At 63.3% G+C, this 54,210-nt stretch carries 59 protein-coding genes and 2 tRNA genes (2 of these 61 running past the window's edge); 26 read left to right on the top strand and 35 right to left on the bottom strand.

The genetic code is table 11. The features are described 5' to 3' along the window. Positions 1–297, top strand: partial view of a hydantoinase/oxoprolinase N-terminal domain-containing protein gene (locus ACGYKA_RS06020; protein WP_394438214.1) — the 3' end only. The gene continues 1,710 nt to the left of window position 1, outside the view; the window shows 297 of its 2,007 coding nt (coding positions 1,711–2,007); its start codon lies off the left edge, out of view; the stop codon is at positions 295–297. Between the two features lie 29 nt (positions 298–326). Here the strand turns inward: ACGYKA_RS06020 and msrA are convergent, their stop codons facing one another. The 6 genes from msrA to ade form a co-directional block, all read right to left on the bottom strand. After that, complete coding sequence (gene msrA, locus ACGYKA_RS06015; protein ID WP_067942613.1) at positions 327–836, bottom strand: peptide-methionine (S)-S-oxide reductase MsrA; 510 nt, start codon at positions 834–836, stop codon at positions 327–329. Further along, positions 833–1,282 (bottom strand): peptide-methionine (R)-S-oxide reductase MsrB, encoded by a 450-nt coding sequence (gene msrB / locus ACGYKA_RS06010; protein ID WP_394408347.1) that lies wholly within the window; start codon positions 1,280–1,282, stop codon positions 833–835. Before msrB ends, msrA begins: the two co-directional genes overlap by 4 nt. A 79-nt stretch (positions 1,283–1,361) precedes the next feature. Next, positions 1,362–2,231 (bottom strand): DMT family transporter, encoded by an 870-nt coding sequence (locus ACGYKA_RS06005; protein WP_300051113.1) that lies wholly within the window; start codon positions 2,229–2,231, stop codon positions 1,362–1,364. A gap of 354 nt (positions 2,232–2,585) precedes the next feature. Next, positions 2,586–2,873: an HU family DNA-binding protein gene (locus ACGYKA_RS06000; protein WP_007118569.1), complete on the bottom strand. Its 288-nt coding sequence runs from the start codon at positions 2,871–2,873 to the stop codon at positions 2,586–2,588. Positions 2,874–3,000: 127 nt separating this feature from the next. After that, positions 3,001–4,464 carry an AMP nucleosidase gene (locus ACGYKA_RS05995; RefSeq protein ID WP_067624625.1) on the bottom strand — a complete coding sequence of 488 codons (1,464 nt, stop codon included), beginning with the start codon at positions 4,462–4,464 and terminating at the stop codon, positions 3,001–3,003. Further along, on the bottom strand, positions 4,461–6,263 hold the full coding sequence (gene ade / locus ACGYKA_RS05990) for an adenine deaminase (protein WP_394408352.1): 1,803 nt from the start codon (positions 6,261–6,263) through the stop codon (positions 4,461–4,463). The genes ACGYKA_RS05995 and ade overlap by 4 nt, the downstream gene beginning before the upstream one ends. Before the next feature lie 123 nt (positions 6,264–6,386). On the opposite strand from ade, the gene ACGYKA_RS05985 reads away from it, so the two are divergent. Beyond that, positions 6,387–7,631 (top strand): glycosyltransferase family 4 protein, encoded by a 1,245-nt coding sequence (locus tag ACGYKA_RS05985; protein ID WP_394408355.1) that lies wholly within the window; start codon positions 6,387–6,389, stop codon positions 7,629–7,631. A gap of 2 nt (positions 7,632–7,633) precedes the next feature. On the opposite strand, the gene ACGYKA_RS05980 is transcribed toward ACGYKA_RS05985, so the two are convergent. Further along, positions 7,634–8,752 (bottom strand): polysaccharide biosynthesis/export family protein, encoded by a 1,119-nt coding sequence (locus tag ACGYKA_RS05980; RefSeq protein ID WP_394408357.1) that lies wholly within the window; start codon positions 8,750–8,752, stop codon positions 7,634–7,636. 129 nt (positions 8,753–8,881) lie between these two features. Between ACGYKA_RS05980 and ACGYKA_RS05975 the strand changes: the two genes are divergently transcribed. The 5 genes from ACGYKA_RS05975 (at position 8,882) to ACGYKA_RS05955 (ending at position 14,151) form a co-directional block, all read left to right on the top strand. Further along, a complete protein-coding gene (locus tag ACGYKA_RS05975) occupies positions 8,882–9,787 on the top strand; it encodes an NAD-dependent epimerase/dehydratase family protein (RefSeq protein WP_394408360.1) in 906 nt (301 codons plus the stop codon). 10 nt (positions 9,788–9,797) lie between these two features. Further along, positions 9,798–10,409: a sugar transferase gene (locus tag ACGYKA_RS05970; protein WP_271688745.1), complete on the top strand. Its 612-nt coding sequence runs from the start codon at positions 9,798–9,800 to the stop codon at positions 10,407–10,409. A gap of 240 nt (positions 10,410–10,649) precedes the next feature. Beyond that, a complete protein-coding gene (locus ACGYKA_RS05965; protein WP_394408363.1) occupies positions 10,650–12,533 on the top strand; it encodes a polysaccharide biosynthesis protein in 1,884 nt (627 codons plus the stop codon). A gap of 143 nt (positions 12,534–12,676) precedes the next feature. After that, positions 12,677–13,531, top strand: a complete 855-nt coding sequence (locus ACGYKA_RS05960) for an SDR family oxidoreductase (protein ID WP_394408795.1) — start codon at positions 12,677–12,679, stop codon at positions 13,529–13,531. 26 nt (positions 13,532–13,557) lie between these two features. Then, complete coding sequence (locus tag ACGYKA_RS05955) at positions 13,558–14,151, top strand: exopolysaccharide biosynthesis protein (RefSeq protein ID WP_394417518.1); 594 nt, start codon at positions 13,558–13,560, stop codon at positions 14,149–14,151. On the opposite strand, the gene dxs is transcribed toward ACGYKA_RS05955, so the two are convergent. The 5 genes from dxs to ACGYKA_RS05930 form a co-directional block, all read right to left on the bottom strand. Then, positions 14,148–16,076 (bottom strand): 1-deoxy-D-xylulose-5-phosphate synthase, encoded by a 1,929-nt coding sequence (gene dxs / locus ACGYKA_RS05950; protein ID WP_394408369.1) that lies wholly within the window; start codon positions 16,074–16,076, stop codon positions 14,148–14,150. The two genes, ACGYKA_RS05955 and dxs, sit on opposite strands and share 4 nt — an antisense overlap. A gap of 41 nt (positions 16,077–16,117) precedes the next feature. Beyond that, positions 16,118–16,999 carry a polyprenyl synthetase family protein gene (locus ACGYKA_RS05945; protein ID WP_394408372.1) on the bottom strand — a complete coding sequence of 294 codons (882 nt, stop codon included), beginning with the start codon at positions 16,997–16,999 and terminating at the stop codon, positions 16,118–16,120. A gap of 8 nt (positions 17,000–17,007) precedes the next feature. After that, positions 17,008–17,250 carry an exodeoxyribonuclease VII small subunit gene (locus ACGYKA_RS05940; protein ID WP_394408375.1) on the bottom strand — a complete coding sequence of 81 codons (243 nt, stop codon included), beginning with the start codon at positions 17,248–17,250 and terminating at the stop codon, positions 17,008–17,010. Between the two features lie 109 nt (positions 17,251–17,359). Next, the gene (locus tag ACGYKA_RS05935) at positions 17,360–18,061 is read right to left on the bottom strand and encodes a response regulator (RefSeq protein ID WP_067264987.1); all 702 of its coding nucleotides are present in this window, start codon (positions 18,059–18,061) and stop codon (positions 17,360–17,362) included. Next, positions 18,058–18,570, bottom strand: a complete 513-nt coding sequence (locus ACGYKA_RS05930) for a MarR family winged helix-turn-helix transcriptional regulator (RefSeq protein WP_067264985.1) — start codon at positions 18,568–18,570, stop codon at positions 18,058–18,060. Before ACGYKA_RS05930 ends, ACGYKA_RS05935 begins: the two co-directional genes overlap by 4 nt. A gap of 171 nt (positions 18,571–18,741) precedes the next feature. On the opposite strand from ACGYKA_RS05930, the gene ACGYKA_RS05925 reads away from it, so the two are divergent. After that, positions 18,742–19,611, top strand: coding sequence for a branched-chain amino acid aminotransferase (locus ACGYKA_RS05925; RefSeq protein WP_067264982.1), 870 nt, complete (start codon positions 18,742–18,744; stop codon positions 19,609–19,611). On the opposite strand, the gene ACGYKA_RS05920 is transcribed toward ACGYKA_RS05925, so the two are convergent. The 8 genes from ACGYKA_RS05920 to ACGYKA_RS05885 all read right to left on the bottom strand — a co-directional run bounded on the left by ACGYKA_RS05920 (position 19,608) and on the right by ACGYKA_RS05885 (position 27,254). Further along, a complete protein-coding gene (locus ACGYKA_RS05920; RefSeq protein ID WP_394408378.1) occupies positions 19,608–20,375 on the bottom strand; it encodes a LamB/YcsF family protein in 768 nt (255 codons plus the stop codon). The two genes, ACGYKA_RS05925 and ACGYKA_RS05920, sit on opposite strands and share 4 nt — an antisense overlap. Then, on the bottom strand, positions 20,372–21,403 hold the full coding sequence (locus ACGYKA_RS05915) for a biotin-dependent carboxyltransferase family protein (RefSeq protein WP_394408381.1): 1,032 nt from the start codon (positions 21,401–21,403) through the stop codon (positions 20,372–20,374). The genes ACGYKA_RS05920 and ACGYKA_RS05915 overlap by 4 nt, the downstream gene beginning before the upstream one ends. After that, on the bottom strand, positions 21,400–22,128 hold the full coding sequence (locus tag ACGYKA_RS05910) for an allophanate hydrolase subunit 1 (protein WP_394408384.1): 729 nt from the start codon (positions 22,126–22,128) through the stop codon (positions 21,400–21,402). The genes ACGYKA_RS05915 and ACGYKA_RS05910 overlap by 4 nt, the downstream gene beginning before the upstream one ends. Continuing rightward, on the bottom strand, positions 22,121–23,056 hold the full coding sequence (locus tag ACGYKA_RS05905; RefSeq protein WP_394408387.1) for a hypothetical protein: 936 nt from the start codon (positions 23,054–23,056) through the stop codon (positions 22,121–22,123). Before ACGYKA_RS05905 ends, ACGYKA_RS05910 begins: the two co-directional genes overlap by 8 nt. A gap of 12 nt (positions 23,057–23,068) precedes the next feature. Then, positions 23,069–24,379, bottom strand: a complete 1,311-nt coding sequence (locus tag ACGYKA_RS05900) for a TRAP transporter large permease (RefSeq protein WP_271688758.1) — start codon at positions 24,377–24,379, stop codon at positions 23,069–23,071. Positions 24,380–24,383: 4 nt separating this feature from the next. Next, entirely contained in the window at positions 24,384–24,908 is a 525-nt protein-coding gene (locus ACGYKA_RS05895; protein ID WP_276153815.1) for a TRAP transporter small permease, read from the bottom strand. Positions 24,909–24,984: 76 nt separating this feature from the next. After that, positions 24,985–25,974: a TRAP transporter substrate-binding protein gene (locus ACGYKA_RS05890; protein ID WP_394408390.1), complete on the bottom strand. Its 990-nt coding sequence runs from the start codon at positions 25,972–25,974 to the stop codon at positions 24,985–24,987. 38 nt (positions 25,975–26,012) lie between these two features. Further along, complete coding sequence (locus ACGYKA_RS05885; RefSeq protein ID WP_394408393.1) at positions 26,013–27,254, bottom strand: NAD(P)/FAD-dependent oxidoreductase; 1,242 nt, start codon at positions 27,252–27,254, stop codon at positions 26,013–26,015. Between the two features lie 164 nt (positions 27,255–27,418). On the opposite strand from ACGYKA_RS05885, the gene ACGYKA_RS05880 reads away from it, so the two are divergent. Further along, the gene (locus tag ACGYKA_RS05880) at positions 27,419–28,114 is read left to right on the top strand and encodes an aspartate/glutamate racemase family protein (RefSeq protein WP_394408396.1); all 696 of its coding nucleotides are present in this window, start codon (positions 27,419–27,421) and stop codon (positions 28,112–28,114) included. Here the strand turns inward: ACGYKA_RS05880 and ACGYKA_RS05875 are convergent. After that, entirely contained in the window at positions 28,111–29,325 is a 1,215-nt protein-coding gene (locus ACGYKA_RS05875; RefSeq protein WP_394408399.1) for a winged helix-turn-helix domain-containing protein, read from the bottom strand. The genes ACGYKA_RS05880 and ACGYKA_RS05875 overlap by 4 nt on opposite strands. Then, positions 29,322–30,359: a LacI family DNA-binding transcriptional regulator gene (locus ACGYKA_RS05870; RefSeq protein WP_394408402.1), complete on the bottom strand. Its 1,038-nt coding sequence runs from the start codon at positions 30,357–30,359 to the stop codon at positions 29,322–29,324. Before ACGYKA_RS05870 ends, ACGYKA_RS05875 begins: the two co-directional genes overlap by 4 nt. A 147-nt stretch (positions 30,360–30,506) precedes the next feature. Here ACGYKA_RS05870 and ACGYKA_RS05865 point away from each other — a divergent pair. Both ACGYKA_RS05865 and ACGYKA_RS05860 read left to right on the top strand, forming a co-directional pair. Beyond that, positions 30,507–30,583: transfer RNA gene (locus tag ACGYKA_RS05865), tRNA-Arg, on the top strand. Positions 30,584–30,688: 105 nt separating this feature from the next. After that, positions 30,689–30,961: a hypothetical protein gene (locus ACGYKA_RS05860; RefSeq protein ID WP_394438197.1), complete on the top strand. Its 273-nt coding sequence runs from the start codon at positions 30,689–30,691 to the stop codon at positions 30,959–30,961. A 45-nt stretch (positions 30,962–31,006) separates the two neighbouring features. On the opposite strand, the gene ACGYKA_RS05855 is transcribed toward ACGYKA_RS05860, so the two are convergent. The 5 genes from ACGYKA_RS05855 to queC all read right to left on the bottom strand — a co-directional run bounded on the left by ACGYKA_RS05855 (position 31,007) and on the right by queC (position 34,119). Continuing rightward, positions 31,007–31,672 (bottom strand): L,D-transpeptidase, encoded by a 666-nt coding sequence (locus ACGYKA_RS05855; protein WP_067268495.1) that lies wholly within the window; start codon positions 31,670–31,672, stop codon positions 31,007–31,009. 209 nt (positions 31,673–31,881) lie between these two features. After that, positions 31,882–32,346, bottom strand: coding sequence for a preQ(1) synthase (gene queF / locus ACGYKA_RS05850; RefSeq protein WP_067268534.1), 465 nt, complete (start codon positions 32,344–32,346; stop codon positions 31,882–31,884). Between the two features lie 14 nt (positions 32,347–32,360). Then, positions 32,361–33,068 carry a 7-carboxy-7-deazaguanine synthase QueE gene (gene queE, locus ACGYKA_RS05845; protein ID WP_394408408.1) on the bottom strand — a complete coding sequence of 236 codons (708 nt, stop codon included), beginning with the start codon at positions 33,066–33,068 and terminating at the stop codon, positions 32,361–32,363. Then, complete coding sequence (queD, locus tag ACGYKA_RS05840; RefSeq protein WP_322328526.1) at positions 33,065–33,418, bottom strand: 6-carboxytetrahydropterin synthase QueD; 354 nt, start codon at positions 33,416–33,418, stop codon at positions 33,065–33,067. Before queD ends, queE begins: the two co-directional genes overlap by 4 nt. Continuing rightward, positions 33,418–34,119 carry a 7-cyano-7-deazaguanine synthase QueC gene (queC, locus tag ACGYKA_RS05835; RefSeq protein ID WP_394408412.1) on the bottom strand — a complete coding sequence of 234 codons (702 nt, stop codon included), beginning with the start codon at positions 34,117–34,119 and terminating at the stop codon, positions 33,418–33,420. The genes queD and queC overlap by 1 nt, the downstream gene beginning before the upstream one ends. A 217-nt stretch (positions 34,120–34,336) precedes the next feature. Between queC and ACGYKA_RS05830 the strand changes: the two genes are divergently transcribed. Both ACGYKA_RS05830 and ACGYKA_RS05825 read left to right on the top strand, forming a co-directional pair. Further along, on the top strand, positions 34,337–35,734 hold the full coding sequence (locus ACGYKA_RS05830) for a sensor histidine kinase (RefSeq protein WP_271692819.1): 1,398 nt from the start codon (positions 34,337–34,339) through the stop codon (positions 35,732–35,734). A gap of 128 nt (positions 35,735–35,862) precedes the next feature. Next, complete coding sequence (locus tag ACGYKA_RS05825; RefSeq protein ID WP_394408415.1) at positions 35,863–36,621, top strand: MauE/DoxX family redox-associated membrane protein; 759 nt, start codon at positions 35,863–35,865, stop codon at positions 36,619–36,621. Positions 36,622–36,665: 44 nt separating this feature from the next. Here the strand turns inward: ACGYKA_RS05825 and ACGYKA_RS05820 are convergent. From ACGYKA_RS05820 to leuD, 5 genes are all read right to left on the bottom strand, one after another. Further along, positions 36,666–36,742: transfer RNA gene (locus tag ACGYKA_RS05820), tRNA-Pro, on the bottom strand. A gap of 190 nt (positions 36,743–36,932) precedes the next feature. Continuing rightward, positions 36,933–38,039, bottom strand: a complete 1,107-nt coding sequence (gene leuB, locus ACGYKA_RS05815; protein WP_394408417.1) for a 3-isopropylmalate dehydrogenase — start codon at positions 38,037–38,039, stop codon at positions 36,933–36,935. 69 nt (positions 38,040–38,108) lie between these two features. Next, positions 38,109–39,215, bottom strand: coding sequence for an endonuclease/exonuclease/phosphatase family protein (locus ACGYKA_RS05810; RefSeq protein WP_394408420.1), 1,107 nt, complete (start codon positions 39,213–39,215; stop codon positions 38,109–38,111). Beyond that, positions 39,098–39,928: a hypothetical protein gene (locus tag ACGYKA_RS05805; protein WP_394408423.1), complete on the bottom strand. Its 831-nt coding sequence runs from the start codon at positions 39,926–39,928 to the stop codon at positions 39,098–39,100. Before ACGYKA_RS05805 ends, ACGYKA_RS05810 begins: the two co-directional genes overlap by 118 nt. A gap of 277 nt (positions 39,929–40,205) precedes the next feature. After that, the gene (gene leuD / locus ACGYKA_RS05800; protein ID WP_067268508.1) at positions 40,206–40,811 is read right to left on the bottom strand and encodes a 3-isopropylmalate dehydratase small subunit; all 606 of its coding nucleotides are present in this window, start codon (positions 40,809–40,811) and stop codon (positions 40,206–40,208) included. An 80-nt stretch (positions 40,812–40,891) separates the two neighbouring features. On the opposite strand from leuD, the gene ACGYKA_RS05795 reads away from it, so the two are divergent. After that, the gene (locus ACGYKA_RS05795) at positions 40,892–41,107 is read left to right on the top strand and encodes a DUF2945 domain-containing protein (RefSeq protein WP_394408426.1); all 216 of its coding nucleotides are present in this window, start codon (positions 40,892–40,894) and stop codon (positions 41,105–41,107) included. Between the two features lie 38 nt (positions 41,108–41,145). Here the strand turns inward: ACGYKA_RS05795 and leuC are convergent, their stop codons facing one another. Next, entirely contained in the window at positions 41,146–42,552 is a 1,407-nt protein-coding gene (leuC, locus tag ACGYKA_RS05790) for a 3-isopropylmalate dehydratase large subunit (protein ID WP_067268511.1), read from the bottom strand. Between the two features lie 278 nt (positions 42,553–42,830). Between leuC and ACGYKA_RS05785 the strand changes: the two genes are divergently transcribed. From ACGYKA_RS05785 to rlmH, 3 genes are all read left to right on the top strand, one after another. Next, positions 42,831–44,186, top strand: a complete 1,356-nt coding sequence (locus ACGYKA_RS05785) for a mechanosensitive ion channel family protein (protein WP_394408429.1) — start codon at positions 42,831–42,833, stop codon at positions 44,184–44,186. 186 nt (positions 44,187–44,372) lie between these two features. After that, entirely contained in the window at positions 44,373–44,744 is a 372-nt protein-coding gene (rsfS, locus tag ACGYKA_RS05780) for a ribosome silencing factor (protein WP_067268516.1), read from the top strand. A gap of 22 nt (positions 44,745–44,766) precedes the next feature. Continuing rightward, positions 44,767–45,237 carry a 23S rRNA (pseudouridine(1915)-N(3))-methyltransferase RlmH gene (rlmH, locus tag ACGYKA_RS05775; protein WP_394408432.1) on the top strand — a complete coding sequence of 157 codons (471 nt, stop codon included), beginning with the start codon at positions 44,767–44,769 and terminating at the stop codon, positions 45,235–45,237. An 11-nt stretch (positions 45,238–45,248) separates the two neighbouring features. Here rlmH and ACGYKA_RS05770 read toward each other — a convergent pair whose 3' ends face one another. Continuing rightward, positions 45,249–45,605, bottom strand: coding sequence for a hypothetical protein (locus ACGYKA_RS05770; RefSeq protein WP_271692826.1), 357 nt, complete (start codon positions 45,603–45,605; stop codon positions 45,249–45,251). A 185-nt stretch (positions 45,606–45,790) separates the two neighbouring features. Here ACGYKA_RS05770 and ACGYKA_RS05765 point away from each other — a divergent pair, with 185 nt between their 5' ends. From ACGYKA_RS05765 to ACGYKA_RS05725, 9 genes are all read left to right on the top strand, one after another. Continuing rightward, positions 45,791–47,242, top strand: coding sequence for an FAD-linked oxidase C-terminal domain-containing protein (locus ACGYKA_RS05765; RefSeq protein ID WP_394408435.1), 1,452 nt, complete (start codon positions 45,791–45,793; stop codon positions 47,240–47,242). Further along, on the top strand, positions 47,239–48,351 hold the full coding sequence (locus ACGYKA_RS05760; RefSeq protein WP_394408438.1) for an FAD-binding protein: 1,113 nt from the start codon (positions 47,239–47,241) through the stop codon (positions 48,349–48,351). Before ACGYKA_RS05765 ends, ACGYKA_RS05760 begins: the two co-directional genes overlap by 4 nt. Next, positions 48,348–48,716, top strand: a complete 369-nt coding sequence (locus ACGYKA_RS05755; RefSeq protein ID WP_394408441.1) for a hypothetical protein — start codon at positions 48,348–48,350, stop codon at positions 48,714–48,716. Before ACGYKA_RS05760 ends, ACGYKA_RS05755 begins: the two co-directional genes overlap by 4 nt. A gap of 13 nt (positions 48,717–48,729) precedes the next feature. Next, the gene (gene glcF / locus ACGYKA_RS05750) at positions 48,730–50,058 is read left to right on the top strand and encodes a glycolate oxidase subunit GlcF (protein WP_394408444.1); all 1,329 of its coding nucleotides are present in this window, start codon (positions 48,730–48,732) and stop codon (positions 50,056–50,058) included. Between the two features lie 48 nt (positions 50,059–50,106). Further along, the gene (locus tag ACGYKA_RS05745; protein WP_394408447.1) at positions 50,107–50,937 is read left to right on the top strand and encodes a trypsin-like serine peptidase; all 831 of its coding nucleotides are present in this window, start codon (positions 50,107–50,109) and stop codon (positions 50,935–50,937) included. A gap of 149 nt (positions 50,938–51,086) precedes the next feature. Then, a complete protein-coding gene (locus ACGYKA_RS05740; RefSeq protein WP_067268529.1) occupies positions 51,087–51,557 on the top strand; it encodes an Hsp20 family protein in 471 nt (156 codons plus the stop codon). A gap of 246 nt (positions 51,558–51,803) precedes the next feature. After that, positions 51,804–52,310, top strand: coding sequence for a hypothetical protein (locus ACGYKA_RS05735; RefSeq protein WP_394408450.1), 507 nt, complete (start codon positions 51,804–51,806; stop codon positions 52,308–52,310). 182 nt (positions 52,311–52,492) lie between these two features. Then, positions 52,493–53,143 carry a ZinT family metal-binding protein gene (locus tag ACGYKA_RS05730; RefSeq protein WP_394408453.1) on the top strand — a complete coding sequence of 217 codons (651 nt, stop codon included), beginning with the start codon at positions 52,493–52,495 and terminating at the stop codon, positions 53,141–53,143. Positions 53,144–53,157: 14 nt separating this feature from the next. Then, on the top strand, positions 53,158–53,415 hold the full coding sequence (locus ACGYKA_RS05725; protein WP_394408456.1) for a DUF6525 family protein: 258 nt from the start codon (positions 53,158–53,160) through the stop codon (positions 53,413–53,415). A 58-nt stretch (positions 53,416–53,473) separates the two neighbouring features. On the opposite strand, the gene ACGYKA_RS05720 is transcribed toward ACGYKA_RS05725, so the two are convergent. After that, a protein-coding gene (locus tag ACGYKA_RS05720; RefSeq protein WP_067266799.1) for an NAD-dependent succinate-semialdehyde dehydrogenase crosses the window boundary here: on the bottom strand, positions 53,474–54,210 show its final stretch. 739 nt of this gene lie beyond the right edge of the window; only the last 737 of its 1,476 coding nucleotides appear in the window; its start codon lies beyond the right edge, outside the window; its stop codon occupies positions 53,474–53,476.

Raw genomic sequence — 54,210 nt, 5'->3', positions numbered from 1 at the left:
GTGGGCCGGGTGATCATGCGTGAAAGCGGCACTGTCACCGTCCCGCACGAAGGGGTGTTTCGCGTTCATCTGGCCAATGGCCCACAGGATTTCCCGGATGCCGAACGCGCTTTGGCCGAAGCAGAGACCGCTTTGACCGAAACCGCTAGCGCGCGGGCCCAATCAGCCGGGGCCGCACAGATCGAGTGCCACGTGACGCGCGATATTCGTATGGCGGAGATTGAGGGGCGGGAGGTGTTTGTAGAGGCCGCGCTTACCGTCGAAGCCTCGGGGCGGCCGCGCGTGGCGGCGGGCTGACCCCCGGCGCGGTGCCGGGGGCAGCATCGTTACTCAGCCGCTGCGCGTTTGGGCAGCACCCAATCGGCGCGCGGGAAATGGCAGGTGTAGCCATTGGGCAGACGTTCCAGATAGTCTTGATGCTCTGGCTCTGCTTCCCAGAAATCGCCAACGGGTTCGATCTCGGTCACGACTTTGCCCGGCCACAGGCCAGAAGCTTCGACATCGGCGATGGTATCTTCGGCGACCGCTTTTTGTTCATCGTCGACATAGTAGATCGCGGAACGGTAGCTCATCCCACGGTCATTGCCCTGACGGTTCATCGTGGTGGGGTCGTGGATCTGAAAGAAAAACTCCAGCAACTCGCGGTAGGAGGTCTTTTCGGGATCGAAGTTGATCTCGATCCCTTCGGCATGGGTGCCGTGGTTGCGGTAGGTCGCATTGGGCACGTCGCCGCCGGTATAGCCGACGCGGGTCGAGACCACACCGGGGCGGCGGCGGATCAGATCTTGCATCCCCCAGAAACAGCCTCCGGCCAATACTGCGCGTTCGGTTGTCATGTCACATTCTCCACTTGGTTGAGATACTCGCCATAGCCTTCGGCCTCCATGTCGTCACGGTGCACGAAGCGCAAAGAGGCGGAGTTGATGCAATAGCGCAGCCCGCCGCGATCCGGTGGGCCGTCGGGAAAGACGTGGCCAAGGTGGCTGTCGCCGTGTTTGCTGCGCACCTCGGTGCGGACCATGCCGAGCGAGGCGTCTTCCAACTCTTCGACATAGGCAGGCACAATCGGTTTGGTAAAGCTGGGCCAGCCACAGCCGCTTTCGTATTTGTCACCGCTGGCGAACAAAGGCTCGCCCGAGACGATGTCGACGTAGATGCCCGGCTCTTTATTGTTCAGGTACTTGCCGGTGCCGGGGCGTTCGGTGCCGCCGCGCTGCGTGACGTGGAATTCTTCGGGGCTCAGCGCATCAATCGCGGCGTTGGTTTTTTCGTATTGGGGCATGGCGTCCTCCATTCATGGGCTTGGCCTATTAGATGGGGTGTGGCGGTGAAATTCAAAGGGTTTGCGGCTCACACTGGCGTTACGCCTTGCGTTGCCGCGAGACCTGCACGGCAAGGATGCCGCCTGCGATGATGGCGACGCCAAGGATGTCGCGCGGACCCAGCGTTTCGCCCAGCAGCAGGGCCGCGATGGCCACGCCGAAGAACGGGTTGAGAAAGTGGAAGGTCGCCGCCCGCGTGGCGCCGATACGGTTGACCAGCCAGAACCAGACCACGGTGGCGGCAAGGCCGGGGACAAGGCAGGTATAGGCGAAGGCGAGCGTCAGGCGCAGGCTGGGGTCGATGCGGGGTGTCTCAAACAGCAGGGTGGCGATGGAGAGGGCCACGCAGCCGACAAGCATTTGCAAGCCGACGACCATGAGGAAGTTGCCACCCGATGTCGCGCCGCGCACCAATAGGGTGGCGGCGGTGAGAGCCACCACGCCGATGGCGCAGAGGATGAGGCCATAGAGGTCGACTTGCCCGCCGAGGCGCGCGCCCATGATGATGGCGACGCCAATGACACCGGCAAACAGTCCCGCGAGGCCTAGAGGGCGCAGTTTCTCGCCCAAGAACGCCCAAGCGGCGAAGCCCACGAGAAGCGGCATGGTAGAGGCGATGATCGCGGCGAGGGACGCCTCGATGGTCTGCATGGCGATGAAGTTAAGCCCAAGGTAAACCGCGTTTTGTAGCACGCCAAAGATGATCGTCGCCCGCCACTGCGCGGGGGTAAGCCGCCAGCTTTGCCCCAAGGCCAGCGCGATGCCGACGCCGATCAGGCCGGAAATCAAGTAGCGCAGAGAGAGAGCCAGCAGGGGCGAGGCATCCATCACGATGATGCGGGCAGAGGTGAAGGCCGAGGACCACATCACGGCAAAGGCCAGTCCCATGAGAATTGCGCGGATGTCCATGAAATGCCCCCTGTGCTGAACTTGCTAAGCAATGGCGGGTTTGAAGGGGGAGGGCAAGGTGCGGAAACGGGGGAGTTCGCCACCCCGCTCGGAATTAAGCCGCAGGCACCGGGCCATCGCCTGCCCGCCCGTCACGCCAGAGGCGTGCCGTCGTAGTTTGGGCGCACCGCTGGTGCGACCGGGTAGGCGTTTTGTTGAGGTTAGGCGCAACATTGAGAGCGCACATCACGGCTGAGCCATAAAGTGGCAACGTCAGAAGGTTGGATCGCCGACCCACGGGCAGGTGATGGCCCTCAAGGCCAACAAAAAAGGGCCGCCCGAAGACGACCCTTTCGCAAACATTCAGCCCAAGGCTTACTCGTTCACGCTGTCCTTCAGTGCCTTCGCGATGGTCATCTTGACCACTTTGTCGGCGTCTTTCTTGAACTGTTCGCCGGTGGCGGGGTTGCGGACCATCCGCTCGGGGCGCTCACGGCAATAGATTTTGCCAACGCCTGGCAGGGTCACGGCACCGCCGGCGGACACTTCACGGGTGATCAGGTTGCAAACGGCGTCGAGCGCTGCGCCTGCGGATTTCTTGTCGGTGTCCATCTCTTCTGCCAGAGCAGCGACGAGCTGGGTCTTGGTCATCGGTTTTGCCATTTTATTCTCCTTAGACTGCCCGCTTTTTAGGGCCTCATGGCCGGAATGTAACGGTATGTTGTGGGATAACACAACGAATTGTGGCGCTATAAACGCGAAAACATGCGAATTTCCGCTGTTTTCCGCCCTATAGGAACGCCGTTTCGTCGAAGGATCGAAGTTTCCGGCTGTGGATCCGCTCCAATGGCATGCGGCGCAGCAGTTCCATGGCGCGAATGCCGATCATCAGATGGCGCGCGACTTGAGTCTTGTAGAAGTCCGAGGCCATGCCGGGCAGTTTCAACTCCCCATGCAGCGGTTTGTCCGACACACACAGCAGCGTGCCATAGGGCACCCGGAAGCGGTAGCCGTTGGCGGCGATGGTGGCACTTTCCATATCCAGCGCCACGGCGCGGGATTGGCTTAGCCGCTGCACCGGGCCAGATTGGTCGCGCAATTCCCAGTTGCGGTTGTCGATGGTCGCGACGGTGCCGGTGCGCATGATGCGTTTAAGCTCATAGCCCTCCAACTGCGTGACCTGCGCCACCGACTGCTCCAACGCGATCTGGATCTCGGCCAGCGCCGGGATCGGCACCCAGACGGGCAGATCGTCGTCGAGCACGTGGTCTTCCCGCAGATAGCCATGCGCCAGTACGAAGTCGCCCAGAGCCTGCGTATTGCGCAGCCCCGCGCAGTGGCCGACCATCAGCCACGCATGAGGGCGCAGCACGGCAATATGGTCCGTAGCCGTTTTCGCGTTGGACGGGCCGACGCCGATATTGACCAGCGTGATGCCCGAACCGTCGGCGCGTTTCAGGTGATAGGTCGGCATTTGCGGGGTCTTCAGCGTCTCTGCCAAAGGCGCATCGGGATCGGTGATCTCTGCATTGCCGGTCGAGACAAAGGCGGTATAGCCGCTCTCGGGGTCGCGCAGCATCTCGCGGGCGTATTGCTCGAACTCGGTCACATAGAACTGGTAGTTCGTAAACAGCACATGGGTCTGGAAATGCTCAGGGTCCGTGGCGGTGTAATGCGCCAGCCGGGCGAGGGAGTAATCGACGCGCTGCGCGGTAAAGGGCGCGAGCGGGCGCACGTCGTCCTCGGGTACATAGGTGCCGTTGACGATATCATCATTGGTGGTCGACAGGTCCGGCACGTCAAAGACATCGCGCAGGGTGAAATCGGCAGCACCTTCCTGCGGTACATTCAGCGCGTTGTCGCCGGACATGGCAAAATGCACCGGGATCGGCGTGGTTGAGGGGCCGACGATCACCGGCTGATCGTGGTTTTCGATCAACAGGCCGATTTGCTGGATCAGGTAGTTTCGAAACAGATCGGGCCGGGTGATCGTCGCGGCGAAGGTGCCGGGAGAGGAGACATGGCCAAAGGATAGGCGCGTATCGACGTGGGCGTAAGACGAGGTGCGAAACCGCAGTTCGGGATAAAAGGCACGCACGCGGGCATCGGGGGCCGAAGTCTCCATCGCCTTGGCAAAGGCATCATGCAGGAAGGTCGTGGCCTGCTGATAAAGTTCGGTCAGGCGGTCCACGGCAGCGGTCGCATCGCGGAAGCTTTCCGGGTTCGGGGTGTCCGGGGTCAGGATCGTTGTCATGTTTGCGGCTCTAACAATGGGATGATTTCAAATTTCTGCACATCGACCAGCCCAAGGTCCGAGACCCGCAACTCCGGGATCACCACGAGGGCCAAGAGCGAATGCTGCATATAGGCGTTGTTCAGCTTACAGCCACAGTCGATCATCGCCTGCACAAGGGCTTCGGCATCGGCGGCGACTTCAGCGGCGGGGCGGTCAGACATCAACCCGGCGATGGGCAGGGCGACAAGCGCCAGTTCCTCGCCCTCGCGGAAGATCGTGATGCCCCCGCCGACTTCGCGCAGCCGGTTGGCGGCCAGCGCCATCTGCTCGGCATCGGTGCCCACGACAATCATGTGGTGGCTGTCATGCGCCACGGTCGAGGCCATGGCCATGCGCCCCTCATAGCCGAATCCCGAGACGAAAGCGTTGGTCACCGTCCCGGTGGCGCGGTGGCGTTCGACCAGTGCGATCTGGCAAACCTCGCCAGTGCCCTGCACGCGGCCTTCGGTCACGGGCAGTTCAAACTTCAGCGCGCGTGTGGGCGCTTGGTTTTCGACCACGCCGATGACATTGGCGGTGACGGCGTTCGCGCCTTCGGGTGCGGCGATGTCGAAGTCATCGGCGCTCAGGTTTCGGGCCATGTTTACGGTCTGGCGAGCATTGTTAGGCCAGTCGAAATGCGGGCAATCGACAAGGCATTTGCCATCTTCCGCGACCACCTCGCCACGCGCGATCACCGCCTCTACCGGGAAGCTCGCAAGGTCCGATGTCAGGATCACATCAGCTCGGCGGCCCGGCGTCAGTGAGCCGATCTCCCGCTCCAACCCGAAATGCGTCGCGGTGTTGATCGTCGCCATTTGCAAGGCAATCAACGGCTCGCAGCCGCAGTCGATGGCATGACGCACCACCCGGTTCATATGCCCTTCGTTGGTGATGGTGCCGGAGTGGCTGTCATCGGTGCACAGGATCATGTTGCGCGGATCGAGCCCTTTCTCGGTGATCGCGGTGATCTGCGTCTTCACGTCGTACCAAGCCGACCCCAGCCGGATCATCGACCGCATCCCCTGCCGCATCCGCGCCACGGCGTCGGCTTCACAGGTGCCCTCGTGATCGTCCGCCGGGCCACCGGCCACATAGGCGGCGAAGGCGGGGCCAAGGTCAGGGGAGGCGTAATGCCCGCCCACCGTCTTGTTCGCGCGTTGCGTGGCCGCGATCTCGGCCAGCATCTGCGGATCGGCGTTGCTGACGCCCGGAAAGTTCATCATCTCGCCCAGACCCACGATGCCGGGCCATGTCATCGCCTCGGCCACATCCTCGGCGGCGATCTCAAAACCCGTGGTCTCCAGCCCCGGGGCGGAAGGCGCGCAGGAGGGCATCTGCGTAAAGATGTTGATGGGCTGCATCAGCGCTTCGTCGTGCATCATCCGCACGCCGTCGAGACCCAGCACATTGGCGATCTCATGCGGGTCGGTGAAGGCCGAGGTGGTGCCATGCGGGATCACCGCGCGGGCGAACTCGGCGGGGGTGAGCATGGTGCTCTCGATATGCATATGCCCGTCGCAAAGGCCGGGCGCCATGTAGCGGCCCTTGGCCTCGATGATATGGGTATTATCGCCGCGGCAATGGCTGGCATCAGGCCCGACGAAGGCGATGCGCCCGGCGGCGATCGCGATGTCATGGTCGGGCAGGCATTCGCGGGTGTGCACATTGACCCAAATGCCGCCGGTGATGATCGTGTCGGCCGCGCGCCGTCCGGCGGCGACCTCGACCAATTGCGCGGCCACATCGGGCCAAGAGGGGAACGTTTTATCTGTCATGTCCAAAGGTGACATAGGGCCGGGGGAGGTTCAAGCGGGCCCGCGATATGAAAGGGCGCGGGATGTTGCCAGAACGCGCCGCTTGCGGCTAACTGGGGCCCAAGGCATTTACGGAACCATCTGATGAATTTTCTCTTTGTGCACCAGAATATGCCCGGCCAATACCGGGAGTTGGTGCAATGGCTGGCGCAGGCGGGCGGGCATCGGATTTATTTTCTGACCCAGCGTCAGAACGCCCCAAATCTGCCCGGCGTCGAAACCCGGGTCTACCGCCCCCATCATCGGGCCGACGACAAAGCCTATGGGCTCTCGCGCGTTTGGGAAGAAGCCTCGGGCAATGGTTTCGGGGCCGTCAGCGCGGCCCGGCAGATCGAAACGCAAGAGGGCTTTCGCCCCGACATCATCATCGGCCACGTCGGTTGGGGGGAGTTAAGCTTTTTCAAAGAGCTTTGGCCCGATGTGCCGATCATCGGCTATTTCGAGTATTACTATAACATGACCGGCGGCATGGTGGGCTTTGACCCAGCCGAGAAAATCTCGGCCCATGCGCCCTACCTCAACCATGCCCGCAACATCGTACCGCTGGCCAATATCGAGACCGTCGATCTGGGCCATTGCCCGACCTATTGGCAGCGCGACCGTTTTCCCGAGAGATTTCACCGCAAGCTCTATGTCTGTCACGATGGCATCCGCACCGATCAGCTTTTGCCCGACCCGGATGTGAGCCTGCGTCTGGGGCGTTTGGCGCGGCCCGTCACGCGCGAGGATGAGATCATCACCTATGTCGCGCGCAATCTGGAAAAGACCCGCGGCTTTCACACGATGATGCGCGCGCTGCCGCGTATCTTGGCCGAGCGGCCCCATGCGCGGGTGGTGATCGTCGGCGGCAATGAGGTCTCCTACGGCAAGCAGAGCGATCACCCCGGCGGTCTGCGCGGAGAGATGGCGGCAGAACTGCAGGGCAAGGTCGATTGGGAGCGGGTGCATTTCGTCGGCAAAGTGCCCTATCCCGACTTCAAGAAGCTGGTGCAGATCAGCCGCTGCCACATCTATCTGACGATGCCCTTCGTGCTGTCTTGGTCCCTGCTCGAGGCCATGTCGATGCAGGCCACGATCGTCGCCTCTGACGTGGCCCCGGTGCGCGAGGCCGTGACCCATGGTGAAACCGGCCTGCTGGTGGATTTCTTCGACCCCGATGCGCTGGCAGCGCAGGTGGTAGAGGTGCTCGCCCATCCGCAGGATCACGCCCATCTCGGCCCGGCGGCGCGGGCTCATGTGGTTGAGAATTACGATTTCCTGACCCGCTGCCTGCCCGAACACCTTGCGCAGATCAACGCATTGGTGCCCGAGGGCAAGCGGATCGGCTAGGGTCAGTTGCTGAGGTTTCCGGCGGTATTCACCAGCCCGAAGACCGAACCGACAAGGCCCAGAATGGTGCGGGTGTCCGACAGCGGGCTTTCCGTCGCGAGCACCAGATCGCCGGATTGAATGTGGAAATTCCGCGCCGAGAACAGCCCGTCGGATGTGGTCAGATCCAGCGTGAACACCACCCGCGTGCGGCGCGGGCCGCGCACGCCCGCACTCACCGCGCTGGCGGGGTATTCGCGCAGAATCAGGATGCCTTCGGGATCGGCGCGGGATTCGTTTACCCCGCCGATGATCGCCAATGCATCCAGCGCCGAGACTTCGTCGCGGTTGAAGGGAAACTGTGCCTCCCGCCCGGCGGCACCCAGCGACAGGAAGTAGCGGCGGTCATCTTCGATGATCAGCTTATCGCCCCCGATCAGCCGGGTGTCGAGGCTTGGGTTCTCGTAAAGCCGGTCGATCGAGGTGGTATAGATATTGGCGCCGCGCAGCAGTTTGACCTGCGGGTTTTCGATACTGGAGAGCACGCCGCCGCCAGCTGAGATTGCAGCGAGAACGGTGAAGTTGTTGTCTGGCATCAGGATGTTGCCGGGCTTGTTGACCCCGCCCACGAGGTCCACCGAATTGCCGCGTCCTTCGGTCATCGCCAGTTGCACCTGTGCGGAGGGCACGATCCCCTCAAGCTGCCGTTGAAGCAATTGACGGGCCGAATCCGGTGTGCGGCCAGAGACTTTGACCTTGCCGATATAGGGCATGAAGATGGTCCCGCTTTCCGAGACGCGAATGCCGGGGAGGGTGGCAACTTGTTGAGCCGGGGAGGTCAACAGGGAGTTATCGCCGCTGTCCCAGACCAAGAGGTCCAGCCGATCACCGGGGCGGATGACTTGGGCATTCGATCCCCGGCTGGCACCGATCCAACTATGGCGCTTACTATCGGTTCGGGGCCATTGGGCGACATGGGGCAGAAAGGCATGGGTCACCGGATAGACAGCGATATCCGCATCCGGAGTCTCCGCCGCCCGTGTCACCTCTTTCTGAATGGCGGCACCGCGCGGAAGGCTCGCGCAGGCGGCAAGAGAGGATGCCAGCAGGATCGAGAGGAACAGCTTGCTGAAGTGCTTCATAAGATGCGCATCGCTTCCGAATGTTTTACCGGCAAACCGGGGTATTTGATCAATGTCTAATGTAAAATAACGGGTCTCGCAGAATGCTGCCTGCGCGGCCTATGATTACAATTCTAATTCGACAGGATAATGACTGAACTTATGGCGTCAATGATTTCAATGGGCAATGGGGCTTCGGGCAGGGGGGTGGCATCTGGCGATGTGCTTTTGCTTGGCGCGACGGGGCGGCTGGGCGGCATGCTGCGCCGCCATTGGCCAGAGCCGGAGGCGCTGCGCAGCCAGTCGAGAGAGCCGCGGCCCGGCTTTTATGATCTCAAGCTGCCGAATGCGGAAGAGAGCCCAAGCGATGCAGCCCTCGCAGCCGCAAGTGGGGCAGGAGCGATCATCTCTTTGGCGGGTGTGACGCCAGCCCGGGCGGGGGCTGGGGGTGCTGCCTTGGGAGATAACGCGACCCTCGCCTTAGCTGCGCTGAAACTGGCAGAGACGGCGGGGGTCCCGCGGCTTATCGTCGCCTCATCGGCGGCGGTCTACGGTGCAGAGGACGGCCCGCTGCGAGAGGACCTGTCCTGCGCTCCGCTGTCGGACTACGGCCGACAGAAGCTTGCGATGGAAAAGGCGGTGCAAGAGGCGAGCGGCGAGACCGAAGTCACTGCGCTACGGATCGGCAACGTAGCGGGGGCGGATGCGATCCTCGGCGGCTGGCGGCCCGGCATGCAAATTGATCGCTTCCCCAATGGTCGCACGCCAAGCCGCAGTTACATCGGGCCGGTGACCTTGGCGCGGGTGCTTCACGCGCTTTGCCAAGCAGACAAACTGCCGCCCATTCTGAACATCGCGGCCCCCGGCGCGGTGGAAATGGGCGCGTTGCTGGATGCGGCGGGGCTGGCGTGGGAGCCCAAACCCGCCCCTGCCGCTGCCATTCCCGAGGTGCGGCTGGATACGAATGCACTTGAACGCCACGTCGATTTCACGCCAGAAACTCAAACGCCCGCCGGTTTGGTGCAGGAATGGCAGCAGGATATGAACAAACGATGAAGACCCATCAATGACTTGGCGCAAGCGCATTTTCGATCTGTTCTTCGCCAGCCTTCTCGTTGTCATCTTGGGGCCGATCCTGCTGGGCTTGCTGGTCTGGCTGCTGGTCAAAGAGGGGCGGCCACTTTTCCATGTGGCCGAACGGATGAAAACGCCGGAAGAGAGTTTCAAGCTCTGGAAACTGCGCACGATGACTGTGGCCGAAGAGGATCAGGGCGTATCGGGCGGCAACAAGGCCGCGCGGATCACCCCCACGGGCGCATGGCTCAGGGCGCGGCGCTTGGATGAGTTTCCCCAGCTGTGGAACATCCTGCGCGGTGATCTGAGCTTTGTCGGCCCCCGCCCGCCGCTGCGCGAATATGTTGAGCGTTTTCCCGAGGTCTATGCCGAAGTCCTGAAATCCCGGCCCGGCGTGACCGGATTGGCCACGATCCGCTACCACAAACATGAAGAACGGCTGCTGTCGCACTGCGAGACCGCAGCAGAGACCGATCGTGTCTATTGTCGCACCTGCGTCCCGCGCAAGGCGCAGCTTGATCTGATCTATCAGCGCCATCAAAGCATATGCTACGACTTTGATCTGGTGTTTCAAACCATTAGCAACCTCTTTCGCAGCAGTTAATGTTTGTGGTTGTCAGCAGAGTGTTGACGGGCAAATTAGTTAAGAATTGGTGTTCCTCACAAAATCATGGCATTATTTGCTGAAAATTTAAGCGAATGCAGATTCGAATGGTGATACATTAAGCGCTATTTACTGTTTTTGCGCTTCTTGGCGCTCTCGAAAAGCTCCATGGACAAAAGAGAGCTACTAATAGGTTTCGGCCGCGCTGCGGCTAATATACTCGTAAGCAGGAGACGGCGCATGCTGAGCATTATCAAGTCGCTGACCAAGCGGCAAAAGCGCGTGATCATGCTGACGCTTGACTCCTGCCTGATCCTGTTAGCTGCCATCATCGCTCTGGCGGTGCGCGGGCTACCTGAACCCTTCGTCGATGCCTTGTTGAATTATGCCCTCACGCTACCCATTACCCTGATCGTCGGCGTAATCGTTTCGATCCGCTTGGGGGTTTGCACAACACAACTCAACGCCTACGAGACCGCAGCGGTCGGAAGCACCGCAATACTCGGGACTATCCTTGCGGCCGTATCTCTGCTGGGCGCGACCCTTCTGGGACTGGATTTCCCAATCGGCGTACATGTGATGTTCGGGGCGATCTTTTTCTCTCTGGTGGTGCTGTCGCGGGTCATCTTGTTGCATATCGTGTTGCAAATCTACCGGACGGGCGACGCGCGGTGCCGCGTTTTGATCTACGGCGCGGGCACCACGGGGACGCAACTGGTTTCGGCCCTGCGCGGCCATGAAACGATCGAACCGATTGCTTTTGTTGATGACAATATCGCGCTTCAGGGGCTCAACGTCTCGAAGCTGCCGGTCTATTCCCCAGGGGGCATCGCTGAACTTACCGTCGAAAAGCAGATCGACCGCGTGTTGCTTGCCGTGCCTTCGCTCAGCACCCCCAAACAGGCCCAGATCGCCCGGCGGTTGGAGAAGCTAGGTCTTGAGGTGCAGACCCTCCCCTCCTTCGCGCAGCTGATCGGCGAAGAGGCTTTGGTCGACAAGCTCTCCCCCGTCTCTCCGAGCCGCTTTTTGAACCGGGATGAGGTCACCCCTTTGATCAACGAAGGGGGCGAGAGCTATGCGGGTAAAGTGGTTTTCGTCTCGGGTGCAGGGGGCTCCATCGGGTCGGAACTGTGCCGCCAAGTGTTGCTTTGTCGCCCCACCAAACTGGTGCTTTTCGAGTTGAGCGAACTGGCCCTCTATAACGCCGACATGGAGATCCGCCAGTTGGCCGAGGGCAGCGATATCGAGATCGTCTCGGTCTTGGGGACGGTGACGGATACCCGGCAGCTGCGCAAAGTGCTGTCGCAACACGGGGTCAATGTGGTCCTTCATGCCGCGGCCTATAAACATGTGCCCTTGGTCGAGGCGAACCCGCTGTCGGGGCTGGTGAACAATGTCCTCGGGACCCATGCTTTGGCCGAACAGGCTGCCCGGGCGGGGGTGGAGCGTTTCATCCTCGTATCCACTGACAAGGCCGTGCGCCCGACCAACATCATGGGCGGCTCCAAGCGGCTTGCCGAACTCGTCATTCAGGATATGGCGCGCAAATATGGCGGCCCGGGCGGGGTTATCTTCTCCATGGTCCGCTTTGGCAATGTTCTGGGGTCCTCCGGGTCGGTCGTGCCACTGTTCCAAGAGCAGGTCAGCCGCGGTGGCCCGTTGACGGTGACGGACCGCGGGGTGGCGCGCTACTTCATGACGGTCGAAGAGGCCGTGCGCTTGGTCCTACAGGCCGGATCGCTGGCCCAAGGGGGTGAGGTCTTTGTTCTGGATATGGGCAAACCCGTGCCGATCCTCAAACTGGCCCGGCAGGTGATCGAGACCGCCGGCTACGCCGTGCGGGACGAAGACAACCCCGATGGCGATATCGAGATTGAGATCACCGGTCTGCGCCCCGGCGAAAAGATGACCGAAGAGCTCACGTTGAGCGGTCTGCTGATCAATACGGCCCATCCCAAAATCTATTCCGCGCGGGAAAACGGGCTGCACGAACTCGAAATCGCCTCTGCCCTGCGAGATCTGCGCGAAGCGCTGGTGGCGAATGACGAAGCGCTGGCCCGTCAAGTGGTCTACCGCTGGGTCGAAGGGTTCGCCCCGCCTGAGGCGTTGCGAAGGTCCTCATAGCGAAGTGCATGGTAGGCTCGCTACCAACGGAGCGCCGGGGTTAATCTCGCAGGTTCTAGTGATCACAGCGGATCGACCTTCTGAAAGAGTAAATTCACCGCTTGCCGCTTGTGATCGCGGCCCAAGCGGGCCACTTTGGCGGTATGGATAAAACGCTTCTTTCCCTCGGCCATGGCTATAGCGCGCGGGCCTTGGCGGCTCGGTTGCTCCCGCAGGGCTGGCGCATCATCGGCACGACTCGCAGCCGCGAAAAACTGGATGAGATTGCCGCCACGGGGGTGGAGCCGATGCTCTGGCCCGGCAGCGATCTGTCTTCGCTTTTGCAAGAGGTGCCCAACCTATTGGTCTCTGCCGGGCCGGCGCCGGAGGGGGATCCGGTTCTGCTGGATTTACAGGATGAAATCACCGCAGCGGCCCCCCATTTGCGGTGGGTCGGCTATCTGTCAACCACCGGCGTCTACGGCGACCACGGGGGCGATTGGGTGGATGAAACGACACCGCTCACCCCCTCCACCCGGCGCGGCGCGGCACGGGTGCAGGCCGAGGCGGCATGGGGCGCGATCCCCGGCCTGCCGCTGCATATTTTCCGGCTCGCGGGCATTTACGGCCCCGGGCGCGGGCCATTCGCCAAGGTGCGCAAAGGCACGGCGCGGCGCATCATCAAGCCCGGGCAGGTCTTCTCGCGTATTCATGTGGAGGATATCGCCCAAGCCCTGGACCTGTCGCTGGCCAAACCGCAGCCGGGGGCGATCTATAACCTTTGTGACGATGATCCGGCCCCGCCGCAGGATGTGATCGGCCATGCCGCCGCGCTTTTGGGCCTGCCCTTGCCCCCGGCGGTGGACTTCGACAAGGCCGAGATGACCCCCATGGCCCGCAGCTTTTACGCGGAGAGCAAGAAGGTCCGGAACGATCACGCCAAGGCGGCGTTGGGCTGGCAACCGATCTATCCCGATTACCGCTCTGGTCTGGCCGCGCTGCTGGAGGCGGAAGACTGAATCCGAGGCACCGCCAGAGGCACTGAATGCGTCAAGACGAACACACGTTGGCCCATTTGCTGGATAGCATGGAGCGCGCGGCAGAGAAGGAGGCGGTGTCGATCAACGACGTGCTGCATGAGATCGGCGACCGTTCGATCACCCCTCTGATCCTGATCGTTGCCTTGCTGCTGGTCTCACCCCTGTCGGGCATTCCCGGCGTCTCGACCCTTGCGGCGGTGACGATCATCCTGCTGGCCGTGCAGGCGGTGACCGGGCGGCGCAGGCTATGGATGCCGCGATTTCTGTTGCGGCGCGAGGTGGCGGGCCATCGGTTGAGCGGCTGCGTGCGCTTTCTGCGCCGTCCTTGCGCTTTCGTCGACGGGCGTTGCAAGCCGCGCCTTCAGTTCCTCACCACCGGGCCGATGCGGTTCATCACGCTGGTGGTGGTCACGATCATCCCGCTCGGCTGGCCCTTTATGGAGGTGCTGCCGATGATGTCATCGCTGGGAGCGGGCACCGTTGCCCTCTTGGTGTTTGGGCTGTTCACCCGCGACGGGCTTTTCGTGCTTTTGGGCTATCTCTGCGTGGCGATTACGTTGGTCGCGGGCGGCCTGCTGGTGCTGACCGCCGCAAGTTAGGCGCGCTGCGCGTCCAAGTCGCCAATGCCCAACACCTCAAGCACCTTGGCGGTGATCTGTTCGGCGTTCATCCCCGCCACGGCATACATATCCGCCGGGCTGGCCTGATCGATGAAGGTATCGGGCAGCACCATGGAGCGGAACTTGAGCCCCTTGTCGAACACCGCCTCATCCGCCAGCAGCTGTGCGACATGGCTGCCGAAACCGCCGACTGCCCCCTCTTCGATGGTGATCAGCGCCTCGTGGTCATGGGCGAGCTTGAGGATCATCTCACGGTCCAGCGGCTTGGCGAAGCGGGCATCGGCGATGGTGGGGGTGATGCCCTTGGCTCGAAGCTGTTCGGCGGCCTTCTCGACCTCTTCCAAACGGGTGCCGAAGGACAAAAGCGCAACCTTGCTGCCTTCGCGGATCATCCGGCCCTTGCCGATTTCCAGCGGGGTGCCGCGCTCTGGCATCTCGACCCCGCGCCCTTCGCCGCGCGGATAGCGGAAGGCGATGGGGCCGTCGTCATGGGCGGCGGCTGTGGCGACCATATGGCGCAACTCGGCCTCATCGGCGGCGGCCATGACCACGAAACCGGGCAGATTGGCAAGGAAGGCCACATCGAAGGCGCCCGCGTGGGTTGGCCCGTCGGCGCCCACGAGCCCCGCGCGGTCGATGGCGAAACGCACCGGCAGGCGCTGGATTGCGACATCATGCACGACTTGGTCGTAGCCGCGCTGCAAGAAGGTGGAATACATCGCGCAGAAGGGTTTCATCCCCGCCGCGGCGAGGCCCGCGCAGAAGGTCACGCCATGCTGCTCGGCGATGCCCACGTCGAAGCAGCGGCTGGGGTAGCGTTCGGCGAAAAGGTCGAGGCCGGTGCCATCGGGCATGGCGGCGGTCACGGCGCAGATCTTGTCATCCTCCGCAGCCTCGGCCAGCAGGCTGTCGGCGAAAACGCGGGTGTAGCTCGGTGCGTTGGAGGGGGCTTTCTTTTGCTCGCCCGTCACCACGTTGAACTTGGCCGTGGCATGGCCGCGATCCCGCGCGGCTTCGGCGGGGCCATAGCCCTTGCCCTTTTGCGTCTGGATGTGGATCAGGATCGGCCCGGTCGCGCGTTGATGGACGGTGCGCAGCACGGGCAGCAACTGGTCCATGTCATGCCCGTTGATCGGCCCGAGGTAGGAAAACCCGAGGTTCTCGAAGAGCGTGCCGCCCACGGCCATGCCTTTGAGCATATCCTTGGCCCGTTTGGCCCCCTCGCGGAAGGGCTCGGGCAGCAGGCTCACCGCGCCCTTGGCGGCGGCTTTGAAATCCTGAAACGGCGCTTCGGCGTAGAGGCGGCTCAGGTAGCTCGACATCGCGCCGACGGGCGGGGCGATGGACATCTCGTTGTCGTTGAGGATGACGATCAGGCGTTTTTTCAGATCGCCCGCGTTGTTCAGCGCCTCATAGGCCATGCCCGCGCTCATCGCGCCATCGCCGATCACGGCAATCGCGTCGCCCAGTCCTTCGGGGATCACACCGCCCAGATCGCGGCCCACGGCAAAGCCGAGTGCTGCTGAGATCGAGGTCGAGCTATGCGCCGCGCCAAAGGGGTCGTAGGGGGATTCGCTGCGCTTGGTGAATCCCGATAGCCCGTCCTTCATGCGCAGGCTGCGGATCCGGTCGCGGCGTTCGGTCAGGATCTTATGCGGGTAGCATTGGTGACTGACGTCCCAGATGATCTTGTCGCGCGGCGTGTCGAAAACCGCGTGCAGCGCTACGGTCAGTTCCACCACGCCAAGCCCCGCGCCGAGATGCCCGCCGGTTTCCGAGACGGCCGAGATCGTCTCGGCCCGCAATTCGCGCGCGATTTGGGTCAGTTCGGCATCGGACAGGTGTTTCAGGTCCGCAGGGCGGGTGACCTGATCAAGCAGGGGTGTGGCGGGTTTGTCACTCATCGGGGCCTCTCTGGTGCCGCATTGGCGCATGTGCCGCCCGGCTAGCTGTCGCGGGCAATAACGAAGGCGGCAGCGGCTCGCAAGCTCTGCGCCTCTGGTCCATATTCAGATAGGGCGTCGCAGGCCATGTCCACCAATTCGGCGGCGCGGCTCTTGGCCCCGGCCAGCCCGAGGTGGGACACGAAAGTGGCCTTGCCCGCCGCGTCGTCCTTGCCGACCGCCTTGCCGACCGTTTCGGCGTCGCCTTCGACATCAAGGATGTCATCCGCGATCTGAAAGGCGAGGCCGAGGTGTTTGGCGTAGGCCCCAAGGGCGGAGGCATCGGCATCCGCCATGCGCGGCCCGGCCATCGCGGACCATTCGATCAACGCGCCGGTCTTGCCTGCCTGAAGCGCCGTGATCTCGGCCAGCGACAGCGGGGCGGGGGCGGTCTCTGCGGCAATGTCCAATGCCTGACCGCCGACCATGCCACCGACGCCTGCCGCTTGGGCGAGGCTGGTCATCAAGGTCAGACGCGCCTCTGCAGGGCAGGGCGCTTGACCAAGGAGTTCAAAGGCCAGCATTTGCAGCGCGTCACCGGCCAGAACGGCGGTGGCCTCGTCCCATTTGCGGTGCACCGTGGGCTGGCCCCGGCGCAGATCGTCGTCGTCCATGCAGGGCAGATCGTCATGCACCAGCGAATAGGCATGCAGCGCCTCGATGGCTGCCGCTGCCGGGGCGGCCATGCCGGGGGCGATGCCATGCAGCCGGGCGGATTCGATCACCAGAAAGCCGCGCAGCCCCTTGCCGCCGCCGCAGGCATAGCGCATCGCCTCGGCCACGGGGCCGTCATAGGCGCCGAGTGCTGTGTCGATCTGCGCTTGCGCCAGATCGCGGGCATGGGCAAGCGCCTCTGTCAAGGGACGGGGGGTGGTCTCTTGCATGGGGGCGGTCAAAGCCCTTCGACGGGTTTCAGCCCATTGGGGTTGCCATCGCCATCAAGTGTGATCGCGGCGACCTTCTCTTCGGCCTCTTTCAGCTTGGTCTCGCAGCGCGCCTTAAGCTTGGCCCCGCGTTCGTAAAGCGCGATGCTTTCGTCCAATGCGACATTGCCGTTTTCAAGCTGGCCCAAGACGTTCTCAAGCTCGGCCATGGCGGTCTCAAAGTTCATCTCTTCTACGGGTGTGTCGGACATTGCGCGCCTCGTTTTCGGAATTTCGCGCGACAATAGAACTTCGCGCCGCGCATTGCCAGCGGGCTTGCGTGATGAATTTCACCGGCCCGTTTGAGCAGGCGGGCCTAGGTCAGTCCGGGGCCAGCATATAGCCCGCGCCGCGCACGGTTTGCAGGTATTGCGGCTGTTTCGGGTCGCTCTCGATCTTGCGGCGCAGGCGGGTGATTTGAACATCGACCGCGCGTTCCTGCGCTTGCCCCCGGTCGCGGCCCAGTTCCTCGACCAATTTGGCACGGCTCAGCGCGACACCGGGCTGGGCGGCGAAGATCTTCATCAGCTGCACCTCGGTCGCGGTGAGGCGCACCAGATCGTCGCCCTGCCACATCTCGCCCCGCTCCATGTCATAGCGGATCACGCCGAGCGACAGCACCTTTGGCGCGGTGTCGGCAGCAGAGGTGTCGGGCATCCGGCGCAGGATCGCGTTGATGCGCAGCAGCAGTTCCTTCGGCTCGAAGGGTTTGGGCAGGTAGTCATCCGCCCCAGCCTCCAACCCCTCGATGCGGTTGTCGGTCTCGCCCTTGGCGGTCAGTAACAGGATTGGCGTTTGCAGGGTTTCGCGCAAAGCGCGGGTCAGGGCCATGCCGTCTTCGCCGGGCATCATCACGTCAAGCACGATGAGGTCGAATTCCAACCCCGCCAGCACCCGCCGCGCATGGGCCGCATCGCGGGCCGTGCTGACCAGAAAGCCGTTCCGCATCAGGAACTTCTTCAACAGGCTGCGGATCCGCTCATCGTCGTCGACGACCAGCAGGTGCGGGTCGAGATCGTTCATGGGGCGCTTTCGCGCAGCCGGTCAAAGCTCTGGCGCATTTCGGGGTCCATCATGGCCTCCAATACCGTTCTGAAACCGGCCACGGCTTCGGGTCCGGCGGTGCGAAAGGCCAACCGCATGCGCGCGCGCTGAGCGTCTGATAGCTCCTGTTCCAGCTTGCGACCCTCGTCGGTCAGGAACAGATGCCGCTCGCGCTTGTCATTGCGGCCAACCTTGCTCTGCACCAGACCATCGGCGATCAACGTGCGCAAGACACGGTTGAGCGATTGTTTCGTGACCCCGAGGATATTGAGCAGGTTGTTCACCGTCGTACCGGGGGCGCGGTTGATGAAGTGGATGGCGCGGTGATGCGCCCGGCCATAGGCCATATCGGCCAGAATCCGGTCGGGATCGGCAGTGAAACCGCGATAGGCAAAGAACATCGCCTCGATCCCCTGCCGCAGTTGTTCGTCCGTCAAAAACAGCAGGCTGTCGCCGCTGCTAGGGGCCATCATGCGCCCGTCAGCCATAGTGTGTCTCATTCTCTCTCGGGCCTGTTGGGGATCAGTTTACGTCAGCGTTGTTGACATTCCAATAGTGAAAGGCTATCGAATCTCGTGTTTTGCGCAATTAAATGTCTGCATCTGCCGATTGTTGCGCAATTTTTGAAAAGATAGCGCGTCATTTGGAGGGGAAACACCATGGCAGGCGGATATGACAACCGGGATGGGCACATCTGGATGGATGGCGAAATGGTGGATTGGCGTGAGGCCAACGTCCACATCCTGACCCATGCGATGCACTATGCGTCTTCGGTGTTTGAGGGCGAGCGCGCCTACAACGGCAAAATCTTCAAAAGCCGCGAGCATTCCGAACGGCTCAAGCGCTCGGCTGAGATGATCGACTTTGAGATCCCCTACACCATTGATGAGATCGAAGCTGCCAAGGCCGAAGTCCTCGCCGCCTCTGGCCTGCAAGACGCCTATGTGCGTGCGGTCGCTTGGCGTGGTGTGGGCGAAGACATGGGTGTCGCCTCGGCCCGCAACCCGGTCCGCATGGCTATCGCAGCATGGGAATGGGGTGCCTATTACGGCGATGCCAAGATGAAGGGCGCCAAGCTCGACATCTCCAAATGGAAGCGCCCCTCGCCCGAGACGATCCCGAGCCATGCCAAAGCGGCGGGTCTCTATATGATCTGCACCATGTCCAAACATGCGGCCGAGGCGAAGGGCTGCTCGGACGCGATGATGTATGACTACCGCGGCTATGTGGCCGAGGCGACGGGCGCGAATATCTTCTTCGTCAAGGACGGCGAAGTGCACACGCCAACGCCCGATTGCTTCCTCAACGGCATCACCCGGCAGACCGTGATCGACATGCTGCGCGAGAAGAACATCAAGGTCCACGAGCGGCACATCATGCCCGAGGAACTGGAAGGTTTCGAACAGTGCTGGCTCACCGGCACCGCCGCCGAAGTGACCCCGGTCGGCCAGATCGGCGACTGGCATTTCGAGGTCGGCGCGCTGACGCGTGAGATCGCCTTGGACTATGAAAAGCTGGTGCGCAGCTAAACGCTGCCGCTGAACTTTGCCAAAGTTACGCCGCCGTCCTGCAAACCCTTGCGGACGGCGGTTGCGATTTGAACGGCCTCTGCGGTGTCGCCATGCAGGCAGATCGTGTCGATCCGGCTGGGGATGTGCTTGCCGCTCTCGGTGATGATCGCGCCTGCCTTGACCATTTCGACCATCCGCGCCGCTGCCGCTTCCGCATCATGGATCACCGCGCCGGTCTTGCTGCGGTCGACCAGCGTCGCGTCGTCGTTATAAGCGCGGTCGGCGAAGATCTCGCCGGCCCATTTGCAGCCCAGTGATTTCACCGCGCGTTCCTGCGCCGTGGCGGCGAGGACCATGACGATGAGGTCAGGGGCCACGCTTAAGGCTGCTTCATAAAGGTCGCGCGCCAAGCCCTCATCCTCCGACGCCATATTCGCCAGCGCGCCGTGCAGTTTCAGGTGGCGTACCTCAGCGCCGACGCTGCGTGCCATGCCGACGCTCGCGGCGACCTGATAGCGGATCTGGTTCTGCAAGGTGCCACGCGGCACTGAGAGGCGGTTGCGGCCAAAACCGGCGAGGTCCATGAACCCCGGATGCGCGCCAATGCCGACGCCGTTCTCATGGGCCATGCGCATCGTCGCCGCCATGACATCGGCGTCGCCCGCATGCCCGCCACAGGCGATATTGGCCGAGGTCACGACGCGCAGAAGCGCCGCGTCGTCGCCCATTTTCCAAGGACCAAAGCTTTCGCCCATGTCGGCGTTGAGATCGACGGTTGTCATGTGCTCTCCTTCTCGAAGGGATCGGCCATGGCGGAAACCACGCCGGAGATCAGTTGATAGCCCAAGAGGTCGCGGATGCGCGCCGGGTCGCGCAACAGCGGCTGGCGGCGCTTGGGCAGGGCAGCGAGGTCGGCGCGGTGGCGCGTCTCGGCGGCCAGCGCTTCGTCGAGGTCGATGAACTCGAACCGCAGCGCAGCACCGGGCTGCGCCTGTGCGACGATCGGCAGGTCGCAGGGGATCACCGTGCCGATGCGGGGGTAGCCGCCGGTGGTCTGGCATTCGCACATCAACACGAAGGGCGCGCCGTCGCCGGTGATCTGGATGTCGCCGGGGGTGATGACTTCGGACACGATGGTAAGTTGCCCGCCGGTCGCGAAGCCTTCGCCGTCATGATCCATCCGCGCACCCATGCGGTTGGCGCGCGGATCACGGCGAAAGGTCGTTTCGGTGAACCGCTGGCGGGTTGCCTCGTCGAAGGCATCGGTCTGCATGGAGGCCACGATGCGCACCTTCTCTGCCCCGAACCGGCTGTCGCGCGGGAAAGTGAGGTTCGTCTCGCCGCCCTTATCGGCCCCCAGTGGCAGGGTCTCACCACTTTGCAGCAGCGCGCCGATGCCAGCGGCCAGATGGCTGGCGCGCGCATTCATCACCGGCGCCACGTCAAACCCGCCGCCGACATGGAGGTAGCCATAGGCCCCGTCCCGCGCGCCGCCGATGGTCAGCTTCGCCCCGGCGGGCAGGAGGTGGCTGGCGTTCCACGCGACCGGCTCGCCGTCAATGCTAACCTGCATCTGCGCCCCGGTCAGGGCTATGCGGGTGTCCTGATCGACCTCGAAACTGCCGCCGCTCCCGGCCATCTCCAGAGCCGCGCTGTTCGGATCTTGGCCCAGCAGGGCGGCCCCTTCGTGCAGGGCGGTCGGGTCCGCCGCGCCGCCGTGGGTCAGGCCTACGGCGCGATAGCCGGGGCGACCAAGGTCTTGGATGGTCATGGCCGGACCGGCTTGAAGGATGGTCAGCGTGCCGCTCATGTCAGCGCCTCCCGCTCGGCACCGCCGGTGGGGTCGTCGGCGATGCGGTCGAACTCTTGCCGGGTGATGGATGGGAAGATCAGCTCATCGCCCGGCGACAGCGGAAAGGGCATATCGCTGCCCGGGCGGAAGGTGCGAAAAGCCGTCTGGCCGATGTGCCGCCAGCCGGTGGGGGAGGCATTGGTGAAGATGATCAACTGCCGAATGGCCACCACCAGCGACCCCGGCGGCACCGATTTCGTCAGCCCCTGCTGGCGCGGAATGTCCCAATGCGGGGGCAGTTCGCCCAGGTAGGGCTGGCCGGGGGCGAAGCCGATGGTCAGCACCCGGACCCGCGCCTGCGACAGTTCCGCAATGGCCGCGTCGGGGTCGAGGCCCGCGGCCTCGGCGGCCTCCTCCAACTGCGGGGCGAGGTCGGTGCCATAGACCGTGGGCACATGCCACAGGCTGCGCCCGGCGGGGAGGGCTTCGGCGAACCAGTCGCGGGTTTCGAGCAGGTCGCGCAGGCGGTCGGTCATCGTGGTGATGGCCTCTTGGGAGACCTCGAATTGCACGAAGGTCGACACCAGCGAGGTGCTCGTCTCACTCACCTCGGGCCAGTCCTGTTCCTCTACCGCCGCGCGAAAGGCGAGGGCGGCGCGGTTGGCGGGTTCGGACATCTTCTCGGCAAAGGTGACCAATAGGCCGGAGAGGCCGACACTGCGGATGCGGGGCCAGTCAGTCATTGCGAAGCATCCTTTCGTAAAGGCGCGGCAGCAGCACCGGGGTCAGATACATCGGCAGTTGCCAGCAGCCGATAAAGATCATCAGCGGCGCGATGACCTCCGCAGGCAGCGCCACGAGAAACAGCGCGATATTGCGGTTGCCCGCACCGATCGCCAGTGGTCCGGCCACGGCGCGGAGCGGGCCGCGCCGGGTCAGCAGCAACGTGCCCGCCTGCAACAGATAGCTTAGGGCGAAGGCCAGCAGCGTCCAGCCCGCCACGGCCCATGGATCGCTGCGCAGCGCGGGGTTCAGCGCCGCCATCAGCCCCACCACGATGACCGAGAAGGCGAGCACCGATGCGCCATCCAGCGCCTCGGTTTGGCGCGGGGTGGGATGGGGCAGAAAGACATGGCGCAGGGCAAAGCCCAGCCCCGTCGCGCCAAGGATCACGGCCAAGAGCCGCAGGGCGGCGAGGGCGATTTCCGAGGCCGGGCCGAGTTGCGGCAGGGCCGCCAGCACCGGCAGGACGGTCAGCGGAAAGGCGGCGGTGCCCAGCACCATGAGCTGCATCATCCGCCCCGCGTCGAGCCGCATCAACAGGGCGAGGTTCACGCTGCCCGTCAGCGCCGGGGCCGCCGCGGCAAGGGTCAAGGCCAGTGCCGCAGGGGTCTGCCCCAGCCCGGCCAGCACGAAGCCCCCCAGCAGTAGCAGGGGCAGCAGCGTCTGCAAGGCCAGCACCGAGGCCAGCCCCCAGATGAGATCGCGCACTGCGCCAAGGGCCGCGCGGTGCCCGATCCTGAGCGCGGTGATCGTCAGCAGGGCAGCCACCATCTGCGGCAGCCACCCGGCCAGCGCCGCCGCAAGGCTGGGCAGGGCCAGCCCAGCCAGCAGCCCGACGATCAGACAGGCCCGCGCATGGCGCGAGGCCAGTCTCAGCATATAGCGCATGGCCCTTCACCGCTAAACCGGTGCGCTGCGCAGGTTTTCGGGCAGCCATGTGGCCACTTCGGGGAACCAGATCAGGACGAAGACCATGAAGACCATAATCGCGAACATCGGCAGCGCGGCCTTGGTGATATAGCCCATCTCGTGGTTGGTCATGCCTTGCAGCACAAAGAGGTTAAAGCCAATCGGCGGGGTGATCTGCGCCATCTCCACGACCACGACCACGAAGATACCGAACCAGATCAGATCAATACCCGCGCTGCGGACCATCGGCTCGACCACCGCCATGGTCAGCACGACCGAGGAGATGCCGTCGAGGAACATGCCCAGTACGATGTAGAAGACCAAGAGCGCCATCAGAAGCTCGAAGCGCGACAGCTCCATCGCCGCGATCCCATCGGCCAGCGCGCGGGGCAGACCGGTGAAACCCATCGACAGTTTCAGGAAAGCCGCGCCCGCAAGGATCAGTGCGATCATCGCAGAGGTGCGCATCGCCCCCATCAAGCTCTCGCGGAAGCTGTGCCAGTTCAGCGAGCCTTGAAACAGCGCCAGCGTGAGGGAGCCGATGACGCCGATGGCCGCCGCCTCGGTCGCCGTGGCAAAGCCGAGGTACATGGATCCGATCACGACCGTGATCAGCGCAAAGACCGGCAGCAAGAAACGCGAGTTGCGCAGCTTTTCGCCAAAGCTCATCCCGGTCTCCGCATCGGGGTTCCAATCCTTCGACAGCATGCTGGTGACGGCGACATAGCCCATGAACATCAGCGCCAGCAGCAGGCCGGGCAGCACGCCCGCGAAGAACAGTTTGGTGATGCTTTCGTTCACCGTCACCCCGTAGACGATCAGCGCCAGCGAGGGCGGGATCATCAGGCCCAACGTGGCGGCCCCGGCCAGCGTGCCGATGATCATCTTTTCAGGATAGTTGCGCGCGCGCAGCTCGGGGATCGACATCTTGCCTACGGTGGTCAGCGTCGCGGCGGAAGAGCCCGAGACGGCGGCAAAGACCGTGCAGCCGACGATATTAGTATGCACCAGTCCGCCCGGCAGTTTCGCGAGCCAAGGCGACAGCCCGCGGAACATGTCCTGCGACAGCCGCGTGCGGTAAAGGATTTCGCCCATCCAGACAAAGAGCGGCAGCGCGGTCAGCGTCCAGCTTGAGGAACTGGCCCAGATCGTGGTGATCATGGCGTCGCCCACGGGGCGGGTGGTGAAAAGCTCCATCCCGACCCAGGCCACGCCCATCAGGGCGAGGCCAACCCAGACACCGGTGCCGAGGAGGAAGAAGAGAACGATCAGAAACAGGGTAATGGCATAGATCTCGGTCATGGCGTCATTCCCCGAAGCTTTGATCGACTAGGTCACGGGTGACGCGGTGGTCGCCCTTGAAGATGAGGTGCAAAAGATTGTCTGTCAGCGCGATGGCAAGGATGCCGCCGCCGATGACCATGACGGATTGCGGTATCCAGAGTGCGGTGGCGTCTTGGTCTTGGCTGACTTCGTTGAACTTCCACGACCAGTAGACGAACCAATAGGCGTAGTAAGTGAAATACCACGCCACCGCCGCCGCCACGGCGAAACACCAGATATCCAGCAGCCGCTTTCCGCCCGCGCTCAGCGCGTTAAGCAGGATCGACACGCGGATATGCGAACCGCGGTTGAGCGCATTGGCGAAGGCGAGGAAACTGGCCCCGGCCATGGCATAGCCCGCATAGCTGGCAGCGCCCGGGAAGACATTGCCGGTCCAACGAGCGACCATCTGGGCCACGATCAAGGTAAGGATGGCCACCAGACAGAGCGCGGCAAGCGCCCCCGCCCCGGTATATAGCCCGTCCAATAGTCTGCGCAGCGCCTTCATGCGGCTCTCCCTCCGTCAAGTCATGCCCGGGCATGAGAACGGCGGCCCGGGTGACGGGCCGCCGCAGGTTTCGTGATTATTGCATCGCCTTGTAGTCGTCGACGATCGCCTCACCGTCTTCGCCCGCGGCTTCGAGCCACTCTTGCGTCATGGTCTCACCCACCTCGCGCAGGCCGGACATCAGCTCTTCGCTGGCGGGCTCGACGTTCATGCCGCCTTCGCGCAGCCCGTCATAGGTGAACTGGGTGTAGTCCTTGGACGCTTGCAGGCCACGCTCTTCGGCCTCGGTCGCGCAGGTGGTGATCGCCTCTTTGTTCGCGTCCGAGACTTCGGCCCAGACATCGGCGTTGATCATCACGTAGTTGCGCGGCAGCCATGCGTCGACTTCGTAGAAATGCGTCAGGCTTTCCCAGACCTTCTGGTCATAGCCGGTGGCCCCTGAAGAAATCATCGATTCCGCGACACCGGTGGCGAAGGCTTGGCTGACTTCGGCGGCCTCGATGGTCACGGGCGACATGCCGGTCAGCTCGGCCAGACGCGCGGTGGTGTTGTTGTAAGAGCGGAATTTCACGCCCTTCATGTCCTCGACCGAGTCGACTTCCTTTTTGAAGTAGAGTCCTTGGGGCGGCCATGGCACATTATAAAGCAGGACGAGGTTCTGCTCTTCCAGAACGGATTCAACCTTGGGCTTGGCGGCTTCCCAAAGCTGGGCGCTGGCCTCGAAAGAGGGCGCGAGGAAGGGGATGGAGTCAAAGCCGAAAACCGCGTTCTCGTTCTGGTGGCCGGAGAGCAGACGCTCGCCCAGTTGGACCTGCCCGGTCTGGATCGCGCGCTTGATGTCCGCGCCAGCAAAGAGGGCGCCGCCCGGGTGCACGGTGATCTCGATCTCGCCGCCGGTCTTCTCGCCCACGCATTCGGCGAATTGCACACCGTTCTCGGAGTGGAAGTTCGAGGCCGAATAGGCCATCGGCATGTCCCATTTCTCGGCCGCGAAGGCGGGCATGGCGGTGCCGAGCGTCAGGGCGGTCATCGCCGCGCCGGCCATCAGTCTTGCTGTCAGTGTCATGTGGTTTCTCCCTTGTTGTTGTAGTCCCACGCTTGGCGTCATCCGTCGAAGCGTTGGGGGTGATACGGGGTCAGATCCGTGTTTGGCGTCTGCCCCGTGATCAATCCGGCGATCAGTCGGCCCGTTTTCGGCCCGCCCGTCAACCCGATGTGATGGTGCCCGAAGGCAGTGTAGACCCGGCTCGTCCCGATCTGCCCGATGAGGGGCAGCGAGTCGCTGGGGGCGGGTCGGTGCCCCAGCCATTCGATCTCTTCCTTGGCGGAGAGATGGGGAAAGGCGGCTTTGGCTTGTCGGCGCAGCAGCGCCAGTGGCGTTTTGGACGCGCCCGCTTCCAACCCGCCGAACTCGACGATCCCGGCACAGCGCAGCCCTTCGGCCATGGGCGTGGCGACAAATTTGCCCGCCGCCATCATGGTGGGGCGCGATGGGCCGCCCTCGGCATCCTTGAAGACGATGTGGTAGCCGCGTTCGGATTCCAGCGGCACGTTGATCCCCAGTTTGCGCATGAGCGGTTTCGACCAGACACCAGTCGCCAGCAGCACGTCGTCGCAGGGCAGGGGGCCTTGGTCGGTGATGACCGAAGTGACTTCTTCGTCGACGATCGCCACGTCCTGCACCTCGGCCTGTCGGATGGTGCCGCCCATCCCCTCGAAAGCCTTGGCCAGCGCCCGGACATAGCCGCCGGGGTCGGCGATGAAGCCGTGGTCGGCCAGCCGTGCGATGCAGGTGATCTGCGGCCCATAGGCCGGGTCGAATTCCCTGACCGCGCCGCCGTCGATGATTTCCGGCTCGAAACCCGCCTCGCGGCGCAGCGCCCAAGTGTAGGCTTCAGCCTCGAAGGCCGCGCGGTTGGTATAGGCAAAACAATAGTCGCTGTCGCGGACCCAATCCTCCAGCCCCAGATCGGCGCAGAGAGCTTTGTGCTGCGCCACGCTGTCGCTCACGATGGGCACCAACCCGGCAGAGATGCGGCGGGTATCGCGGTCATTGGCGTGGGCCATGTAGCGGCGCAGCCATGGCAGCAGGCGGGGCAGATAGGGCCAGCGCAGGAACAGCGGAAACTCGGGGTCGCGCAGCATCCCCGGCGATTTGCGCAGCAGGCCCGGCCCGGTCACCGGCGCGACGCCCGCCGCCGCCAGCACGCCACCATTGCCATGAGAGGTGCCGCGCCCCGGCTCGGCCCGGTCGACGAGCGTTACCGCCGCCCCGGCGCGGCGCAGCCAGATCGCGGCAGAGACGCCGACAATCCCGGCGCCGATAACGACGACATGCTGGCTCATGGGTGGTGGCTTTCGATTTCGCGTTGGGTCATGGCTTGTTTCCTTTGGGGCATCTTTTACACAAAAAATCACCACGTCAACAAAATGCTGATAAAATGTCATTGTTAGGGTTTCGCTTGTCTCGCCCTGCCCGCAAAGGCATCCTGCGCCCAAACGGAGGGCATATGACAAACGAGACGGGCGCGCGGCTGGGAATCCTCATGCTGGACACGCGGTTTCCCCGCATTCTGGGGGATGTCGGCCATGCGGGCAGTTGGGATTTTCCTGTGCGCTATGCCGTGGTGCCGGGGGCCACGCCCGAAGCGATCGTATGTGACGATATCGACCCCTTCGTGCAGGCTTTCATCGCCGTGGGGCGCGACTTGATCGCCGAAGGCTGCACCGGCATTGCCACCACCTGCGGGTTCTTGGCGCTGATCCGGCCTCGCCTCGCCGAAGCGCTGGGCGTGCCCGTTGCCGCCTCTGCGTTGGAGCAGGCGGGGCAGATCGCCGCCTGCCTGCCGCCGGGGCAAAGGCTGGGCATCTTGACGATCTCCGCCGCAACGCTTTCGCCCGCCCATCTGCGCGCGGCGGGGGTGCCCGAGGGCAGCCCGGTGGTGGGGATGGAGGGCAGCGGCTTCGCCCGAACGATCCTCGGCAATCTGCCCGACCTCGACGTGGGGCAGGCACGGGCCGAGATGGTGCAGGCGGCGCAGCGGTTGGTGGAGGCCCACGCGGATGTCGGGGCGATCCTTTTGGAATGCACCAACATGGTGCCATATGCCTCCGACATCGCGGCGGCGACCGGGCGGCCCGTGCATTCGATCCACAGCTATCTCAACTGGTTTCACGCAGGGCTCCTGCCGCCCCGTTTCAGCTAATGTGGCACGCGCAGCCAGCCCTCGGTGAAGCTGACCCGGCGCACCCCAGCCAGCGGGAGGAGGCGGTGCAGCTCTGCCTCGAAGGCCGCTTGCCGCCCCTTGCCCCAGCGAACCCCGCGTTCGGGCCAGAGCGCGGTGACGTGCAAGACGTCCAGATCGCGATGCGCCTTCATATCGACCCGTCCCACCAGCCTGTCGCTCTGTAGCAGCGGAAAGACATAGTAGCCGTATTCGCGCTGCGCCTCGGGCACGAAGACCTCGATCCGGTAGTCGAAACCGAAAAGCCGGGCGGCGCGTTTGCGGTCGCGCAGGGCGGGGTCGAAGGGGCTGAGCACCCGGAGCCGTTTGGGCGGTTCGCGGGTAAGGGCGGGGTCATCGGCCCAGCCGGGGCGGGCAAAGGCGGGGCGCAGGCTGCCGTCGGCCGCCTCAATGTCGATCTCCTCCAGCCGCCCCGCGCCTTGTTCTGCCGCGCACCAGCCGCGCGCCTCGGCGGGGGAGATATGGGCCCAGAAGGCGGCCAATTCCCCTGCCGTGGCAAAACCCAAGCGCGCCAGCGCCTGATCGCAGCACCAGTCGATCGTCTGCTCTATGTCGGGGGCATGCGCCGGGTCGCGCAGCGCGGCGGGGACCACCCGCTCGGTCAGGTCATAGCGCTTGCGAAACCCCTCGCGCCCGGTCACAGCCAGCGCGCCGCTGCGCCACAGATACTCCAGCGCGGTTTTCGACGGATGCCATTGCCACCAGCCCCCGCTGCTGCGCGGCTCGTCGCGGCCCACGTCGGATGAGGTGACGCTGCCCTCGGCCCGAACCTGCGCGAGCACGTTTTGCATCTGTGTTTCGAAGTCGTGCCGCTGCCAATCCTTCCAGCGGCCCAGCAGCTTGGCCGCATCGCGGGTTCGGCGCAGATGCCATTGCGGGTAGAATTCCATCGGGATGACGGCGGCGTCATGGGTCCAATGCTCAAACAGCGCCCGGTCTTTTTCATAAAGCCGCTTGAGCGCAGCGGGGCGATAGCGCGGACGGCGGGCGAACAGGATCAGATCATGCGCCCGCGCCACCGTGTTGATGCTGTCGAGTTGCACAAAACCCAGATCATGGATCAGCTTGAGCAGTGCCGCGCCCTTGGTCGGGCCCTGCGGCGGGTCCGACAGCAGGTGACGCGTCAGAAACAACCGCCGCGCGGCGGCATTGCCGAGCCTTGGGCGGCTCACCCCTGACGGCGGCGGCGCAGGGTATCGCCCAGAGACAGCGTTGGCGTCAGGGTGATTTGTGTTTGCATTTCCGGGTCCGGTTTGGGCTGGGTCTGGTTGAGGATGATCCGCGCCGCGGCCTGACCGATCTCGTTCCGGCAAGCGTCCATCGTCGCCAATTGACGCGGCAGACCTTGCAGCAGTTCGACGTTGTTGAACCCGGCGAGGCCAATCTGACCGGGAATGTCGATGCCTTGGTCGATCAGGTGCAGCAGCCCGCCCGCGCCGATCATGTCATTGGAATAATAGAGAAAATCAAGGTCGGGCGAGCGTTCGAGCATCTCTTGTGTCATCTCGCGCCCCTTGGCCAGCGCGGAGCCGCCCGAGTAAAAGGCCCGGTCTTCGATCTCGACCCCCGCCTTGGCGAGCCCTTCGGTAAAGCCCTCGAACCGTTTGCGCGCGCGGTGGTCGAGGGGCATTTTCGTGCCCATGAAGCCAATCCGCTCATAGCCCTCGCGCAGGATCGCCTGTGCCATCTCCCGCCCGGCGCGGCGGTGCGAAATCCCCACCATCGCATCGACAGGTTTGCCGTCGGTGTCCATGATCTCGACCACCGGAATGCCCGCATTGCGCAGCATGGCGCGGGTGGCATCGGAATGCTCCAACCCCGCGATGATCACCCCAGAGGGCCGCCATGAGAGCATCTCATAAAGCACCCGCTCTTCCTTCTCGGGCAGGTAGTCTGTCACCCCCACCACCGGCTGCAGCGGCGTGTCTTCGAGCACTTGGTTGATGCCGTTCAGAACTTCGGGGAACACCATATTGCCCAACGAAGGGATCACGACCGCCACAAGGTTCACGCGCTGGCTGGCCAGCGATCCGGCGATCTGGTTGGGCACATAGCCAAGCGCCTTGGCGGCGGCGAGAACGCGATTGCGGGTGGCCTCCGACACGTCGCCGCGTTTGCGCAGGACGCGGCTGACCGTCATCTCGGAAACGCCGCAAGCATCGGACACATCACGCAGGGTCAACGGGCGTTTGGGGGGTGTGGTCAATTTGGTTTTCCTGTTTGCCTTACCCATAGGTAGCGCGAAGCGGGAGGCGCGATCAAGCATTGCCGCAGCCCTGCTGCGAGGCGCAGTCATTCGGTTGCCAATCTGCCGATGACATCGCCAGACGCTTGCGTTAAACCCAAGCCTGTCGGCCCCGTGGCTCAACTGGATAGAGCAGCCCCCTCCTAAGGGGCAGGTTGCAGGTTCGAATCCTGCCGGGGTCGCCATTCGGCGCGTAGGGCGCTGCCGACCACCTCACCCCCTTGTGCCTTGAAATCCCCATCCGGTCTGTCAGATTGCCCCGGATATAATCAGGAATGGCAGAGGCTTTGATGAAAACAGGAACTTTTGTGATCGGGGCGGCCTTGCTGGCCGTTGCCGGATGTACGGTACCGGCGAGTGGGCCGCAGGGCGGCTCGGCCCGCGTGGGCAATCTGCCGAAGTCGGTGGTGAGCCTTGCCGCGCCGAACCAAGATCTGTCGACGGCGCGGTTGCTGCCGGAGGATGGCTGCTATTGGTATCAGCACAACGGCCCGGTCGAGACGACGCTGGTGCCGCTGCGGGCGGTGGGTGGCAATCCGATCTGCACCAAACGCCAAGCCTGACATAACAACGGGGGCCGCCAAGCGGCTCCCGTTTTTCGTTCCAACTTAGCTGCTGGCAACAACGCTTTCTTCCGCCGAGTAGAGATAGGCCGTCGAGCCGGTCTGCACATTCGGGTAGAGCTGGTTGATATGCGCCATGATCATCCGCACACAGCCTGAGCTTGCCCGGCCCCCAATGCTTTGTGGCTGCGGGGTGCCGTGGATGCGCAGATAGGTGTCGCGGTTCCCTTCAAAGAGGTAAAGTGCCCGCGAGCCGAGGGGGTTTTCCGGGCCGGGCGGCACGCCGTCCTCAAGGCCAGCGTAGAGCTCGGGATCGCGCTTGATCATGTTTTGGGTGGGCGTCCAATGCGGCCATTGCACCTTGCGCTTGATCGTATAGGTGCCCGGCTCATAAAGATTGCCACGCGCGATCGCTACGCCGTAGCGCATTGCGGTGCCGCCCTCTTCGATATGATAGATATAGCGCGCCACCGCATCGACGTGGATGTCACCGACGCGCAGGTTGTCATTCGCCACGACCCGCTGCGGCAAGAAGCGCGGGTGGACGCCCCAAGGGTTGCTCGTCGCCGGGTCAAAGCCTGCTGGGGTGACCTGCGCATCCCAAGCGGCCTTCTCTGCCGCGCTTGGGCGCGTGCGGGCCATCAGGGGGGTGGCAATCGCGCCGGAAAATAGCGCCGTGGTGGTCTGGATGAAATGACGTCTTGTCAGCATGTGGTCGCTCCGTGGTTGACCTCTCTGCGCGGGGCAGGGTCGTATGCGTGTATGAGAGACTAACGGCCTTTCCCCGCTGGAGGTTCAAGGAAGAAGGCGGTTGCTGAAGATATTGTGATCTAAAACACACGGTTTTCACGGAGAAACGGGGCGCGGGCGGGTGGGCGCGCGCCCCGAATGCTGGGGGGTAGGAGGTAGGGAGGGCCCGGTCAGCCGCGCCCGCGGTAGGGCGGCACCCCTTGATCGGGGATCCAGACGCCCTCGGGCAGGGGGCCGGTTTGCCAGAATACATCGATGGGAATGCCGCCGCGCGGATACCAATAGCCGCCGATCCGCAGCCATTGTGGGTCGAGGAATTCGGCCAACCGTCGGGCGATGGAGATGGTGCAATCCTCATGAAAGGCGCCGTGATTGCGGAAGGAGGTCAGAAACAGCTTGAGCGATTTCGATTCCACCAGCCACGGGCCGGGCACATAGTCGATCACCAGATGGGCAAAGTCGGGCTGGCCGGTCATCGGGCAAAGCGAGGTGAACTCCGGCGCGGTGAAGCGCACGTTATAGGCCACATCGGCCTGCGGGTTCGGCACACGCTCAAGCTCGGCCTCTTCGGGGCTGGCGGGGATGCGGGTTTCCCCGCCGAGCTGTTTAAGATTGCTGTAGATGTCGTCGGACATGGGGTCTCCATCGGTCAGACGCCGCGCTTGTTGCCCCAGATCAGGACATGAAGCTGCGGCAGGATACGGGGGGCGAACCAGTGATCGGTCATAGCAAGGTCGGTCAGCCAGCCCAAACGGTCGGCCAGCGCTTGCGGGTCCACCGGCGTGGCGGGGTCGACCTCGGGGTTGCCGGGTTGAAGGTAGAGCGGGATATCGAGGTGATGGGCATGCACTTCGCGCGCCCAATGGTAGTCGATCTCGTCGAAGATCACGATCTTCATCACCTGCTGCCGCGCCTGCGCGCCGAGCGTCCGGCAGGCGTCGAATGCGTCCCAATCGACGCGCTCACCGCTTGATGGCGGTTTGGGGGAGAGCACGAGCGTATCGAGATCGGCAAACCATGGCCGCGCGATAGAGCCTTGGGTCTCACAGGCGAAACGATAGCCCGCGGCTTTGCCCATGCGGATCAGGGGGCCGAAATCCTGTATCGCCGGGTTGCCACCCGAGAGGGAGACGGTCAGCGGTTGGTCCTTGGAAAGCTTGCGGATCCGGCGCCAGATGTCCTCGGTCGCCATGGGGGTCCAGCTATGGCGGTATTGGCTGTCGACGGCATGCAGGCTGTCGCACCAGCTGCACCGATAGTCACAGCCGCCCGCGCGGACGAATACCGTCGGCTCCCCGATCAGCGCGCCTTCGCCCTGAATGGTGGGGCCGAAAATCTCGGCAATGCGCAGGGTCATGGCCGGTATTCCGCCCATGTTTTCGGGGTCTCGCTGACCAGCACGGCAGAGGTCTCGGGCCAACGCGCCGCGCACCAGTCGTGGAAATGTTTCGCCATGTTCTCGGCGGTGGAGGGGCCGTCCAGCACATCGTTCAGGTGCCGGTGGTCAAAGTGATCGTCGATATAGCTCTTGAGCGGTTTCAAGTCGTGGTAATCGCGCACGAAACCATCGGCAGTGAGCGTCTCGGCGGCCAGTTCGACCACAACGATGTAGTTGTGCCCATGCAGCCGCGCGCATTGATGATCGTCGGGCAGGTGGGTCAACTGGTGGCTGGCGGAGAAGTGGAATTCCTTGCGAATACGGAACATCAGCCTTCCTCCCGCGCGGCAAGGGCCGTGGTCCAATAGTCGGGGTCGGCGTAGACAGTCGGGTCTGTGACCTCGGCCAGATGAAAGGCTTCGCGCCGTTCGACACAGGTGCCGCAGCGCCCGCAATGGACCGCGCCGCCCTTGTAGCAGGACCACGTCTCAGCGAAGGGCGTGCCGTGCTGCGCACCTTGGCGGACGATCTCGGCCTTGCTGTGCTCGACAAAGGGCGTGTGCAGCCGCACATTGGCATAGCCGTCGAGCGCGGCCTGCTGCATCGCATCGAAGGCGCGGGTGAAACCGGGGCGGCAGTCGGGATAGATGAAATGATCGCCGCCATGCACGGCAGTGGCCACGGCCTCATCCCCCTGCGCGGCGGCAATGCCAAAGCCGATCGACAGCATGATCGCATTGCGGTTCGGCACGACGGTGATCTTCATCGTGTCTTCGGCGTAATGCCCATCGGGCACGTCGATATCGTCGGTCAGGGCGGAGCCCGATAGCGCCGCACCGATCCGGCGCATGTCGATCAGGTGAAACGGCACGCCCAATCGTTCGGCCGCCGCCCGGGCGAAATCGACCTCTTTGCGGTGGCGCTGGCCATAGTCGAAGGAGACGAGCCGGGTGAGGTGATGCACCTCGGCGGTGATATGCGCAAGCGACACGGAATCGAGTCCGCCTGAGCAGATGACAAGTGTTTTCATTTTGGGGCCCTTGTTTTGATGTCCGGGTAGGCTGCGACCGGATGGCGGGGCTTATTTCAGAATTTGCGCGGATTGCAAGCCTGACGCGCGGGCGGGCGGGCAGCCGCCACAGAGGCAGGAGGGTTTCCGCCAAAACCCGATAAAATAAGGATTTTGGCCTTAACGATTAAACCTAAGTTAACTTTAGACAATGCCGAATTCGCGCTATGGTGGGGCTATGTTGAAAAGCACCCAAAGCGTCACGCTCGACGCCAGCCATTATGAATTGATCGAGGCGATGACCGATGAGGTGGTCATTCTTGACGCCACCGGCAAGATTGTCGCGGTCAATATGGCGTGGAAACTGTTTTGCGAAGAGAACGGCGGCGATACCGGAACGCATTACGTCGGCGCCAATTACTTTGACATCTGCGAAGCGGCGGCCATGGGTGCCGTGGTGCAGGCGGAAACGGTTCTGGAGGGGCTGCGCCAAGCGCTGAAAACCGGGACTTCCTTTGAGGGGGAATACCCCTGCGATGGGCCGGGGGTGCGGCGCTGGTTTCAACTCAACGCCAACCGCCTGACGATCCAAGGCGCGCCCTGCCTTCTGTTGCAGCACCGCAATGTCACGACACGCCGTATGGCGCATGACGATATCGAACGGGCCCATGTGCAGGCGGAAACCTTTGCTGCCCTCGTGGCCACCACGGCCGAAGCGATCCTGACCTATGACATGGAAGGCCGCATCATCAGTTGGAATCCGGCAGCTGAGCGGCTCTATGGCTATACGGAAGAGGAGGCTTTGGGCCAGTCGGTCGAGCTTTTGTATCCGCCGGATTGGCCGACGCGGGTGCTTGAGTATCGCGATCAGATCATGGCCGGCAAGCTGCGCCAATTCAATGCGGTGCGCGTGGCCAAGGACGGAACCGAGCGCCATGTCACCATCGCCTGCACGCCCATTCGGACGCTTTCGGGGGATATCGTCTCGATCTCGAACATCCACCATGATGTGACTGCCACGCGCAAGGCCGAAGAGGTGCGCGATCTCGTCTCGCGTGAGGTCATCCACCGGGCCAAGAACATGCTTTCTCTGGTCACAGCGATGCAGCGGCAGACGGCGAGTTCGGCGGCCTCTCTCGCGGAGTTCAACAAATCCTTCGGAGCCCGTATTCAGGCGCTGGCCCGGTCCACCGATTTGCTGGTCGATGGCGGCTGGTCTTCGGTGGATCTGGCCGAACTGGTGCGCGCACAGTTGGACCCGTTTTTGCATTTGCAGGCTAAGGCGGTGGATGTGGATGGCCCCTCTGTCGCTTTGGGACCGCAGGCGTTGCAACTGATCGGCATGGCGCTGCATGAACTGGCGACAAATTCCACGAAATACGGGGTGATGAGCGACGGCTGCGGCGATATCCAGTGCCACTGGTCCCATACCGAAAAGGGCGGGCTGCGTTTTCAGTGGATCGAGACCGGCATCACCATTGACCCCTCTGCCAAGAAAGCCACCGGTTTCGGGAGCAAGGTTCTCTCCGTATTGGCACCTGCGATGGTTAATGGCGCGGCGGAAACGGTGACCAGCGAAAACGCCCTGACTTGGACAGTCACGATCCCTGCCGCGCATCTGGGAAAACTGGCCTGAGCAGCGGCGCGCCTGTGGTGCTGCGCAGGGTTGCCGGTTGACCTAAATCACCCCTTTGCGGAACTCTCCTGCGTTGGAAACTTGTTCCTCCTTTGAGATGTCGTTTGAAAAGGTAAAAGGAGGCTAGGATGGCCGAAGGGCAGGGCAAGACCGCGAAACTCTACCGGATGGTGATGGAACAGCACCTCTGTCCCTTCGGGTTGAAATCGAAAGACCTGCTGGAGCGGCAGGGTTACCACGTCGAAGATCACCACCTCACGACCCGCGAAGAGACCGATGCCTTTATGGCGAAAGAGGGTGTGGAGACCACGCCGCAGACTTTCATCGATGGGGAGCGGATCGGCGGTTACGACGATCTGCGCGTGCATTTAGGTTTGGACAAGCCCAAGGAAAAGCAATCGGACACCAGCTATCAGCCCGTTGTCGCTATTTTCGGCGTGGCCTTCCTGATGGCACTGGGACTCTCTTGGTATGCATTCGGCAACATCTTCACACTTCGGGCTTTCGAGTGGTTCATCTCGATCTCCATGTGTTTCCTTGCCGTTCAGAAGTTGCAGGATATCGAAAGCTTTTCGACGATGTTTCTGAACTACGACCTGCTGGCGCAGCGGTGGGTGCCCTATGGCAAGGTCTATCCGTTCGGGGAAGCGTTGGCGGGTGTTTTGATGACCGCCGGGGCGCTGACCTGGCTCTCGGCCCCCGTGGCGATCGTGATCGGCGCAATTGGCGCGGTTTCGGTCATCAAGGCGGTCTATGTCGACAAACGTGAGCTAAAATGCGCCTGCGTCGGCGGGTCGAGCAATGTCCCACTTGGGTTCGTCTCGCTCACCGAGAACGTCATGATGCTGGGCATGGGGGTCTGGATGCTGCTCAGGGTCTACGGCTGAGCGGAGCGATCCGAGTTTTGGGCCTAGGGATCTGTGGGGGGATCTGGTCGGGCTGAGAGGATTCGAACCTCCGACCCCCTGCTCCCGAAGCAGGTGCGCTACCAGGCTGCGCTACAGCCCGACCGATGTGCAGCGCAATAGCGCAGCTTGGCGGCTTTGGCAATTGGTCAGTTGCAGGGATTTTGCGGGGCGTTTTGGGAACGCGGGTGTAATTGGGGGCGCTGCCCCCGCAGCCTTTGGCTGCTCCCCCGAGGGTATTTGAGAAAGGATGAAGGGGAAGGGGCGGGGCGTGAAACCCCGCCTCGGTTTTTTTAGAGGCTGGCGTCGAGGGCTTTGAGGATGGCGTCGCCCATTTCCTCGGTCGTGATGGGGGTGCCGCCTTCGGGGCCCATCAGGTCGGGGGTGCGGGCGCCATCGGCCAGCGCGCGTTCGACGGCTTTTTCCAGACGTGCGGCTTCTTCGCCTTGGTCGAAAGAGTATCGCAGCGCCATGGCGAAGCTGAGGATACAGGCGATCGGGTTGGCTTTGCCTTGGCCTGCGATGTCGGGGGCGGAGCCATGCACGGGCTCGTAGAGGGCCTTGGGGCGGCCATCGGCATTGGGTGCGCCGAGGCTGGCCGAGGGCAGCATGCCGAGGCTGCCGGTGAGCATGGCGGCGCAGTCGCTGAGGATGTCGCCGAAGAGGTTGTCGGTGACGATCACGTCGAACTGCTTGGGTGCGCGCACGAGCTGCATGGCGCCGTTGTCGGCATACATATGGCTGAGTTCGACATCCGGGTATTCGGCGTCGCGCACCCGTTGGGTGACTTCGCGCCACAGGATGCCGCTTTCCATGACGTTGGCTTTTTCCATGGAGCAGACTTTGTTGCCGCGGCGGCGGGCGAGTTCAAAAGCGGAGCGGGCGACACGCTCGATCTCGCTTTCGGTGTAGCGCTGCGTGTTGATGCCGACGCGTTCGTTGCCTTCCTCGAAGATGCCGCGCGGTTCGCCGAAATAGACGCCGGAGGTGAGTTCGCGCACGATCATGATGTCGAGGCCCGCGACCACGTCTTTTTTCAGCGAGGAGAAATCGGCCAGCGCGTCAAAGCATTGTGCCGGGCGCAGGTTGGAGAAGAGGTCCATTTCCTTGCGCAGGCGGAGCAGGCCGCGTTCTGGTTTCACGGAGAAGTCGAGGTCGTCGTATTTTGGGCCGCCAACGGCGCCCAGCAGCACGGCGTCGACTTCGAGGGCGCGGGCCATCGTGTCATCATGCAGCGGGGTGCCGTGTTTGTCATAGGCTGCACCGCCGACCAGATCATGCTCTACATCGAAGGCCAGATCGCGCTTTTCGCCGAACCAGTCGATGATGCGCGTGACCTGCGCCATGACCTCGGGGCCGATGCCGTCGCCGGGGAGGATGAGCAAGGATGGGTTGGCCATGGGAAACTCCTGAAAATACGGTTGGAGATTGGGTAGCCTGCGGGTTCCGGAGGGTCAAGATAGGGGGCGTTAGCGGGTGAGGTCGACCCAGACGAGGGCATGGCGGCTCGCGCTCTCACCCTCTGGCCAGATGAGGCCAGCGTCACTGACTTCCCAGTGGCGGGAGGGTAGGATGTAGTCGACCCGCATCGGGCCGGTTTGGGGCCAGTTGACCGTGGGGCGGTGCGGCAGGGGGGCTTGCAGCGCGGGATGGGAGAGGAGGGCGGCAATGGCTTCGCCGCGCCCGTCGCCGCGCTGCGGGTCGAGATTGGCGTCGCCCAGCAGGACGAAGGGGAGTGTCGGGGGCGTTCCGATCTTTCCGGCGAGGTGGTGGAGCCAGAAGATGGTTTCGTCATGGTTGCGGCGGCCATTGCGGTCTTCGGGGCCGTCGAAGACCGGCGGGGTGGCGTGGTATGTCAGCAGCGTGACGGGGCCCTCCGGGGTTTGGATCGGCAGGGACCAGTGGCCGTTGGAGGAGAGGCGCTGTGTGGCGTGGGCTTCGGCGCCCGCGAAGGGGGTGCCGTCGATCATCGGGTATAGTGTATCGGGGAGGTCGCGCCAGAGGAGGGTGCTGAAATCTTGGAACCCGCCCTCTTGGATCGGGTGGCGTGAGAGGATCGCCATGGCGCCTTGGCCGAAGAAACGGCCATAGCCTTGGGCGTCACGGGGGGTGCCGAGCTTGCCGTCACCGTCGAGGTCGACCCCGCTTTGGCGGCCTGCATTGGGCGGCGCGGCGAAGCGGTGGGGGTAGGGCGCGCCCGCGGCGGAGAGGGCGTCGGCGAGGGCGTTGAGGGCGGCCTGTTCGAGATCGTAGTCCATGCCTTGTAGCGCGATGATATCGGGATCGGCGCTGGTGATGGTTTCGATCACGGAGGTGACGGCGGGGTCGTCCCCGCGTAGGATGTCGCGCAGGAGCAGGCCTGGCCCTTTGCGCGACAATTCTGTGTTGAAGGTGGCGATGCGCAGCGGTTCGGCCTGCGCGGTGCCGGTCAGCAGGAGCAGCGCCAGCAGGAGGCGGATCAGGCGGCCTGCATATGCGCTTCGGCGTAGGCGCGGCGGCGTTTGTCGTGGATCATCTCGGCCACCCGCCCCATGGCGATGCCGCGCATGATCATACTGGCCGGAAGGAATGCCCATGCGCTTATTGTCCAGATCATGGTTTGATGATTGCTCAGTGAGATTGGATCTAGCAGATCGGCGGTGGCCTTGACCACTGCGGGGATGAAGAAGGGCAGAAGGAAGCCAAGCGCGATGTTGATCCGCGCGTCCCGTTGCAGCCGGTAGAGCACATCGCCCCCAGCGGTGGGGTCGAAAAGTGGCAGGTTTACCCAGACGTTGAAAGCGCCTTGGCGCGCGGGCCAGCCCATGACGCGCACCAGCACCACGAAGGTCGCCAATGCGATGAGCGAGACCAGATAGGCCAGACCCGCCGCTGTGCGGATCAGGTTGACCGCCGCGAGAGGGGCGTCGGCGGGCATCATCAGAACCACGAGGCGCACCGGGGAATAGGGAAAATCAAGCGCATTGCCCAGTATCGTGCCAAGCGCGGTGAGCGCGCCGGTCAGTAGGGTCGGGGCCGTTTGGCCCCGCGCGATAAGCGAGAGGACGAGGATCGTGAAGAGCAGGCTGATGAAGCGCAGCCGATTGAAAGGCGGCGCGTCGCGGAATTCGACGATGCCGGGCTGGCGGGCGTTGTATTCCATGAAGGTCAGGATCGCCGCGATACAGGCGAGCAGCACGGTGATCTGGCTGGATTCCGCATCGGCCCCCGGCAAGAGAAGCGCCGGGATGGCAATCAATAGCGCCACCAATAGGCCACGCGTCGCCGCGCCTGTCATTCGTCCGATCACTGCTCTGCCCTTTCAAACTGGCCAGCCGCGATACGATGCCGCGTGCTTGTTCCAACTTGATGCCCCCGGTTGATGGGGTGTGCCTCATTCTGGTCCAATTTTTGCCTTCTTTCCGCACATGCCTCAAGGCTCCGCAGAGAGAAGAGCAGGATACTGGGGTATTTTGAGGGAGGGGGTGGTGCCTTCTTGCATCAATTCCGTGGCGGTTTGATGGCAGGCGGCAACATCTTGTGGGCGCGCGGTTTGCGCCCACAAGTTTGATCATGCAGGCCGGGCGTTAGACCCAAGGGCGGCTTTGGCCCAGCGAATCCTCATAGCTGTCAATCGCGGCACCTTTTTCGAGCGTGAGGCCGATGTCGTCCAGCCCGTTGAGAAGGCAGTGCTTTTTGAAGGCGTCCACTTCGAAGGGGAATGTCTCACCATCTGAGGTGGTCACGGTCTGGCCTTCCAGGTCGATGGTCATCCGCGCGTTCGATCCCTTTTCGGCGTCTTTCATCAGCACGTCGACCTGCTCTTGCGGCAGGGCGATCGGCAGGATGCCGTTCTTGAAGCAGTTGTTGTAAAAGATGTCGGCGAAGCTGGGTGCGATGACGCAGCGGATGCCGAAATCAAGGATCGCCCAAGGCGCATGTTCGCGCGACGAGCCGCAGCCGAAGTTGTCGCCCGCCACGAGGATCTGCGCGTCGCGATATTGCGGTTGGTTCAGCACGAAATCGGGGATTTCGTTGCCTTCGCGGTCATAGCGCATTTCGTCGAACAGGTTCACGCCAAGGCCGGAGCGTTTGATCGTCTTGAGAAAGACCTTGGGGATGATCATGTCGGTGTCGATGTTCACCAACGGCATGGGGGCCGCGGTGCCGGTGATTTCTGTAAACTTTTCCATCGGGGTATCCTTCGGAGAGTGCGGGAACCGCGCTGCTGAACGGCGCGTTCTAAGCAAATGGGGTATCAAGAGGGCATGGCATGTCGTACCAAACCGGCACGAAGGTGGAATGGGACTGGGGCAATGGCACCGGGACCGGCAAGATCGTCAAGAAATACACGCAGAAGATCACGCTGAAGCTGCAGGGCAGCGAGGTGACCCGCAAGGCGAGCGATGACGAACCGGCCTATAAGATCGAACAGAACGACGGCAGCGAAGTGCTGAAGTCCGGCAGCGAGCTGCGCAAGGCCGACTGAGCCCTGCGCAACGCGCCCGGTATCCATCCCCCGGTCGCTCACGCCAGTTCGCGCAGGTCGGTCAGGTGACCGGTGAGTGCGGCGGCGGCGGCCATGCCGGGTGACACGAGATGCGTGCGGCCCTTATAGCCCTGACGCCCCTCGAAGTTGCGGTTCGACGTGGCCGCGCAGCGTTCGCCGGGGGCGAGCTGGTCGGGGTTCATCGCCAGACACATGGAGCAGCCCGCCAGACGCCATTCAAAACCGGCCTCGCGGAAAATATCCGCCAGCCCTTCCTCCTCGGCCTGTGCCCGGACGAGGCCGGAGCCGGGCACCACCATGGCGCGCAGACCGTCCTTGATCTTCTTGCCCTTCAGCACTTCGGCAGCGGCGCGCAGGTCTTCGATGCGGCCATTGGTGCAGGAGCCGATGAAGACGGTGTCGATCTCGATATCGGTGAGCTTTTGACCCGGTTTCAGGTCCATATACTCCAGCGCACGTTTCACCGCGTCGACCTTGCCGCCCTTGAAGTCTTCGGGCGAGGGGACCGTCGCGTCGATCGGCAGCACGTCTTCGGGCGAGGTGCCCCACGTGACGACCGGTGCGATGTCTTCGCCCTTGAGCGTCACGACCTTGTCCCAATGGGCGTCCTCGTCAGAGAAGAGGGTTTTCCACCAGTCCATCGCCGCTTCCCACTGTGCGCCTTTCGGAGCGTGGGGGCGGCCCTTGCAGTATTCGAATGTCTTTTCGTCCGGCGCGATGAGGCCAGCGCGTGCGCCGCCCTCAATCGCCATGTTGCAGACGGTCATGCGGCCTTCCATCGACAGGTCGCGGATCGCCTCGCCACAGTATTCGATGACATAGCCGGTGCCGCCCGCGGTGCCGGTGGCGCCGATGACGGAAAGGGTGATGTCCTTGGCCGTGACACCGGGGCGCAGCTTGCCGGTGATCTCGACTTTCATGTTCTTGCCCTTGCGCTGGATCAGCGTCTGGGTGGCAAGGACGTGCTCAACCTCGGAGGTGCCGATGCCGTGGGCCAACGCGCCGAAAGCGCCGTGGGTCGCGGTGTGGCTATCGCCGCAGACGACGGTCATGCCGGGCAGGGTCCAGCCCTGTTCGGGGCCAACGATATGCACGATGCCTTGCCGCACGTCCGACACCGGGTAGTAATGCACGCCGAATTCCCGCGCGTTCTTGTCGAGGGCGGAGACCTGAATGCGGCTGTCTTCGGTCATCGCCTCGGGGTCTTCGCGGCCCTCGGTGGTGGGCACGTTGTGATCCGGCACGGCGATGGTCTTGTCCGGTGCGCGCACCGTGCGGCCCGACATGCGCAGCCCTTCAAAGGCCTGCGGGCTGGTCACTTCGTGCACCAGATGGCGATCGATATAGAGCAGGCACGTGCCGTCATCGGCTTCGTGGACGACATGGGCGTCCCAGATTTTATCGTAAAGCGTCTTGGGGGACATGATGGTCCTCTCCCGTGGTTTGGAATGGCTATGGGTGTGGCTGAGAGGGGTGGCTTATAGTCGCGCCAGAACGCTATGCGTCGCGCCGAAAAAGCGTTCGCGCAGACGCGCACGGTCGCAAAGATCAAACACCAGTATCATGGGGCAAGGGATATAGCGCCTGAGCGAGTCTCGCAAGGTGTCGTGATCGTCTTGGAGGCAAGGGGTGGGCTGCGGGTCGTCTTGCCCCGACGCAAAGCCTGTGCGACCGTGATCCTCCCTAGCTGCAAAGGCCGACCATGATCCCTGAAAGCCACCCGTTTTCGAACTTCCTGCTGTCGCTTCAGGCTCTGTTCGACGGGGTGCTCGGCTTTGGGGAAAGCATTCTGAGCCCCGGTTGGCGGCAAAACCAAATTCTGATCCTGCTGGCCTTGGTGGCGTTGGCGTGGGTGTTGCACCGGGTCACCGGCGTGATGTTGCAAAACTGGGTCCGCTCGCGCGAAGGCTGGTCCAAGTGGCAATTGCGCGTGGTGGTGCAGGTCAAACGGCGCTTGGGGCTGATCTGGTTCGCTTTGTCGGCGGGGCTGCTCTATCAGGTGATGCAGAATGTGACATGGCCCTCGCGGTCCTATCTCATCGGATTGGCGGCGACGCTGGCGGCGATCTATGTGGGCATCGCTTTCGCCGCGCGTCTGGTGCGCAACCGACCCTTGCGCCGCATGGTGACATGGGGGCTGTGGATCTACGCCACGCTCTACATGCTGAACGTCGCCGATGATGTGGCCTTGTTTCTGGACGGCGTCGCGCTGACTGTGGGCGAATTCCGCCTTTCGGTGCTGACCATTCTGACCGCGCTGGTGGTTGTCGGCGCGCTTTTAACCATGGCGCGGCTGGTCAGCACAACCACCGCCGCGACGATCCGCAAGAACGAAGACATCAGCCCTTCCATGCAGGTGCTGGCCGTGAAGGGGGTGCAAATCCTGCTCTACGGGCTCGCGTTCTTCATCGGTGTGCGGGCGGTGGGGATTGACCTGACCGGGCTTGCGGTACTGTCGGGCGCAATCGGTGTGGGCCTTGGTTTCGGTCTGCAAAAGGTGGTGTCAAACCTCGTCTCGGGCGTGATCATCCTGCTCGACAAGTCGATCAAACCCGGCGATGTGATCAGTCTGGGCGAGACCTTTGGCTGGATCCAAACGCTCGGCGCGCGCTATGCATCTGTGGTGACGCGGGATGGCAAGGAATACCTGATCCCGAACGAAGACCTGATCACCGGGCAGGTGGTGAACTGGTCCCACTCCAATGACTTTGTGCGGCTCGATATCTATTTCGGCACGGCCTATTCCGACGATCCGCATCTGGTGCGCAAACTGGCGGTGGAGGCGGCCAAGGGCGTCGACCGGGTGCTGAGCTACAAGGCGCCGGTTTGCCATATCGTGGGCTTTGGCGATTCGTCGGTGGATTACATCCTGCGCTTCTGGATCAAGGATCCGACCGGCGGGCTGACCAATATTCGCGGCAATGTCTATCTGGCGCTTTGGGATGCCTTCAAGGAACACGGCATCTCCATCCCCTTCCCGCAGCGCGAGGTAAAAGTCATCGAAGACAGTCAACTGGCCCTGTCGCGCGCCGCGGCATCGCGGGATATGCCTGAGTGAGCGGGGATTTGCGCCGTGGTTAACGCTATGGCTACGCGATCCATTGAAAAATAAACCCCGTGTCGCTAAATTGGGGCTGCTCGGCACCGGGGCAAGCGTTCAGCATTGATGGTGCTATTTACGAAGGAGGACAATGTCCTGTCTCTTAACGTTGACGCAGCGCAGGCTGCTGACCATGGGGCTGCAATGACTGCCGCCTCGCAAATCGCAACCAGCGACGACCTGCTGGCGCTTATCCTTTCCTCGCTGAATGACGACAAGGCCGAAGATATCGTGCAGATCGATCTGCGCGGCAAGACGGCCATCGGCGACTATATGGTGATCTGCTCGGGCCGCTCCACGCGGCAGGTTTCGGCGATCTCGGAAAAGCTGGCGCAGGCCGTCAAAGACGCCACCGGACGCACGTCCAAGATGGAAGGCCGCGAAACCGGCGACTGGGTCTTGATCGACACAGGCGACGTTGTCGTGCACGTCTTCCGGCCCGAAGTGCGTGAGTTCTACCAGCTTGAAAAGATGTGGCTGGGCGGCGACGACGCGGCCACAGCGGCACCGCACTGATCCCGCTTTGCGGGCCTAGGTCATGCGGGTTAACATCTGTGCCATGGGCCGGCTTCGCGCCGGTCCGGAAAAATTCCTTGTCGATGATTATCTGACCCGGTTCGACCGGACCGGGCGCGGTCTGGGCCTTGGCCCCGCGCGCGTGGTCGAGATGGAAGACAAGAAGAACGGCGGCATGGCCGCCGAAGCCGTGCTGTTACGGCGGGCGATCCCCAAAGGGGCGGTGATCTGCGTGCTGGATGAGCGTGGCAAGGTCGAAACCTCCCCCGCATTTGCCGAACGGCTTGGCAATTGGCGTGACGCCGGGCGGGGGGATTTGGCCTTCGTCATCGGCGGGGCCGATGGCATCGACCCCAGCCTGCGGGCAGAGGCGGATCATGCCCTCTCTTTTGGCAAGATGGTCTGGCCGCATATGCTGGTGCGGGTCATGCTGGCCGAACAGCTTTACCGCGCCGCCGCGATCCTCTCGGGCGGGCCTTACCACCGGGTCTGAAAGGGCGCAGGTCAGGGCAGCGGGATCGTCACCAATTCCGAAGACCAGCCACTGACACTGTCGCGCGCTTGAATGCTGACCTCTGTCATCCCCTCGGGGATGCGCACGCCAGAAAGCGAGCGGGTGAAGGGCTGCTCTTTCACATGCGGATGTGCCAGATTGCGGGTGCCCAAGGGTTTCCCATCGGGGTCCAGAATACGCCAAGCGTCGGCATAGTGGTCCCAGCCACTGTCGTTGTGCCGGATGGTGACGTCAAACTTCCACAAATCGCCCTGTCGATCGACCGTGACATTCAAAATGGCGGGCGGATCGGCGAAACCCGGCGCGGCAAAGGCCAAAAAGGCGAGAATGAGGCTACGTTTGAACATGGGACACCAATAAAACAACGAACTGAATATAGCGCATTTCGGAAAGGTTCCAAGGTAGGCGGAAGTTGGGCCCGGTGCAATTCACCCTGAAGCCGCAATTTAGTGGTGCAATTGCACCAGGCGCGCGGCAAACTGGCCAAACCCGCGCCATAGGCTCTATGCTGCGGGCCAGAGGAGGGACCGCAATGCAGATGCCAACACCCGATGCCGGGATCATTGCGCGCAAGGCGCGGGTCGTGGCGCGGCTGCGCGCGGCGCTGCCCGGCACCGCCGTGATCGACGATGCACATGAGACTCGCGCCTATGAATGCGACGCGCTGACGGCCTATAAATGCCCCCCTCTGGCCGTGACCCTGCCTGCCAGCACCGAAGAAGTCTCGTCCATTCTGGCGATCTGCCACGAAGAGGGCGTGCCGGTGGTGCCGCGCGGCTCGGGCACCTCGCTTGCCGGTGGGGCTTTGCCCACTGCCGATAGCGTGGTGCTGGGGGTGGCGCGCATGGCCGAGGTGCTTGAGGTCGATTGCGACAACCGTCTGATGCGCGTGCAGACCGGGCGCACCAACCTCAGCGTCACCGGCGCGGTGGAGGAAGACGGCTTTTTCTACGCGCCCGACCCCTCCAGCCAGTTGGCCTGTGCCATCGCGGGCAATATCGCGATGAACTCGGGCGGGGCGCATTGTCTGAAATACGGGGTCACCACCAACAATCTCTTGGGCGTCACCATGGTGATGATGGACGGCGAAGTGGTCGAGATCGGCGGCGGCTATATGGACGCGGGCGGGCTGGACCTGTTGGGCGTGATTTGCGGCTCCGAAGGACAGTTGGGGGTGGTGACCGAAGCCACCCTGCGCATCCTGCCCAAACCCGAAGGCGCGCGGCCCGTGCTCATGGGCTTCGACGACAACGCCGTCGCCGGGGCCTGTGTCAGCGACATCATCAAGGCGGGCGTCTTGCCCGTGGCGATCGAATTCATGGACCGCCCCTGCATCGAGGCGACGGAGGCTTTCGCCCATGCGGGCTACCCAATGTGCGAGGCGCTGCTGATTGTCGAGGTCGAAGGCTCGGATGCCGAGATCGACCACCAGCTCGCCCTGATCACCGAGATTGCCCGCCGTCACAACCCGGTGGAACTGCGCGAAAGCACCAGCGCCGAGGAAAGCGCCGCGATCTGGCTGGGCCGCAAGTCCGCCTTTGGTGCGATGGGGCAGATCAACGACTACATGTGCCTTGATGGCACCATCCCGGTGAATGAGCTGCCCATGGTGCTGCGCCGGATCGGTGAGATGTCCGATGACTATGGTCTCAAGGTCGGCAATGTTTTTCACGCGGGCGACGGCAATATGCACCCGCTGATCCTGTTTGACGCCAACAAACCCGGCGATCTGGAGAAATGCGAGGCCTTTGGCGCCGACATCCTGCGGCTCTGCGTCGAAGCGGGCGGTTGCCTGACCGGGGAGCATGGGGTCGGGATCGAAAAGCGCGATCTGATGCATGAGCAATACGCCCCCGCGGATCTTGAGGCGCAATTGATGGTGAAGGATGTCTTTGACCCGGCATGGCTGCTGAACCCGGCCAAGGTCTTCCCCCTCGATGTGACGGAAGGGCGGCGCGGCAGCGGCGCGTCGGTGGCGGCGTGACGGTGACTTCCGAGGCGGAGCTGGTCGAGGCGATCCGTGGCGCAGAGGCGCCCCTCTCCCTGCGGGGCGGCGATACGCGCGGCATGGCAGGGCCGGGCGCGGCGCTGTCGCTTGCCGGTCTGCGGGGGATCACCCTTTACGAGCCGGGCGCGCTGACGCTGGTCGCGCAGGCGGGCACGCCGGTCTCCGAGATTGAGGCCGCTTTGGCCGCCGAGGGGCAGCGGCTGGCCTTTGAGCCGATGGACCACCGCGCGCTCATGGGCCGCAGTGGCACGCCGACCATCGGCGGGGTCTTTGCCGCAAATGTCAGCGGCCCGCGGCGGCTTGCTGTTGGGGCGGCGCGGGATTTTCTCTTGGGGGTGCGGTTCGTCGATGGGCAGGGGGTCATCATCAAGAATGGGGGCCGGGTGATGAAGAACGTCACCGGCTATGATCTGGTCAAGCTGATGGCCGGGTCGCAGGGCACCTTGGGCGCGCTGACCGAAGTCTCGCTGAAGGTGCTCCCTAAACCTGAAACCAGCGCGACGCTCGTGCTGTCCGGGCTGGATGATCCCGCCGCCATCGCCGCGATGGCGCTGGCCATGCGCAGCCCCTTCGAGGTGACCGGCGCGGCCCATGACCCGGCGCAGGGGCGGACGGTCCTGCGGTTGGAGGGGTTCGAGACCTCGGTCACCTACCGGATCGGGCGGTTGAAGGATTTGCTTGCCGCCACGGGGGGCGAGATCGAGGTGCTTGCAGAAGGTAGCTCAGAGACCCTCTGGCGGGATCTGCGAGATGTGGCACCTTTCCATGGGTTGGCGGGCGATGTCTGGCGCCTGCATTGCCGCCCGACCGAGGCCCCGGCGCTTGCAGCAAAGGCCGGGGCGGAGGCGCGGCTCTATGATTGGGCCGGGGGGCTGCTATGGCTGCGCATGGCCCCCGGCACGGACCTGCGCGCCCGCTTGGGGCGGTATGACGGCCACGCGACCTTGCTGCGGGCGGAGGCGGCGGGGACGCTGCCACGACAGGAACCCGAAGCCCCGGGGGTGGCGCGGTTGACGGCGGGGCTTAGGGCCAAGTTCGACCCCCGTGGCCTGTTCAAAGCCGAAGCCTTGGCCCAGAGCGCATGACTTTGGTGCTGGTTTTCCTCATCGTCTTTCTGATCGGCCCGTTTCTGTTCAAGGCGCTGATCGCCGTGCCGCCTTCGCTCAGGGTCATCCGCGCCTTGGCGGCGATGGTGCTGGCGACCTTTCTCATCGCGCTTGCCCTACGCTATGGTCTGCTGCGCTATTGGGGTGACAGCGCTTGGCTGTTGGGGGTCATCGCCTTGGCGCTCTGGGCCGCTTGGATTGGGGTGATCGCGCTGGTGGTCCAAGCGCTGCGCCGGGCCGATCCGCGCCCGGCGATGCGCCGGTGGAGCGGGGTTTTGGGAGCCGTGGGCACGACAGTGCCGTGGTTCGGCCTCGTCCTCGCCAATCTGATGCGCAGCACATAGGAACGGAGCCGCCATGCAAACCACCTTTACCCCTGAGCAGTTGCAGGATCCTGACACGCAGCGCAGCAATGAGATTCTGCGCGCCTGTGTGCACTGCGGCTTCTGCACGGCGACCTGCCCGACCTATCAGGTCTTGGGCGATGAGTTGGACAGCCCGCGCGGACGCATCTACCTGATCAAGGACATGCTGGAGAACGACCGCGACCCGGACCCGAAAACGGTTCAGCATATCGACCGCTGCCTGTCTTGCCTCGCTTGTATGACGACCTGCCCCTCGGGGGTGCATTACATGCATCTGGTCGATCACGCCCGCGCCTATATCGAAGAACGCTACAAGCGCCCCATGGGCGAACGCGCCCTGCGCTGGATGCTGGCGCGGATTCTGCCCTATCCCACACGCTTTCGGCTTGCGCTGCTCGGGGCCAAGATCGGGCGGCCTTTTGCCCGGCTGATGCCCGACGCGCGGCTGCGCGCCATGCTGGAGATGGCGCCCAAGACGGTCCCCCCGGTCAGCCGCAACGACGACCCGCAGAGCTTTCCGGCTAAGGGCAAGCCGCTGCGCCGGGTGGCCCTGATGACCGGCTGCGCCCAAAAGGCGCTGAACACCGATATCAACGATGCCACGATCCGGCTGCTAACCCGCGCGGGCTGTGAGGTGGTGGTGGCCCAAGGGGCGGGCTGTTGCGGCGCGCTGACCCATCACATGGGCAAGACCGATGAGAGCCACGCCCACGCCGCCCGCAACATCCGCGCATGGCGGGCCGAGATGGACGGCGAGGGGCTGGATGCCATTGTGATCAACACCTCGGGCTGCGGCACCACGGTCAAGGATTACGGCCATATGTTCCGCAATGACCCGTTGGCAGAGGATGCGGCGCGGGTTTCGGCCCTTGCAAAGGATGTGACGGAACTGCTGGCAGAGCTCGACTTGCCCTTCGCCGAACCGGCAGCGCCGGGCATGGTCGTCGCCTATCACGCGGCCTGCTCGCTGCAGCATGGGCAACAGATCAAGGCCGTGCCGAAGACCCTGCTGAAACAGGCGGGATACACGGTGGTGGAACCGGCGGACAGTCACCTCTGCTGCGGCTCGGCGGGCACCTATAACCTGATGCAGCCCGAGATTTCGGCCAAGCTGAAAGAGCGCAAGATCAAGACCTTGGAGGCCAAATCACCGGATGTGATCGCGGCGGGCAATATCGGCTGCATGATGCAGATCGGATCGGGCACCGGGGTGCCGGTGGTGCATAGCGTCGAACTGCTCGATTGGGCCTGCGGTGGGCCAAAACCACCCGCGCTCAGCCGCGATCCCGACGCGCCTGCGCAGGTGCCGCGTTTGCGTTAAGCCTCCGCCGTATTTTCGCCGCAACTCCCCTATATCCGCCAAGTAAACATGGTTTTGAGGTGCATTTTGCGACAATTGTTGGCGGCTATCTTCGGCGTCTTTACCTTTGCCTCGGCAGCGCTGGCCCAAGACAGCGCGCTCAAAGCGCTCGACAACGGTGTGGATGCTGCCGCGTGGGAGGCGGTGGGCCGTCTCGACATCGGTGGGACCGGCTTTTGCACCGGCACGCTGATCGCTCCGCGTCTGGTGCTGACCGCCGCGCATTGCCTGTTTGACCGCGAAACCAAGGCCCGGATCGACCATGGTGAGGTGCAATTCCTCGCCGGTTGGCGCAATGGCCGCGCCGGGGCCTACCGCGACATTCGCCGCGCTGTGGTGCATCCTGATTACGTCTATGACGGAGAGGTCTCCTCGGGCCGGGTGCGCAATGATCTGGCGCTTCTGGAACTCTCCCGCCCGATCCGCAACACCACCATCCGCCCCTTCGGCACCGCCGCGCGTCCGCGCCCCGGCGACCGTGTGGGCGTGGTCAGCTATGCCCGCGACCGGGCCGAGGCACCGTCCCTGCAAGAGGTCTGCAAGGTGCTGGCCCAGCAAGAGGGGGTCTTGGTGACCTCCTGCGCGGTCGATTTCGGCTCAAGCGGGGCGCCGATTTTTAGTTTCGTCGCAGGCGAGGCGCATATCGTCTCTGTCGTTTCGGCCAAGGCCGAGGTCGAGGGCGCGCAGGTCTCGCTCGGCACGGCGCTTGGCGCGCCTTTGGCGCTGCTGCAAGCGGAGCTGGTGGCGGGCAAGGGCGTGTTTCTGGATTCCAACCCCGCAGGCAAGCGCATTCGCGTCGGCGAAGAGCGCGGCACCGGGGCGAAATTCATCCGCCCGTAATTCTGCGCGGCAGGACTTGAAAGCGCGCAACCCCTTTCCCACATGAGCTTTGCCGAGGTGCCTCAATAGGGCTTCGGCGCTTGAAAAACCGGGTCTGTCCAATGGTGGAAGGCCCGATATGTCAATCGCTCACTGATGAGGATGAACACATGCGTAGCTTTGATTTCGCACCCCTTTACCGCTCCAGCGTTGGTTTCGACCAGATCGCCAACATGATGGACCGGGTTCTGACAAATGATGGGGCCACCCCCAGCTATCCCCCCTACAATATCGAAAAGCTCGACAACGATGCCTATCGCATCTCGATCGCCGTCGCCGGTTTCTCGGACAGCGACCTGAGCGTCGAAGTGCGTGAGAAGGCGTTGATCGTTTCGGCCCGCAAGGCGGATGAGGATGAGGCCAAGACCTATCTGCACCGTGGCATCGCCACCCGCGCCTTTGAGCGTCGCTTCCATCTGGCGGACCACGTTCAGGTCATCGGCGCGGCCCATGCCAATGGCATGCTGCATATCGAGCTTGAGCGTCAGGTGCCCGAGGCCCTGAAACCGCGTCAGATCACCATCTCTTCCGAGGTGAAGGCGATCGACAAGGACGTGGTTGACGCCAAATCCGTGAACTAAGCGCAACCGTTCCAGCGCTTTGCGAAGGCCCGCTTTTGGCGGGCCTTTTTTGTGGGCGGTCGCCTCCCAAGCTCGACCCTTTCGTGGGTGAATATCTGCCGAAGCTTGCGGGCGAAAACGGCGGCTTTCTGCTGCGCGGGGGGCAGGGTGAAACCAAGTAAAAGCTGTCGGGTTGAGTGGGGGACCGGGCAGGCGTGCCCGGACAACAGCGTGCAGAGTACCGCACGCGCAATGAAAGGAAGAACCATGACGACCTATGCAAATTCCCTACGCAAGCTTTCCCTGACGACGGCTGTCGCCGCTCTTATGGCGGCCCCAGTCGCCGCACAGACGCTGGACGCGGGTGTCGGCACCGATGCGACCGCCGATCTGGCGGGCACGGAACTGGACACCACAGCCGGGGCCGAGGCGAATGGCACCCTGACCACCGAACAGTCCATCGACCAAACCGCGACCTCGGACATTGATACGGATGCCGATATCGCACTGGATGGCAGCACCGTGGCTGTCGCCTCAGATGATACGGTCATCGGCACCATCTCGAACGCAGAGCCGCAAGCGGACGGTTCCATGCGCTATTCCATCGATCTGGCCGACGAATTCGCCGCCGATAGCGACCGTGCGGTCGTGCAGATCGACCAAGATGTCGACGCCGATGGCCAGCTGCTCATCGGCATGACGGGCGAAGAATTCGCCGCGGCCCTGTCCCAGCAAGTGAATGCGGACGGCGCGGCGCAGACCCGGACCAACTAAGACGGGTCACCCCAGGGCGTATCTCTCCCCCGCCCGAAGGCCGGCAGCATGAAAATGCTGTCGGCTTTTTCGTGTTCGGGCTGGCGGCCATCGGGTTGCAAACTCTCCGGGACAGGGCTACTTCGAGCTGGTTATGATATAACATATCGAATCATGACGCAGGCCAAACCACGGAGAACGACATGCCCCAAACATCCGCATCCCCGCTATTCTTCCTGACGCTCAGCGCGGGCCTTGCCCTTTCGGCCCCGGTCGTGGCCGAGACGAAAGAGGCATCGCATGACCACGCCCACGACCAGAACGACATCTACAAAGGCTACTTTGACGACGCGCAGATCAAGGATCGGCCCTTGTCGGATTGGGCGGGGGACTGGCAATCGGTCTACCCGCTGTTGCAGCAGGGCGCGCTGGACGCGGTGATGCAGCACAAGGCCGAACACGGCGACAAGGCGGCGGCGGAGTACAAGGCCTATTACGAGGTTGGCTATGCCACCGATGTGGACCGCATCACCATCGACGGTAATGCCGTGACCTTCTTCCGGGACGGTGATCCGGTGCAGGGGCGCTATGCCAGCGATGGTTATGAGGTGCTGACCTACAAGAAGGGCAACCGCGGCGTGCGCTATGTCTTTGCCAAAGAGGGCGGCGATGCCGAAGCGCCGGAGTATATCCAATTCAGCGACCATATCATCGCGCCGCAAAAGGCCGATCACTATCACCTCTACTGGGGCGACGACCGCGCCGAGGTTTTGGAAGAGTTGACCAACTGGCCGACCTATTTCCCCGCCGAGCTGAGCGCGTCTGAGATCGCGGCGGATATGCAGGCGCATTAAGGGCGGCCCGCGGCATGACTGGCAAAAAGCGAAACCTGCGCAGCGGGCTGAAACAGCGGCGGCGTCAGGGGAACCCGATGGCGGCCTTTGACCAGCTGCCGCCGCCCCTGCGGGCATGGCTGGCGCAGGCGGCGCTGCCGTGGTCGCCTCGTTCGGCGCATCGGCTGTGGTGTCGGGCGTTGCAGCGTTGCGAAGGTGATGTCGCGCAGGCGGTCTCGCATCTTTCGCAGGCGGAGCGCCGGATGCTGGCACAGGACCGGCTGACGCAATAGCCCAATGCAAAACGGGGCGCGCCATGGCACGCCCCGTTTCTTTAACTTCCGCCGGTGCTTAGACCGACAGGCAGACGTATTTCATCTCAAGATAGTCTTCGATCCCGTGGTGCGACCCTTCGCGGCCAAGGCCGGATTGCTTGACCCCGCCAAAGGGCGCAAGCTCGGTCGAGATGATGCCGGTGTTGACGCCGACGATGCCATATTCCAGCGCCTCGGCCACTTTGTAGACGCGGCTGAGGTCCTTGGCATAGAAATAGGAGGCAAGGCCGAAGATCGTGTCGTTGGCCATGGCGATCACGTCATCCACATCCTCGAACTTGAAGAGCGGCGCGAGGGGGCCGAATGTCTCTTCCTTGGCGACCTTCATGTCCTGCGTCACGCCGGTCACGATGGTGGGTCCGAAGAAGTTGCCGCCCATGTCGTCCTTGGCGTTGCCCAGAATGATTTCCGCACCGTTGTCGACCGCATCCTTGATGTGCTCTTGCACCTTGTCCGAGGCTTCGGGGTTGATGAGCGGGCCCAGATCGGTGCCTTCTTCGAGGCCGTCGCCGACCTTCATCTGGCTCACGCGGTCCTTCAGTTTGGCCGCGAAGGCGTCATAGACACCCGCCTGCACATAGATCCGGTTCGCGCAAACGCAGGTCTGGCCGTTGTTGCGGAACTTGCACATGATCGCGCCCTCGACCGCCGCGTCGAGATCGGCGTCGTCGAAGACGATGAAGGGCGCGTTGCCGCCCAGTTCCATCGAACATTTCATCACCTGATCGGCGGCCTGTTTCAGCAGGATGCGCC

The organism is Sulfitobacter sp. 1A15106, from assembly GCF_043556995.1.
Lineage (GTDB): Bacteria > Pseudomonadota > Alphaproteobacteria > Rhodobacterales > Rhodobacteraceae > Sulfitobacter > Sulfitobacter faviae.
Note: the sequence above shows the minus strand (reverse complement) of the source record. Positions and strands in the feature narration are given on the sequence as shown.

Bases quoted from the DNA above. Each gene is read 5' to 3' on its own strand.
- msrA (WP_067942613.1), bottom strand. From the start codon at position 836: ATGACAACCGAACGCGCAGTATTGGCCGGAGGCTGTTTCTGGGGGATG.
- msrB (WP_394408347.1), bottom strand. From the start codon at position 1,282: ATGCCCCAATACGAAAAAACCAACGCCGCGATTGATGCGCTGAGCCCC.
- ACGYKA_RS06005 (WP_300051113.1), bottom strand. From the start codon at position 2,231: ATGGACATCCGCGCAATTCTCATGGGACTGGCCTTTGCCGTGATGTGG.
- ACGYKA_RS06000 (WP_007118569.1), bottom strand. From the start codon at position 2,873: ATGGCAAAACCGATGACCAAGACCCAGCTCGTCGCTGCTCTGGCAGAA.
- ACGYKA_RS05995 (WP_067624625.1), bottom strand. From the start codon at position 4,464: ATGACAACGATCCTGACCCCGGACACCCCGAACCCGGAAAGCTTCCGC.
- ade (WP_394408352.1), bottom strand. From the start codon at position 6,263: ATGACAGATAAAACGTTCCCCTCTTGGCCCGATGTGGCCGCGCAATTG.
- ACGYKA_RS05985 (WP_394408355.1), top strand. From the start codon at position 6,387: ATGAATTTTCTCTTTGTGCACCAGAATATGCCCGGCCAATACCGGGAG.
- ACGYKA_RS05980 (WP_394408357.1), bottom strand. From the start codon at position 8,752: ATGAAGCACTTCAGCAAGCTGTTCCTCTCGATCCTGCTGGCATCCTCT.
- ACGYKA_RS05975 (WP_394408360.1), top strand. From the start codon at position 8,882: ATGACTGAACTTATGGCGTCAATGATTTCAATGGGCAATGGGGCTTCG.
- ACGYKA_RS05970 (WP_271688745.1), top strand. From the start codon at position 9,798: ATGACTTGGCGCAAGCGCATTTTCGATCTGTTCTTCGCCAGCCTTCTC.
- ACGYKA_RS05965 (WP_394408363.1), top strand. From the start codon at position 10,650: ATGCTGAGCATTATCAAGTCGCTGACCAAGCGGCAAAAGCGCGTGATC.
- ACGYKA_RS05960 (WP_394408795.1), top strand. From the start codon at position 12,677: ATGGATAAAACGCTTCTTTCCCTCGGCCATGGCTATAGCGCGCGGGCC.
- ACGYKA_RS05955 (WP_394417518.1), top strand. From the start codon at position 13,558: ATGCGTCAAGACGAACACACGTTGGCCCATTTGCTGGATAGCATGGAG.
- dxs (WP_394408369.1), bottom strand. From the start codon at position 16,076: ATGAGTGACAAACCCGCCACACCCCTGCTTGATCAGGTCACCCGCCCT.
- ACGYKA_RS05945 (WP_394408372.1), bottom strand. From the start codon at position 16,999: ATGCAAGAGACCACCCCCCGTCCCTTGACAGAGGCGCTTGCCCATGCC.
- ACGYKA_RS05940 (WP_394408375.1), bottom strand. From the start codon at position 17,250: ATGTCCGACACACCCGTAGAAGAGATGAACTTTGAGACCGCCATGGCC.
- ACGYKA_RS05935 (WP_067264987.1), bottom strand. From the start codon at position 18,061: ATGAACGATCTCGACCCGCACCTGCTGGTCGTCGACGACGATGAGCGG.
- ACGYKA_RS05930 (WP_067264985.1), bottom strand. From the start codon at position 18,570: ATGGCTGACGGGCGCATGATGGCCCCTAGCAGCGGCGACAGCCTGCTG.
- ACGYKA_RS05925 (WP_067264982.1), top strand. From the start codon at position 18,742: ATGGCAGGCGGATATGACAACCGGGATGGGCACATCTGGATGGATGGC.
- ACGYKA_RS05920 (WP_394408378.1), bottom strand. From the start codon at position 20,375: ATGACAACCGTCGATCTCAACGCCGACATGGGCGAAAGCTTTGGTCCT.
- ACGYKA_RS05915 (WP_394408381.1), bottom strand. From the start codon at position 21,403: ATGAGCGGCACGCTGACCATCCTTCAAGCCGGTCCGGCCATGACCATC.
- ACGYKA_RS05910 (WP_394408384.1), bottom strand. From the start codon at position 22,128: ATGACTGACTGGCCCCGCATCCGCAGTGTCGGCCTCTCCGGCCTATTG.
- ACGYKA_RS05905 (WP_394408387.1), bottom strand. From the start codon at position 23,056: ATGCGCTATATGCTGAGACTGGCCTCGCGCCATGCGCGGGCCTGTCTG.
- ACGYKA_RS05900 (WP_271688758.1), bottom strand. From the start codon at position 24,379: ATGACCGAGATCTATGCCATTACCCTGTTTCTGATCGTTCTCTTCTTC.
- ACGYKA_RS05895 (WP_276153815.1), bottom strand. From the start codon at position 24,908: ATGAAGGCGCTGCGCAGACTATTGGACGGGCTATATACCGGGGCGGGG.
- ACGYKA_RS05890 (WP_394408390.1), bottom strand. From the start codon at position 25,974: ATGACACTGACAGCAAGACTGATGGCCGGCGCGGCGATGACCGCCCTG.
- ACGYKA_RS05885 (WP_394408393.1), bottom strand. From the start codon at position 27,254: ATGAGCCAGCATGTCGTCGTTATCGGCGCCGGGATTGTCGGCGTCTCT.
- ACGYKA_RS05880 (WP_394408396.1), top strand. From the start codon at position 27,419: ATGACAAACGAGACGGGCGCGCGGCTGGGAATCCTCATGCTGGACACG.
- ACGYKA_RS05860 (WP_394438197.1), top strand. From the start codon at position 30,689: ATGAAAACAGGAACTTTTGTGATCGGGGCGGCCTTGCTGGCCGTTGCC.
- ACGYKA_RS05855 (WP_067268495.1), bottom strand. From the start codon at position 31,672: ATGCTGACAAGACGTCATTTCATCCAGACCACCACGGCGCTATTTTCC.
- queF (WP_067268534.1), bottom strand. From the start codon at position 32,346: ATGTCCGACGACATCTACAGCAATCTTAAACAGCTCGGCGGGGAAACC.
- queE (WP_394408408.1), bottom strand. From the start codon at position 33,068: ATGACCCTGCGCATTGCCGAGATTTTCGGCCCCACCATTCAGGGCGAA.
- queD (WP_322328526.1), bottom strand. From the start codon at position 33,418: ATGTTCCGTATTCGCAAGGAATTCCACTTCTCCGCCAGCCACCAGTTG.
- queC (WP_394408412.1), bottom strand. From the start codon at position 34,119: ATGAAAACACTTGTCATCTGCTCAGGCGGACTCGATTCCGTGTCGCTT.
- ACGYKA_RS05830 (WP_271692819.1), top strand. From the start codon at position 34,337: ATGTTGAAAAGCACCCAAAGCGTCACGCTCGACGCCAGCCATTATGAA.
- ACGYKA_RS05825 (WP_394408415.1), top strand. From the start codon at position 35,863: ATGGCCGAAGGGCAGGGCAAGACCGCGAAACTCTACCGGATGGTGATG.
- leuB (WP_394408417.1), bottom strand. From the start codon at position 38,039: ATGGCCAACCCATCCTTGCTCATCCTCCCCGGCGACGGCATCGGCCCC.
- ACGYKA_RS05810 (WP_394408420.1), bottom strand. From the start codon at position 39,215: ATGGGCATTCCTTCCGGCCAGTATGATCATGCGCGGCATCGCCATGGG.
- leuD (WP_067268508.1), bottom strand. From the start codon at position 40,811: ATGGAAAAGTTTACAGAAATCACCGGCACCGCGGCCCCCATGCCGTTG.
- ACGYKA_RS05795 (WP_394408426.1), top strand. From the start codon at position 40,892: ATGTCGTACCAAACCGGCACGAAGGTGGAATGGGACTGGGGCAATGGC.
- leuC (WP_067268511.1), bottom strand. From the start codon at position 42,552: ATGTCCCCCAAGACGCTTTACGATAAAATCTGGGACGCCCATGTCGTC.
- ACGYKA_RS05785 (WP_394408429.1), top strand. From the start codon at position 42,831: ATGATCCCTGAAAGCCACCCGTTTTCGAACTTCCTGCTGTCGCTTCAG.
- rsfS (WP_067268516.1), top strand. From the start codon at position 44,373: ATGACTGCCGCCTCGCAAATCGCAACCAGCGACGACCTGCTGGCGCTT.
- rlmH (WP_394408432.1), top strand. From the start codon at position 44,767: ATGCGGGTTAACATCTGTGCCATGGGCCGGCTTCGCGCCGGTCCGGAA.
- ACGYKA_RS05770 (WP_271692826.1), bottom strand. From the start codon at position 45,605: ATGTTCAAACGTAGCCTCATTCTCGCCTTTTTGGCCTTTGCCGCGCCG.
- ACGYKA_RS05765 (WP_394408435.1), top strand. From the start codon at position 45,791: ATGCAGATGCCAACACCCGATGCCGGGATCATTGCGCGCAAGGCGCGG.
- ACGYKA_RS05755 (WP_394408441.1), top strand. From the start codon at position 48,348: ATGACTTTGGTGCTGGTTTTCCTCATCGTCTTTCTGATCGGCCCGTTT.
- glcF (WP_394408444.1), top strand. From the start codon at position 48,730: ATGCAAACCACCTTTACCCCTGAGCAGTTGCAGGATCCTGACACGCAG.
- ACGYKA_RS05745 (WP_394408447.1), top strand. From the start codon at position 50,107: ATGGTTTTGAGGTGCATTTTGCGACAATTGTTGGCGGCTATCTTCGGC.
- ACGYKA_RS05740 (WP_067268529.1), top strand. From the start codon at position 51,087: ATGCGTAGCTTTGATTTCGCACCCCTTTACCGCTCCAGCGTTGGTTTC.
- ACGYKA_RS05735 (WP_394408450.1), top strand. From the start codon at position 51,804: ATGACGACCTATGCAAATTCCCTACGCAAGCTTTCCCTGACGACGGCT.
- ACGYKA_RS05730 (WP_394408453.1), top strand. From the start codon at position 52,493: ATGCCCCAAACATCCGCATCCCCGCTATTCTTCCTGACGCTCAGCGCG.
- ACGYKA_RS05725 (WP_394408456.1), top strand. From the start codon at position 53,158: ATGACTGGCAAAAAGCGAAACCTGCGCAGCGGGCTGAAACAGCGGCGG.